The organism is Bradyrhizobium sp. AUGA SZCCT0158, from assembly GCF_018130065.1.
GTDB lineage: Bacteria > Pseudomonadota > Alphaproteobacteria > Rhizobiales > Xanthobacteraceae > Bradyrhizobium.
The window spans coordinates 1-55638 of the sequence record NZ_JAFCME010000008.1 but is presented as its reverse complement, the minus strand read 5'-3'; the positions used below and the strand labels follow the sequence as shown (position 1 = coordinate 55638).

The following is a 55638-nucleotide window of genomic DNA, read 5'->3' as shown; positions in this document are numbered from 1 at the left end:
CACCTCGGCGACCCACGACCACATCAACGTCTTTCCGACGCACGCGGATTATCTCAGCCCCTTTCAAAGTTTGCTTGGCTCACTGCCTTCGGACGGGCTGCTGGTGGTGTGCAGCAGCGAGCCTCACGCGCGCGCCCTGGCTGGAAGCCTCGCCTGTCCCATTGTTTTTTATGCATTGGACGACAAGGCGCACTGGCATGCCGCCAACATCGCGCGTTGCGCGGAAACCGGTTTCGACCTGATGCGCGGCAGCGAAAAGATCATTCGCCTCTCGACCCGCATGCTCGGCGATCACAACATCGAAAATATCGTCGGCGTCAGCGCGATGCTGCTGGAGAAGAAGCTGCTGTCGCCCGAGGAGCTGAGCGCCGGCATGAGCACATTCCTGGGCGTCAAGCGCCGCATGGAATTGCTCTCGCCCGCATCGAAGCTGCCGGTCTACGAAGGTTTTGGCTCGTCCTACGAAAAGGCCCGGAGCGCCATCGTTGCCACAAAACTCCATTTCCCCGATCGCAGGCTGATCATCGTGTTCGAGCCGCATACCTTCACCTGGCGAAACCGGGCGGCGATATCAGCCTATGACGACGTGTTTGCGGGTGCGTCCCGGGTTTTCATCTATCAGCCGGCATCGCAGGGCGCCGGCACCCATGCCCAATTGACCCAGGATGAAATCGTCGCCCGCGTCAGGGCGGCGAATTACGATGCCGAGGCGATAAGCGACCCGGACGAGGCATTGACGAGATTGGGCGACATCTTGCGGCCGGATGATGTCGTTCTGTTGCTGACCTCAGGCGAGCTAGGCGGGCTGATACGAACCATTCCGCAACTCGTTGAGGCGAAATATCCCGGCTGAAGCGCATATCAGCATGCCGGCTCCTCACGGGTTCTTCGATATTGGCCGGACCGGTGTCGCCACCTATGATCCGCGAAACGGCCCGCCGTCGCGCGGGCATGAGAGGGAAGCCCATGCCAAAAGTCCTGGTTGAAAACAATTCCGACGGCACCACGCTGGTCACGATCAACCGGCCCGAACGCCGCAACGCGATCTGCGCCGAGACGGCGCTGCTGCTGCAGAAAGCCTTTGTGGAGTTCGAGCGCTCGCCGACGCAGAAGGCCGCGGTATTGACCGGCGCCGGCAATGAGGCGTTTTCCGGTGGCGCCGACACCGGCAATTTTCCCGAACTGTGGCGCTGCATTCCGACCGTCGGGTTCGAGACGACAAAACCGATCATCTCGGCGGTCGGCGGCTGGTGCGTCGGCGGCGCGCTGGTGCTGTCGATGATGTGCGATCTCACGGTCGCGGCCGAAAACGCCAAATTTTCCTACCCGGAAGCGCGGATGGGATTCACCGGCGGCATGATCGCAGGGCTCGCCGCGCGGATCCCGCACAAGATCGCGATGGAGATGATGCTGCTGTGCCGCATCGTCGAGGTGCAGCGCGCCTGGAATATCGGCCTCGTCAACGAGGTGGTGCCGGTCGGGCAGCAGGTCGAGGTTGCGCTGAAGATGGCGCGCGAGATGACCGAGTTCTCGCCTTTGGTGCTGAAAACCCTGAAGCGCTTCGTCACCGAAGGCGTCCTGCCGCACGGACCCTCCGAGCAATCCGGCCGCGCCCAGCGCCAGCTTCATGAAGTCAAGGAAAGCGAAGACGCCGTCGAGGCCGCCGCCGCAGTCAAGGAAAAGCGTCGGGCGGTTTACAAGGGACGGTAGTGTTTTCTGTTGCTTCGTAGGGTGGGTTAGCGAAGCGTAACCCACCATCTTCGTGGCCACATCTGCGGTGGGTTACGGCTTCGCCGAACCCACCCTACGGACTGTTCTCAATCCGGCTTCAACCCGCCCGCCCGAACCACCTTGGCCCATTTCTCCGTCTCTTCCGCGATCAGCTTGCCGAAATCGGCCGGCGTGCCCGGCAGCGGTTCGCCGCCGATCGCGGCGAGGCGGGCTTTCATGCGGGCGTCGGCGATGGCCACGTTGATTTCCCTGTTGAGCTTGCCGACGATTTCCGCCGGCGTCCTGGCGGGCGCGCACATGCCGTACCACTGGCTGGTCTCGTAGCCCGGCACGAAATCGCCGACCGGCGGCAGCTCCGGCGCCAATTCCGCCCGCGCCGCCGTGGTCACCGCCAGCGCGCGCAGTCTGCCGCTCGCGATATAATCCGTCGTGCCCGGCGCGGTCGCGAACAGCACCTGCACCTCGCCGCCCAGGAGATCGGTCAGCGCCGGACCCTGGCCGCGATAGGGCACATGCACCATGTTGACGCCGGTCATCATCTTGAACAGCTCGCCCGCCATATGCGGCGCGCTGCCATTGCCGGCGGAGGCCATGTTGACCTTGCCCGGATTGGCCTTGGCATAGGCGATCAATTCAGGGACGGTTTTGACCGGCATCGAGGGATGCAACAGGATGATCATCGGCACGCGGATGATGCCGGCGACCGGGGCGATGTCGCGGATGAAGTTGAACTTCAGATTATTGTAGAGCGCGGCGTTGACCGCGTTCGGCACGGTGGCCAGCAGCAGGGTGTAGCCGTCGGGCGCGGCGCCGACCACGGCCTCGGTGCCGATATTGCCGCCGGCGCCGGTGCGGTTTTCGACCACGAAGGATTGCCCGAGCCGCTCGTTGAGCCACTGGCCGATCAGCCGCGCCGTGATGTCGACGCCGCCGCCGGCGGCAAAACCGGCAACGATGCGCACCGGCCGGGACGGGTAATCCTCCGCCGCGGCGGCATGCGGGAACGCCGGCGCGGCGAGGCCGGCGGCCGTGAGCTGCAGGAATTGTCGGCGTTGAATTTGACGGTGAATTGTCATGGGCGTGCCCCCCGGGGACGCCAATGCTAGCTCAACTTACAGCGCCGGCCTAATCTTCGCGACCCGAGGTCATGGACCTTGCGTTTGAGGATTCGCGGCTCGAGGACACCAGCGCCGAGGTGGCAAACTTCGCGGCTTCGGCTTCGCGAAGCTCCTTGCGAATTCTTCTCGCGTCCCGCAGCGTCCGCTGGATGTTCTTGTCGGCGGAGCCGTCGTCAAAGAACAGCATCGTTTCGCAGCTGATGCACTGCCGGGAATAGCCGCTCTGCAGCCGTCGCGCCTTTTCGCGAAAGCACGATTTGCAGCGGTGGCAGCGGATCTGAACCGAATCGTCCATCGTCTGGTCCCTGGGCCGCGGGCCGTTACCCGTCTTGTTTGGAAGGTCGTTATCGGGCAGCTGTACCGGAGCTTCCTTAAGAGATCGTCCTCGCATCCGGTGGCCATTTAGCTTTCGGCAATGCGATTTCGGGCCAATCCTTTAAGCTTGTCATTAACCGTCCCGAACTTCCGTCCCGCCAAACGAAAAGGCCCGCCTGACAGCGGGCCTTTACAGCCTTTGCGCGGTGGCGGTGGCTACATCGCGATGCCGTAATAGTCGTTGACCGTGCGTACGCGCGCAGGGTCGGACCAGTTCCAGGCGTTGTCGTTGCCGTATCTCGGCGCGCCCTTGAGCTGCGTCTCGGTTATCCCGGTGCGATAGCCGCCGAGATTGGTGTCGTATTTCAGCGACTGCCAGGGCAGCGGATAATGATCGTCACCGATTCCGAGAAAGCCGCCGAAGCTCAACACGGCATACGAGACCTTGCCGCTCATCTTGTCGATCATGACGCGCTCGATCGATCCGATCTTGGTGTCATCGGCGCCGTACACGGCGGTTCCTTCCACCTTGTCGCTGCCGATCAGGGAACCAGTTTCTCTTGCTTCCGTAACCATGGTTGCTCCTCCATTGATCGAGAACGAGCAACCGGCGGAATCACGAATTGTTCCTGCGAAGATTCGACGCGCCAGACTGGCTCGTCATGCCCGGGCTTGTCCCGGGCATCCACGCCTTGGCCTCCACTAAGCAAGAAAGACGTGGATGGCCGGGCATAGGCGAGCGGAAGCGACGCTGTCCTCCAGACGGCTATGCCCGGCCATGACGAAATCTTTTTCAGGTTAGCGAGGCCGAAAATCCTGGATAGACTTTCGGTCCGGCCTCACGCCACGCGGTGCAGCGCGCAGAGCTTGTTGCCATCGGGATCGCGCAAATAGGCGATGTAGAGTTTCACCCCGCTGCCTTCGCGGATGCCCGGCGGATCCTCGCAGGTCTTGCCGCCATGAGCGAGGCCGGCCGCATGAAACGCATCGGCCTGTTCGGGGGAATTGGCGGTAAAGCCGATGGTGCCGCCATTGGCGTGGCATGCTTCCTTGCCGTCGATCGGCTTCGACACCGAGAAGGTGCCGGTTTTGCTGCGGTAGAAGATGCGGTGGCGGTCGACCCGCCCGGGCGGAATGTCGAGCGTGCCCAGCAACGCGTCGTAAAACACCTTGGCCTTTTCCAGATCATTGGTCCCGATCATGACGTGCGAAAACATGTCGTCTTTCTCCCAAAAGTTGCGCCGAGCGATCGGCGACGTTTTGTCCTGTTTTTTGCGAGGTCGAACGTAACAGCGCAGGCCGGAATAGGGAAGTGAATGGCGCCGCCTTCATGCCGCAGCGCCGCGATGTTCGCAAGCGGCGGCAGCATTGACCTCCGGGCCTTTCCGCTTCCTGTTTTCCGGCCTATTGCTAAGGTTCGCGCGGCCGAAACGAACGATCAATGAAAATCACGGATATCCGCACCCATATTTTGCAGGCCACGCTGTCGCAGCCCTTTGCCTATTCGCGGGCGTGGTACGACACGCGCACCGCCATGCTGGTCGAGATCGAGACCGACGGCGGCCTGATCGGCTGGGGCGAATGCTACGGCCCCGCGGCGATCAATTCGGCCGTGGTGAAGAGCGTCGCCCCCTGGCTGATCGGCGAGGACCCGCTGCGCACCGATTTCCTCTGGCAGACCGTCTACGCAAGGCTGCGCGACCACGGCCAAAAGGGCGTCGTCATCGAGGGGCTGAGCGGCATCGACATCGCGCTGTGGGACATCAAGGGCAAGCATTTCGGCGTCCCCGCGCACCAGTTGCTCGGCGGCCGCGTTCGCAGCGAAGTGCAGGCTTACGCCACCGGGCTCTATCGGCGCAAATCCGGTGATCCGCAGCGTTACCTCGCCGAGGAGGCTGCGGGCTACGTTGCCGAAGGATTCAAGGCGGTGAAGCTGAAGGTCGGCTTCGGCGTCGAAGAGGACGCCGCGGTGACGCGCGCGGTGCGCGAGGCGATCGGGCCCGGCATCGCCCTGATGGTCGATGCCAACCACGCCTATGACGCCACGGCCGCGATCCGTCTCGGCCGCATGATCGAGCCGCACGACATCGGATGGTTCGAGGAGCCGGTGCCGCCGGAGGATCTGGCTGCTTACCGCGAAGTGAGGTCGGCGCTATCGATTCCGATCGCCGGCGGCGAGTGCGAATTCACCCGGTTCGGTTTTCGCGATGTTCTGGTCTCGCGTGCGATGGACATCATTCAACCGGACACCTGCGCGGCCGGCGGCCTGTCCGAATGCAAGAAAATCGCCGACATGGCCGAGGCGTTTGGTATCAGGTACAACCCGCATGTCTGGGGCACCGGCATTGCGATTGCCGCCTCGCTGCAACTGCTCGCGGTGCTGCCGACGCATACCCGAAGCTCGCTTGCCCCGTTGCAGCCGATGCTGGAGTTCGACCGCACCGAACATCCGATTCGTCAGGCGATCCTGAAGCGGCCAATCGAACACGAGCGCGGCATCGTCCGCGTGCCCGACGGCCCCGGACTCGGCGTCGAGGTGGACCGCGAGGCGCTCGCGCGGTTTGCGGTGAAGTGAAGGTCCGTTGCCTACGCGGTTGCCGGGCCGGCATTCAGCAGCTGGGAAACCGCTGTGACGAGTTGCGCCGGCGCGAACGGCTTCTGCAACAGCACGCTGTTGGGCACGCCCTGCGATGACCATTCATCCGCAGCCAGGCCCGTCATGTAGATGACCGGACAATGCGGGTCGATCTCCCTGACCTGCCGCGCCACGTCCCAGCCGTTCATCGTGCCCTTCAGGCTGACATCGGTGACGAGCGCCCGGTAGTTCTTGACCCGGCCCCTGACCAGGGTCAGGGCCTCTTCGCCCGATGACAGAATGTCGGTTGCAAAACCGCCTTCGGTCAGCGTCGCCTCAACGACGTCCTGCAGCGGGTACTCGTCTTCGACGACTAGAATGAGTGGCAATTCCGACAACGCTAACCTCTGGCTTGATCGACCGTATTGGGTAAGGTGCGCGGCGCGCCGGCGCCTGCGCCGTTCAACCAACCGGAATCCTGTTCAGTCCATAACGTTGGCAAGATGATGACCTGACGGACGCATAACAGGCATCGAGATTGACCACTGCGCCATTCCCCCCGGAACCGCAGTACGGCGCTGGTTCATCAATTCGTGAACGGTGATGGCGTTCCCGCCGCATGTCTGTTTTTGCGCGATTTACGCCATTTCGGGTCGGCCATGCGCGCAGTAGCTTGCGCGCCCGATCGCAATGAATGTCAGAGCCAAGTAACCATGAACTGGCGACTTGTAAAATGGATCAGCCTCGGCGCCCCGGCACTGTTCGCACTCGTCTTTACGGGCTGGATTTTCACGCTGCCTCCGGCGGTCTCGTTTGCGGCCGCGCCGCCGATCGCGAAAGAGGAGGCCGAGGCCACCATCGCCGCGCTGAAGCCGCCGAAGCGCCAACGTCCGCTGATCGCGATCATCGGCATCAATGACGCCACCGAGACCACCGACTATCTGATGCCCTATGGCATCCTGCGGCGCGCCGATGTGGCCGATGTGGTGACGCTGGCAACCAATCCGGGTCCGATGTCGCTGTTCCCGGTGCTCAAGGTGCAGCCGCAGGCGACCACCGCTGATTTCGACGCGCAGCATCCTGATGGAGCCGACTATGTCATCGTCCCCGCCATGAGCCGGGACGACGATCCGTCCGCGCTGCAATGGATCCGGAGCCAGGCCGCCAAGGGCGCGATCGTCATCGGCGTCTGTGCCGGGGCAAAAGTCGTCGGCGACGCCGGATTGCTCCACGGCAAGCGGGCGACGACGCACTGGTATTCGCTGAAGGAATTGCAGGGCAGGCATCCGTCGATCCGCTATGTCGCGAACCGGCGGCTTGTGGTCGACGGCGCCGTTGCGACGACGACGGGGATATCAGCGTCGATGCCGATGTCACTGACCCTGATCGAGGCCATCGCCGGCCGCGACAAGGCCAAAGCCGTCGGGCGAGACATCGGCCTTGCCGACTGGGACGCGCGTCATGACAGCAGCGCCTTTCAGTTCACGCGCCCATTCGCGCTGACGGCGATGCGCAATGTCCTGGCCTTCTGGAATCGCGAGCAGCTTGGCATCGAACTTTCGCCTGGTATGGACGAAGTGTCGCTGGCCCTCGTCGCGGACGCCTGGTCACGTACCTACCGCTCACGCGCAATGACATTTGCCGCTACCGCCGGCGCGCAGGAAACCCGCAACGGCCTTCGCATTGTGCCCGATGAGGTCGCCGCCAACTGGCCCGCGGAGCGGCGACTGCCTGATATCGGCGCCTCGCCGCCGGCCAAGGCGCTGGACCAGACGCTGGCCGCAATCGAGGCGCGCTACGGCATGCCGACCGCCGACTTTGTCGCGATGCAGCTGGAATATCCGAGGCAAAGCGGGGCGCGGTGATCGCGCTCAAGCAACAGCGCTTACTTGGGCTCCGGCTCAACCAGCCCGTCACCCGGATTTTGCAGTTGTCCAGCAAGCGAAAGCTTGACCGCTGCGCCGAGCGCCTGCGCGACGTTCACGACTTCCTGCTGAAACGCCTTGTCTTCGTCCAGGGCCTGGTGCGCGGTCGCGTAGGGCTCCATGTAGCCGATGTAGCCGTCCCGCTCCGCCATGCCGCCCGCCGAGATCAGCGACATGTCGGTCAGCCAGTCCGCAAGCGAACGGCGCAACGTTTCAGCGCCGACACTGTCGCCATGCGCCACGATGCCGAAATGCCGGCCGGCGAGATGCCGCGGATAAGGCCAGCCCTTCAGTTCGAGCGTCTTCGCTTCGATGGCTTTCTTGCCGTGCGTGGAGGTGGGATCGGGATTGCCGCCGTCGGCGCACACCAGCCGATCCATCATCGCCTTCAGCGCCGTCGGGACATGATACCAGTTCACCGGCGTGATGATCATGATGCCGTGCGCGGCGACCCATTGCGGATAGATCTCGTTCATCCAGTCGTCGGTCTGCCCGAGCGCATAATTGGGATAGCAGCTGCACGGCCAGTGACACAGCGCCATCGAGGTCGAGACGCAGGATTTGCAAGGGTGGATTTGCCGGCCGAATTCCGACGTCAGCCGTGACAGGTCGAGAATGTCGACGGCAAATCCCATCCCCGAAAACACCGGCTCGGCGAGCTTGACGAGACGCCAGGTCTTGGACATCTCGCCCGGGCAGGTATGCTCGCTGCGCGAGGACCCGCTGATGATCAGGATGCGCCTTTGTTCATTTGCATCGTCATGACGTCGCTGCGCAGCTAGAATCGCTTCACGCGCAGCGAGCCAGTCGACGGAAAGTTCGTAAGTGGGATCGGCAAATTCCGGACCCGCCTTGCGCGTCACGGGCGCCTTGCGCGCGTGCGCGTAGGCGTCCCATGCCGCACCGATGATGGCGTCGAGTTCGCGTTGCAGCGGTGCGAAAACCGGGTCGGCAAACCGCCGGCGGTAGCGTTTCTCGAATTCATCGCGGCCGAGCTTGACGGGCGGCATCCCTTTCCGAACATCGAGCTCGGTCATGATCGATCCCAGTTGTTGTCAGCACTATCAACATTTGCGCGGCCCCGCTGGTTCCCATCACCCGAAGTGCTGAATCATTCGTTCAAGCTTTGTCGTCGTTCGGCCGTAGCGTTTTCCAGCCAGGTCGACTCCCAATTCGCGCACGGAAAAGCGCCGCTCGCAGAAGCGCTTACCTTGAGCGAGCGAGGGTTGGACTCGCACCTGCTGTTGGGGCAATCTGGAAAACATACTTGCAGCCATTGCGCGCACAAACGGGAGCTTCCATGAGCGCTATCAATCGCATTCCTTACGGACTATCGGCCGTTGCGGCTTGCTTCTTCACCTTCGCCGCGCCGGCCGGCGCACAACAATTGGCGACCAACGGGATCGGCGTCGCGTCTTGTGAAAAGCTCGCCAAGGACATGAATCCGGCAGAGGGCTTCAACAATGTGACCAACTCCCTGATCTTCTATTGGGTCCAGGGTTACATGAGCGCCGCCAACATCGCGCTGCTGGAGGGCGACAGCCAGTATGTCGATCTCTATTTGATGAACGAAAAGAAGATCCTCCCGCTGATCTACGAATTCTGCCAGAAGAACCCGGGCAAGAAGCCGCTCAGCGTCATCGATCAACTGATCGAGGATACCGACAAGGTCGAAGGCAAGTGGAAGAGCGGCACCGTCCCCTGGGCCGCGGACGACGATTAGAATTCGTTTCCCCCGAGGCGGTACACATAGCTCCCGGTTATGCGCTCGTGTCGGTCCTCTCGGCTTGGGCGCCAGCTGCAGTTTTCGGCTCGTCGATTTGCTCCGCCAGCAGCCTCAACTGTTTTGCTGCTTTTTCTTAGAGCGTTTTCCAGCGAAGTGGATACCGGTTCGCGTCAAGAAAACGCGTCAAATCAAGAATCTAGAGCCCCGTCCCGATTCAATCGGAACGGAAAAGGCTCTAGGCACGCTGCAGCCGCAGCCCGCAGCAATGCGGGCTCTTTTCCTTACAACATGACGCGTTGCAGCTGCTTTGATTCAGCTATGCGACGGGCGGCGACGGGAGCGAATGCTCGAGGAAAAAACGCAGCATTTCCCTTGTGGCATCGGGTCCTCGCGGATCAGTATAGGAGCCCGCGGGGCTGCCTCCCGACCATGCGTGTCCGGCACCGTGCACATTCCAATGCTCCAACATTGCGCGCCCGTTCGCGTCGCTATGAATCGTGCGGGTATAGGCATGGCCTCCCGCTACCTGCCCGCGGTGCACCTTCTCTTGTGTCCTCCTCGTTCTCATAGACTTGAGAATTTGGTCGCCGTTGTTTGGATGCACCGTAGTGTCGCGATCGCCGTGAAAAACAATGGTCGGGACAGGTGGTCCGTCACCTGAAATGACGCTACGAGGGCTGCCACCTTGCCGCATGGCGGCAAATGCAGAGGGTACGTCAGTGGCGGCCCCGCAGGCGAGGCCGGAATGGATTCCAACCGCCGCATACAGATCTTTGTAGGTTGCTCCCATGATAGCCGCAGCGGCGGCCCCGGCCGACAGGCCGCCGACATAGACGCGCCTTTGATCGACCGAATAGTCGTGCATGATTTGACGCGTGATACCTGCGATAAGCGAGGGTTCACCTCTGTCCCGCTGCTGGTCTGCCGTGCGAAACCAATTCCAGCATTTCGCCTGGTTGGCCTTGCTGTGCTGTGCAGGATAGACCACGAAGCAATTTTGTTCTTCTGCAGCAAAGTTCATTCTGGTACCGGCGGCGAAATCGTCCGGTGACTGGGTGCAGCCGTGAAGCATGACGACCAAAGGAAGCGGTTGTCCCTGATAGCGGCTGGGGATGAAAAGCCTGTAGGCGCGACTCCCCGCCGGATTGCTGTAGGCACCCTCGATGAACCTCGCGCCCGCCGGCATGATGTCCGGCATGGACAGCGGCGTGCGATTCAATACACCTCGCAGCGCGATCCCCGAGGGCTCCTTTGCGCGATTCAGCAGCGCTCGGGGCATGCGCGGTTGGGAAGATGCGGACCCAGCCAATTGTGGACTATCCGTCTCCTCAATGGCATTGGCCTTGGCGTCGATGATCATCGCACCGCTGTGCCATGTCGCGTCTGGCGCGCTCTCCCCACGAAGCATGCGCTGAAGGAGTGCGGTGGCCTCAACGAGTTGGCCCGCGCGCGTGAGGCGGGTGGCTTCGCGAACGATGTCCTGCCTAATCATGCCGTCACCGCATCCTGTCGGCGAGAGCGGCTTTGACCGCCGGACTGGCATGCAAAGCTCCCAGCACGGAGACGGAGGCTATGGTCGCGCGCGCAAGCTCGGGCGTGACGTCTTGGGCGATACTGGCAAGGCCGAGGACATTGATGTGGAGTGTCTCACCGGCTCGTCGCGCTGCTTCAAGGTCCTCGCGGCTGTAGTTCCGCAGACCGAGGTCCAGACTTTTTCGGGCCGTTGACTGCTTTACCACGTCTGCGTGACGTTCGAGTTGGTTCCGGATCGCCGTCCGGATAAAATCACTTCGGTTCGAGTAAAATCCTTCCTGAACCATTAGATCGACATGACCAAGGTCGACATAACCAAGATTGATCGTGATTTTTTCGGTGTCAGGGGGCTTAGGTCGAAACTCCTGCACATTGCTCGCCGCCATCACTTAACTCCATACGCCATCTGTATGGATGTTAATTGGATGGTCTGTGGCGCCAATCAAGGTCAAAACCTCTAGGTTCGGCAAAAAAAAACGGCCCGCCGGAGCGGGCCGTCTCGTGGTTTCGCCTATCGAACTCCGCCGCCGTACAGCGCGCGTTCCTTTCGGACCTCATCCGCGCCGTAGGGCTTGCTGGCGGGATCGAACGACTTCCACCCGGTCTTCTGCCAGGCGGCGCTGCGGTCGCGCAGGTTGACGGCGGATTCGTTCAATGCCGTCTCAAAGCGGGAACGATCCGCATCGGCAACGCGTGCCGACACCAGCGTGCCGCCTCGACGAATGCCCTCGGCGTAGGAGTGAGCATCGGCTTCCGAAACGCCGGCTTGCGTGAGCGCGCCGACGATCCCGCCGGTCGCCGCACCTGCGGCCGCGCCAACCGCCGTTGCGGCCAGCCAACCCGCCGCAACAACGGGCCCCAGTCCGGGGATCGCCAGCAAGCCTAGTCCCGCCAGCAGGCCGGCTGCGCCACCGACGCCGGCGCCGATGCCGGCACCCGTGCCGGCACCTTCGGCGCGGTCGTCGGTGCCATCGTGGTCGCGATCCACCTTCTTGTCGGTGTTGAACCAGCCGTCGGAATTATTGGCGACCAGACTGATATCCGAGTGCGGCACGCCGGCGGTTTCGAGCCGTTGGACGGCCTGCCGAGCGTCAGCGTGATTGTCGTATAGGCGAGAGATTGTGACGGTCATTTTTATTGTTCCTTACTTGGCAGTATTGACGTTGCCTTGAAAATCGACGCTCACCGCAGTAGCGGACCCGCTCTTGCTGGCCTTGCCGCGCCACACGCCATTGTCGTCCTTCTTCAGTTCGGTGACGTTGGTGTAGCCGGCATCCTCGATTTTCGACTTGGCTTGTCCTTCGGTAAAACTGTTGCGACCCGCGACAGGAGCGTTGGAGTTGTTTTGTCCGGCGCTGTTGACTGCGTTGTTGTTCGGTCCGGACTGCGCCGGCGGATTTTGCGCCGAGGCCGTGGTGGCCGCCAGCAATCCGATACAAACGAAAAGAACTGAGCGTTTCATAATTTTCTCCAGAGTTTCAGGAGCGGGCCTAATCTCTCGTTATGTCTTTGGTTCCTCCTACCGCGACGTTAAGCGTCTTTCGTCGGCGCCTCGCGACCGGTCAGTATGATCGTTGGCGGCCTTCGGGCCTGTGACCGCCGCCGCCTGCGCGAATGGACAAATCTTTTTAAAACGACGGGCGATGCGATCTGACGGCTGGCGTGGAACCCGGCAGGAACTGGAACGTTACAGGCGCGGTGATTCAGTGATTCAACGAAGGAGACAAAGATGTCCCGCGGGATGCCATCGATGACGGCGCTATTGGGCTTGCTCGCGTTGGCGGGCTATCAGAACAGGGACAAGATCGCCGAGATGCTGAAAGGCGCGACCGGCAATGCGCAGCCGGGGGCCGGCGGCCAGCAAGGTCCGTTGGGCAGCCTGCTCGGCAATCTCAGCGGGGCTTTGGCCGGCGGCGGCGTCGGCGGATTGCTGGGCGGTGGGCTGGGCGAGTTGCTCGAACGCTTCAAGCAGAACGGCCAGGGCGATGCCGCCGAGTCGTGGGTCAGCAAGGGACCGAACAAGGAGCTTCCTGCCCCGCAACTGAAACAGGCCATCGGCGCGGATGTGCTGGCCGAGCTGGAACAGCAGACCGGCCTGTCGCAGGAGGAACTCCTGGCAAGGCTTTCACGCGAACTCCCCACTGCCGTCGATAAATATACGCCCGACGGACGCCTTCCGAGCTGACGCTCACAAACTGAGGTTTTGATATGGGCATTATCTGGACGATCATTATTGGCTTCCTGGCCGGCGTGATAGCGAAGTTCATCATGCCCGGAGACAACGAGCCCTCGGGGTTCATCCTCACGACGATACTCGGCATCGTCGGGGCGTTTGTTGCGTCGTATCTCGGCCAGGCACTCGGCTGGTATCGGCCCGGCGAGGGCGCCGGCCTGATCGGCGCGGTCGTGGGCGCTATCGTGGTCCTGCTTATCTACAGCATGGTTGCAGGTCGCCGCCGCGCGATCTGAGCGTGGTCACCTTTTTCGACATGGCCGGGCATAGCCGTCTGTAGGACGGCGTCGCTTCCGCTCGCCTATGTCCCGGTCATCCACGTCTTTCTTGCCTGATGGAAGCAAGACGTGGATGCCCGGCACCCGTCTCCGCTAGGGCTTCGACGGGGCCACGAGTGGTCGGCCCGCCGAAGCTTTAGCGAAGGCGAAGGCCGGGCGTGACGGTGTTCGGTAAAAGGCGCTATTTCCTTGGAGCATCAGCTGACTGCGGCAATCTGTTGCGACGGGCAAATCACTTCTGATATTCAAAAATCGTGTCAAGTCCTAAATTTCCGAAAATCGAAAATATTTCTCTTCCTTCCACCCCAAATCACCTGCACATAAATAACCATCCCGTCCCATTCAGAGGGGCGTCGGCCGTCGTCATGACGAGGGGCGGGGATGCGGTGGACGCTGATGTTGCGATTGACGGTCGCGGCTGAAGCGTACGGTGAAAGCGTGTGGTCCTGGCGCCCGTAACGGCGTCAAGCCTTTCGGGAGCTAACGCTTCCGAGGGGCGACGGTGGCAATAGAGGCCGTCTCACCGGGGAGAGCGCGTCATAAGCCGTAAGGCCATTGCGCAGGGAATGTCGGATGCTCTCCGCTGCCCTGTATGCTCGTGTGCACCATCTTGTTGCACAATCGCACACGAGACCGCGGGTGCAGCGCGCATCCGGCATTCCCTGCGCCCTCTGAATTCGAGGGTAAGGAAATTTCTCGCAAAGCTCGGGCGCAATGCGCCGCGAGATCGCGAAGCTGCGTTTGAATGATGGTGCATTCAACAACAAACACCGCCGTCGTCCCGGGCTTGACCTCAGATGCGCAATTGCGCATCGGGGGACCCATACGCCGCGGCCCATCGGTAAGCGCTCTGGCGTTAGAGACCTTCTGCAAACAATGACTGCCGCGGCGTATGGGTCCCGGCTCAAGGCCGGGACGACAACTGAGACTTTGGCTGCATCTCCGTCAAATCCCCGCAGGTTCCTTCACATGCTCGATGTCGGGCAGCGGGGCGCCGGCGATCATGGCTTCGAAGCCGCGCAGGCGCTGATAGATCGAGATCAGGTCGACAATCGTGCTCCAGGAGTTGATGAGATATTGAAACGCGTTTCGAACCTGCGTGAACGCATTGAGGATCTGGTTCAAGGTTCCGAGCGTGATCTTGCCGGCCACGATCGTCGGCCCCAGCAGGATGTAGGGAAAGACGACGTCGGTCTGCAGATAGACGATGCGGCCGATGTTGAAGTACAGGAAGTTCAAATAAAGCCGGAAGTAGTTTTTCCGTATGTTGGCGAAAAGCTCGTCGAGCGTCGGCGGATCGGCGCGGGCCGGATCGTCTTCGCCCAGCACGAGCTCCTTGCGGTAGGCGGCTTCGACGCGCTGGTTGAAGAACTCGATGCCCGGCAGCTTGATGCCGATCAGGGCCAGTGCGCCGGTGCCGAGGACCGACCAGATGATCGCAGCGAACACCAGCGGATAGGGAACGGCGCCGATCAGGGGCAGTTCGGTGATGTCGGCGGACAGCTTCACCAGCACCGGCAGGAAGGCGATCAGCGTCAGCACCGCGCTGATGAAGTTGACGCCGAGCTGTTCGGTGATGGTCGCAAATCGCATGGTGTCTTCCTGCACCCGCTGCGAGGCGCCCTCGATGGTGCGCAGCCGCGCCCAGTTCGAGATGTAGAAATCGTTCATCGCGGTACGCCAGCGGAAGATGTAGTGGCTGACGAAGAACCGCGTCAGCACGCCGACGATGACCGCGACCAGCGCAATGCCGGCAAAGGTCGACAATTGCGCATAGAACTGTTCGACCGTGACCGGCGCGGATTTCGAGAGCGCGGCCTGGATCATGTTGTAGAACGGGCCGTACCAGGTGTTGACGGCGACGCTGACCTGGACCTGAAAGTAGGTGGCGAACAGGATCAGGGCGGAGCCCGGAATGGACCAGAGCGCCCAGGGATGCGGCGCGAACCACATCCAGAAGGCGGTGAAGGCACCAACGAAAACGGCGAAGTAGAGATCGAACCACAGCGACCGCGCCGACCAGAAGATGGCAACACCGACGCCTCCCGGTCCCGACGATCCGATCCACTCGCTGGCGAAGCTGTACCAGAGCGTCATCGCCAGCGCCGTCCAGACGATCGCCGACAGGAAGAAGATTTTCGGGCGGGGGAAGAATGAAACGAACATTCAATTGTCTCTCAGGTCAGAGGATTCTCGGTGCCGCTAAAAAGCAACACGTAGGCAACAGATTCTCAGTTGTCATCGCCCACGAATGCGGGCGATCCAGTACTCCGCGGCGCCGGTGACACGCCCGAAAAGCCGCGGTGTACTGGATACCCCGCCTTCGCGGGGTATGACGGCAACTCTTGGAGCGACGCACTCACAACTCTCTCGCGTTACTGAACGCAAACGACGACACGCGCCGCGTGTTCTCGTCCAGGATCAGGGTGCGCGTGATCGGCGGCTCGGCGCGCTGGCTGCAGTTTTCGCGCTCGCAGAGCCGGCAGTTGACCCCGATCGGCGTACCCTCGGTTTTCTCCAGGTCCATGCCGGCGGCATAAACCAGTTTGGCGGCATGGCGGATTTCGCACCCCAGACCGATCGCAAAGCGCGGCTGCGGCTGCGGGTGCGGCGCCACCGGCCGGCGCACCATCTGCGCGATCGAGAAGTAACGGGTGCCATCTGGCAATTCGATGACCTGCTTGAGCAGCCGGTCCGGCGTGTCGAAGGTCGAATGCACGTTCCACAGCGGGCAGGTGCCGCCGAATTTCGAGAACGGAAACGTGCCGGAGGAAAACCGCTTGGAAACATTGCCGGCATTGTCGACGCGGAGCAGGAAGAACGGCACGCCGCGCGCGTTCGGCCGCTGCAGCGTGGTCAGGCGATGGCAGACCTGTTCGAAGCCGGCATTGAAGCGCTGCGCCAGCACGTGAACGTCGTAGTTCAGCGCTTCGGCGGCGGAATGAAACGCCTGGTAGGGCATCATGGTGGCGGCGGCGAAATAATTCGCCAGCGTGATCCGGTAGAGCCTCCGCGGCGTGTCGTCGAGCGGGCCGGCGCGGTTGACGATGGCATCGATGCTGGCGCTGCATTCGGCAAGGCCGATCTGCAGCGCCAGCTGGAAGGCGCGGCCGGGGCCGTCGACCAGTTCGGAGACCAGCAGCTGCCGGCGATGGCGGTCGAACCGCCGCAGCGTCTCGCGCATCACGTCGACAGGCATGATGCGGGTGACGATCGAATGCTTTTCGCGCAATCGCGCAGCGAGGGCCGCAAACAATTCCTCGGACGGCACGCCCAGTTCGTCTCGCAGGCTTTCCGCGGCCTGCTCGAGCTCGGGGAAGTAATTGCGGTTGGCCTCGATCAGGTCGCGCACCCGCTCGATCGGATTGGCCTCGAATCGGGTTCCCTCGTCGCGGTCGGCCATTTGCGCCGCCACAAGCGTTTCGCCGCGGCGGGCCTCGGTATAGGCGGCGTACAGCCGTTGCAGGGAATGAGTCACACCGGGGCACAATTCAGCGAGATCGCGCAGTTCCTGCTTCGGCAGGTCGATTTGCCGGAACAGGGGATCGGAGAAGATCTCGTTCAGTTCGGCGAAAAAGCGATCCTCGTCGGCGGTCGCAAGATCACGCAAATCAAGGTCATAGGTCTCCGCCAGCCGGAGCAGCAGCTGGGCGGTCACCGGGCGCTGGTTGCGCTCTATCAGGTTGATATAGCTCGGAGAAATCTCCAGGCCCTCGGCCATCTGGGTCTGCGACAGGCCGAGCTGCTGGCGGATCCGGCGAAACCGCGGACCGACGAACAGCTTCTTTCCGGACTCGCTCGCCATGTCAGCCTTTCTGACGGATTTTGTGACAAAATTAACAAAATGACATCTGTGACAAGTTCAGATGTTACATGACATCACCATTCAAAATCAAGCTACCTATACGAAATCAGGATTTTGGCGTTTAGCTCTCGGTACGTTTTGCAATGCACTGTCATGAATGTCGCTTTGGCGGATGTTGCAATTAGTCGTCACCGAAAGGATTATGCAAATGAACTATCAGCCACGTGGCATCGACCAGGCCATCAAGGGACCCGCTTCCTACGCGAACGAGCTTGCCGCTGCCAAGGCGCTGCTCGAGACCCAGCCGACCTGGAACGGCGTCACTGCCGAGGCCGTGGCGCGGATGCGTCTGCAGAACCGCTTCAAGACCGGCCTGGACATCGCCCGGTACACCGCGGCGCTGATGCGCAGCGATATGGCTGCCTACGACGCCGATCCGACCAAGTACACCCAGTCGCTGGGTTGCTGGCATGGCTTCATCGCGCAGCAGAAGCTGATCTCGGTCAAGAAGCATTTCGGCGGCAAGACCGATCGCCGCTATCTCTACCTCTCCGGCTGGATGATCGCCGCGCTACGTTCCGAGTTCGGACCGCTTCCCGATCAGTCGATGCACGAGAAGACCTCTGTGCCGGCGCTGATCGAAGAGCTCTACACCTTCCTCCGCCAGGCCGACTCCCGTGAGCTCAATGACATCTTCCGCGCCATCGACGCCGCCCGCAAGGCAGGCGACAACGCGAAGGAAAAGGAACTGATCGAGAAGGTCGACAACTTCCAGACCCATGTTGTGCCTGTCATCGCCGACATCGACGCCGGTTTCGGCAATGCGGAGGCGACCTACCTGCTCGCAAAGAAGATGATTGAAGCAGGTGCGTGCGCGCTGCAGATCGAAAACCAGGTTTCCGACGAAAAGCAGTGTGGCCACCAGGACGGCAAGGTGACTGTGCCGCACGAGGTGTTCCTGGCGAAGATCCGGGCGTGCCGCCATGCCTTCCTCGAACTCGGCGTCGAAGACGGCATCGTCGTGACCCGCACCGACTCGCTGGGTGCCGGTCTCACGCAGCAAATCGCTGTCAGCCACAAGCCCGGCGACATCGGCGATCAGTACAACAGCTTCCTGGATTGCGAGGAAGTGACCGCCGACAACGCCAGGAATGGCGATGTCATCATCAACCGCAACGGCAAGATGATGCGTCCGAAGCGGCTCGCCAGCAACCTCTATCAGTTCCGTGCCGGCACGGGCGAAGACCGCTGCGTGCTCGACAGCATCACCTCGCTGCAGAACGGCGCCGACCTGTTGTGGATCGAGACCGAGAAGCCGCATATCGAGCAGATCGCGAAGATGGTCGACCGCATCCGCGAGGTCGTTCCGAACGCGAAGCTGGCCTACAACAACTCGCCGTCGTTCAACTGGACGCTCAACTTCCGTTGGCAGGTCTACGACGCGATGAAGGAAGCCGGCAAGGATGTCAGCAAGTACAACCGCGCCGAGTTGATGAAGCCGGAATACGACGATACGCCGCTGGGCATTGAAGCCGACGAGCGCATCCGTACCTTCCAGGCCGATTCAGCCAAGCGTGCCGGCATCTTCCACCATCTGATCACGTTGCCGACCTATCACACGGCAGCGCTGTCGACTGATAATCTCGCGAGGGAGTATTTCGGCGAGCAGGGCATGCTGGGCTATGTGAAGAATGTTCAGCGCCAGGAGATCCGTCAGGGTATCGCCTGCGCCAAGCATCAGAACATGGCCGGCTCCGATATCGGTGACGAGCACAAGGAATATTTCGCCGGGGAAGCCGCTCTGAAGGCGGGCGGCGCCCACAACACGATGAACCAGTTCGGCTAAGTAACAGCCGGTCAACAGCAGGAGACTACCATGACCAAAGGCAGCAATTTCTGGGTGATTGGCGGCGAGTTCGGGTCGATGAACTTCCACAAGCTCGTGGAAGGATCGGCCCAGGTTCAGGGCCCGTTCAAGACCCGCAAGGAAGCCGAGGACGCCTGGCGCGTCGTCTCGGAAGAGAACCGCCACAAGGCCGGCGTGCGCTTTTCCATCGTGGAAGAGCCGTCCCGAGTCTCTGCTTGAGCCTCGGCCTGAGCGGCTGCTGCCGATAAACTAGAAGAAACGTCCAAGGACCTGCGAGCAGGCGGCCCCATCCGGAATCCCGGGTGGGGCCGTCCGGCTTTTCAACCGAAACCTAAGTCATTGGGAACTAACGACCTTTGCGGAAAACATGGTTACTGCTAGGTTAACCGCCGCCAACCCTTCAGGACAAAGGCGGGCCGCAAGATGTCAGATGTACAGAGTACCGCCCCTATTGAGCCGCAACCGACGCGGCTGCGCGACGCGCTGCGCAAGGCGCGGATCGAGGCCGCCGACCGCACCGGCGTCGTCGTCGAATTGCGCGACGCCGAAGTGGCGCGGCTCGAGATCATGAACGAGGCGCTCGATCCCCTGTTTGCCCAGATCCCCGAAAAGGTCGACCTGTTCGATCGCGGCGTCAGCCAAGGCGAGACGCCGCGGCTGTGGATCGATGTCGTCGCGCACATCCTGATGGGACGCGACAAGCGCATCTACCGCTTCGTGCAGGACACCCGCTTCGGCCGCATCGTGCTCGCCGAATCCCACGACGTGCCCGTCATCGTCGATGCCGTCACCGACTATGTCGCGCGCCGCATGATCGAGCGCGAGCATGCGATGGTGGCAACGCCGATGGTCGAGCCATCAGCCGAAGAGCCGCCGAAACGCCGTGGCGGCTTTGGGATGTTCGTACTCGGATTCCTGCTCGGCGCCGCCGCCCTGTTCGCCATCGCGCTGTTTGCCAGCTTGCGTGATCTCTAGATCAGCTTGGTCTGCCGGATTTGCCGCACGCGCATGTCGTCGCTGATCCCGCGCACGGTCTGCACGCAGTGCCAGTGGTCGCCGTCGCGCTCGATCGAAAACAGATTATAGGCGGCGGCGGGATAGTGCCGGTGCGCCAGTGCCGACGCCGAAGGCACGCCGATCGCGGGAATCTGGCGGTCAGTGCCTTCGATCCACATGGTCGAATGGATGTGGTCGTGCCCGTGCAGTACCAATTCCACGCCATGGCGCTTCAAGAGCGCGCGCAGCTGCCGCGAATCCGTCAGCCGCTTGATGCGGGAATCCGAATGCAGCGGGTGATGGACCAGCAACACCCGGAATGCCTGTTCCGACGACAATTGCGTCAGGATTTTATCCAGTTCATCGAGCTGGGCCCGCCCGAGCCTGCCGGTCGCCATCAGCGGCAGCGTCGGCACTGCCGAGGATACGCCGATCAGCGCCAGCGGGCCGCGCCGGCGCACGAACGGAAACGTCGCGCCGTTGGGCCCGGCATCGCCGCGCAGATAGTCGCCGAACGTGCCGGCGAAACGATGCCTGGTGGCGCGCACATAGGCGTCGTGATTGCCGGGAATAACCGTGACTTCCTGCGGCGCGCCGACGCTTTCAAGCCAGGCCTGCGCCGGCGAGAACTCGGCTTCTAGCGCCAGATTGACCAGATCGCCGGTGACCGCAATATGGTCAGGCTGCTGGACCTGCATGTCCGCGACCAATGCGTCGAGCACCTCGCGGCGGTGGTATTTGTGGCGGTTGCGGGTCCAGTTGAGATAGCCGAGCGCGCGCTTGCCCGCGAGATCGCGCAAGCGTGCCGCCGGCAGCGGCGGCAGGTGCGGATCGGACAAATGCGCCAACGTGAATGCGGCCATCAAAAACCTCGTCAGGAATCCTTGCCAGAAACCTTGCCAGAAACTCTGCAATGTATTGGCAAGCCAACCGTATCTGCGCAAGGATCAAACATCATGTCCGGCATCTGAGGGTATTTGTGACCGCTCTGCAGAATCTTCGAAAACGCTTCGAGCCGCAGCTGCGGCGGGTAATGCATCTCTATTGGCGGATCGCCCGCGGAATGACGCTCGGGGTCCGCGGTGTCGTGCTCGACGGCGGCAACAGGGTGTTTCTGGTCAAACACAGCTATATCTCCGGCTGGCATCTGCCGGGCGGCGGGGTTGAGGTCGGTGAGACATTCCTCGAAGCATTGCGGCGCGAACTCATGGAGGAGGGACGGATCGAACTCACCGACGAGCCGCCCTTGCATGGGCTGTTTTTCAACCTCCACGTATCGCCCCGCGACCATGTCGCGGTCTATGTCGTCAGGCAGTTCCGGCAGGACCGCTTGCCGGAGCCCAACCGCGAAATCGTGGAAAGCGGTTTCTACGACGCCGGTGCGCTGCCGGCCGAGACCACAAAGGGGACGCGGCTTCGGATCGCCGAAGTGCTCGATGGCAAAGCGCCGATTGCGACCTGGCGGTGATTTCTGTCCGGCCAATTTGGCTGCGTTTTCGTCTTGCAGGCCTTGGAAGGTGAGAAGCAGGATTTGGCGTGGCCGGCAATGGACCGCGCCGCCGCCAGATGCTATCCCGCGCCTCACCATGAGCGAACTCTCCGTGACCATATTGCCCGAAACGCCAAAGGACGCGCAGGCGATCGAGCGCCTGCTCGAACGCACCTTCGGCCCCGGCCGCTTCGTGCTGAGTGCCTACCGGCTGCGCGAGCACGTCGATCATCTGCTCGATCTGTCGTTCACGGCACGGATCGGCACACTGATGGTCGGCTCGGTGCGCCAGTTGCCGGTTTGCATCGGCGATACCCCCGCCCTGATGCTCGGGCCGCTGACGGTCGAGCCGCCGTTTCGCAGCCGCGGCGTCGGACGCATGCTGCTCGATCGCGCCCTTGCGGATGCCAGGGCGAAAGGCCATCGCCTGGTTATTCTGGTCGGCGACGAGGCCTATTACAGCCGTGTCGGTTTCAAGACCGTGCCGAAGGGGCGGATGACCATGCCCGGCCCGGTCGATTACAGCCGCCTCCTGGTCGCCGAACTCGTCGATGGGGCCTTCGATGGCGTCTCCGGTGCCATTCGCCCGGACTGGAGCAAGGCGCGCTGACCTCGCCCTGCTCCAGCGGGGATTCTAGAACTTCAGGTTCGCAAAGGCGCGTACGCCGATGCCTGGCAGCAGAACCTCGTCCTTGTTGTACGAGACCGAGTTGCGGATGTTCTCGTTCAGCAGATTGTTGCCGACCAATCCAACCGTCATCTCGCGGGCTCCGAACCAGGACGCATCGAGCTTGGTCCTGTAGCTGATCTCCGCCTTCAGCAGATTGTAGCCGGGCGTCGGCGTTTCGGCGATCACGGCGACATCATTCTGAGCGAACGCGTGCAGCAGATTGACCCGCATCAGCCAGTTGGCGTCGCGATAGAACAGGCCGCCGCCGAGCCGCTGCGGTGGAATCCGCGGTACGTTGGTCCCGTCCTCGAAGGTCGCGCGGACAATATCGTATTGTCCCTCGATCCCGAACAGGCCGTTCCAGACCGGCAGCACGTCGTACTGAAACTGGAATTCGCCGCCGCGGAAGGTGGCGTCGCGCTGGGAGTAGATCGCCTGGTTGAGCTCGAGGCCCGGGCCGGCCTGGCACACGCCGTCTTCGCACGTGTTGCCGGTCAGCCGCCGAAAGATGAAGCCGTTGAACTTGGTGTAATAGCCGGTGATTTCAAATCGCAAGGGGCCGGTTGCCCGTCGCAGACCGACTTCGACGGATTTCGCGGTCTCGATACCCAGATTGGGATTGCCGATATCGAAAGTAGCCGTCGCATCGTGAGCGCCGCGCGAAAACAGCTCGGCGGGCTTGGGTGCGCGCTCGACATATTGGCCGGTGATGCTCGCAACCAGATTCCATGGAAGATTCTGGATAAGGCCCATACTCCCGCTCTTCGGCGCGAAGTTGAGGTTGCGTGGCGTGGCAGGACCAATGGCGGCGGGATCGACGTTGAGATCGAACTCATCCGGAATGAATCCCGGTGTCGTTCCAGTCAGGTGGGCGTGCTCGATACGCCCGGCGATCTGCGCCTTTGTCGTATCGCTGAATTTCAGTTCGTTGAAGATATATCCGGCGACCTTGGTGTTCTTGTTGGGATCCCACAAGCCATTCAGCGGACTGCCGATATCATCCGGGCTCGGTGCTGTGAGTTCCTGATGCGACGCCTGGATGCCGACAGCCGTGGTGAGGGCGGCGAAGCGGACGTTGAATGGTGCCAGCTGCACCTCGACGCGGCCTTCCTGCTCCTTGTTGGTGAAGGTCTGGCGCACGCCCAGCGTCGATAGGTCCGCGGGGTCGGCGAGGCCGATCTCATTGTGCTTATAGTCGGTGGCGCCCGCCCAGAAACGGACCGCATCGATTGCCGCAGCGTCCGGCCGGTATTCGCCCTTGGCCGTGAATTTGGTTTGACGCGCATCGATCCGGGTCTGGTGATCGGCGCCGTCGATGCCGGGTATGTGATAGAGCGTGTCGTTCTGCGTGACGGCCGCGCCGATGAAGCCGCCGTGGAAGAAATACGAACCGCCGATCGATGCGCCGGTGGCCTGCGCCGCGGAATTCGGCTGCCGTCCGTCGACCGGCCGGGTCTGGTCGAACAGATACGGATAGCTCGGAATGCTGTAATCGCCCGACTTGCGTCCGTAGGCGTCGGCATGAATGGCAACATTGCCGCCGCCGGCGTCGAGCAGAATGCCGCCTTCGACGCCGCGATCGACCGAATTGACCGCGGTGCGGGTCTCGACGTTCACGCATCCCGGCGATGCGGCATTGGCGAGCGGCGCCTTCACCGGAAGCCCATAGCTTTGAAATGCGGGTGCCGCGCAGGTGGGCAAAGCGTCCGGAATGCGGTTGTTGGTGGCGCTGACAACGCCACCGATCGCCGTGGACCCGTATCGCAGGGTTGCCGGACCGCGGATGACCTCGATCTGGTTGGTCGAAAGCGGATCGATCGGAACGAAGTGATCTTCGCCGAGGTCCGAGGCGCCGTTGCTGCCGATGCCGTTCTCGACGATGCCGACGCGATTGACGTCGAGACCCCTGATGATCGGCCGGCTTGATGCTCCGGGTGCAAAGCTTGAGCCGGTGATCCCTGGCTTGGAGAACAAGAGATCGCCGAGCGTGCCGCCGCCTTGCCGCCGGATTTCCTCGTTCGGCATGACGGTGACGGTCGCGAACTGATCGGTCACGACCGGAAGCACGCCCTGTTGAGGCGCCGCGGCGACGGGGGCCGGTTGCGGCTCGTTATCGCGTTCGCGACTGCGGCCGGGCACGCCGCGGGCGACGCGCGCCGGCTTTCGCGCCGGGGTCACGTTTCGCCGCACGATCGGGCTTGGCGCCGTCACGGTGATTTCCGGCAGTTGTGTCGAGGAGGATGGCGCGGCCGTGTCCTGGGCCATCACGCCGTTGCCGACCGCGCACAGGAATAGCCAGCTTGCGCCACCGATGTGGAACGCTCGTCTCTTGGTGAATGTCATTTGTCCCGATCCTGATTCCGTCAAGCGACGGACGATTCGATTATCCCTTGACGGATCGGCCACGTGTCACGCGGCGATCCCCTTCGGGCGCATCAGTCAATCGATGTCAGGAGGCGGGAGGGGCGCGGGACTGGAAGGCTGAATGGACCGAGCTCAGATGCGCGAATTCGGCGTCGGTCGTCAGGTACAGAAGCTCGATGGCCTGCGGCAGCAGCAACAGCGGCGGTGCCGAGAATAGAACGTTGTTGGCCAGCGAAATGACGGCGCAGATCGCACAGGCCTCAGCCGGATGGTCGGTATCGTGATTGGACGGTGGCTGCGTCTGGGCAGCTTGGCCTGCCACATCTGGTACCGCAGGGATCTGCGCATGATCGAGGTCAACCTGCGTCAGGCTGGTCGCGATCGCAGGCGCCGCCGCTGCCGGGTGGAAATGTCCGCACGACAGCGCAAACTGGATCGCGAGCGCGAACAGCGCCAGCCGCGAGCCGTGTTTGACGTTATTCCGGAACCACTTCACGACGACTGACGCCTTGTCCCCCGGAGCGGCCAAGGTGTCTCGGCCGTCCGATGTAATAATATAACATCAGCGGTGGTCCGCGGGGTCAACCGCGCTCGGTCCGGGTGTCGGCGCAATTCAAGGCGTGTGTGTGATTCACGCAACGGTATGCGGGTCGAGCTGATCACCGTCGATTTGAGCGCACCTGGCGTCCCTCAAATTTTCCTGGTTGACAGCCCAGCCGGGTTCGGATTGTTATGTTATAACATTACATATTTGCGGATCATCCCATGCCTCGCCATCCTCGTTTGGGATTCCGTGAACTGAACAGGCTCTTTGACCTCGATGCAAAAACTCCCCGTCACTGTCTTGTCCGGCTTCCTCGGGGCTGGAAAGACAACTTTGCTGAACCACGTGCTGAACAACCGTCGCGGCCTGAAAGTGGCGGTGATTGTGAACGACATGAGCGAGGTCAACATCGACGCCGACCTCGTACGCGATGGCGGTGCGAACCTGTCGCGGACGGATGAAAAGCTGGTTGAAATGACCAACGGGTGCATTTGCTGCACGCTGCGCGACGATCTCTTGAAGGAAATTCGTGGGCTCGCGGAGAGCGGACGGTTCGATTACCTCCTGATCGAATCGACCGGCATTTCCGAACCGCTTCCGGTTGCGGCGACGTTCGATTTCCGCACCGAGGAGGGCGACAGTCTTTCCGACGTGGCAATACTCGACACCATGGTGACGGTGGTCGATGCGGTAAACCTGCTGCGGGACTATTCCTCGACCGACTTCATCCGGGATCGCGGCGAGTCGCTCGGTGCTGACGACAAGCGGACGATGGTGGATCTGCTGGTTGAGCAGATCGAATTCGCTGACGTGGTGGTGCTCAACAAAATCGGCGATGCTTCCAAAGAACAGTTGGAGGCCGCTCGCAAAATCATCCGCGCGCTGAACCCCACAGCCGACATCGTGGAGACCTGTTTTGCCAATGCGCCCTTCGAGCGCATTCTCAACACCGGGCGTTTCGATTTCGAGCGGGCGCAACAACATCCGCTCTGGTTCAAGGAGCTATATGGCTTTGCCAACCATACGCCGGAGACCGAACAATACGGCGTCGGCAGCTTCGTCTATCGTGCGCGTCGACCGTTCGCGCCGGCGAAGTTTCATCAATTCCTCAGGGAAAGCTGGACCGGAGTCATCCGGGCAAAGGGCCATTTCTGGATCGCCACGCGTCCGCAATGGCTGGGTGAATTGAGTCAGGCCGGTGCGATCGTCCGAACCGAAGGCCTGGGCTTTTGGTGGGCCAACGTGCCGGCTGACCGCTGGCCGGACGATCCGTTCTGGCGGCAGTCGCTCAAGAAGAACTGGAACGAACTGTACGGCGATCGCCGGCAGGAGATCGTGTTCATCGGCACGGCCATGGACCAGGACGCCATCACGGCGCGCCTCGACGCATGTCTTGTTCCGGGAAAGTCCGGCATGCACATCGAGGAATGGGCTAGTCTGCCCGATCCGTTCCCCAGATGGCGGCGCGCCGATGAGGCCGCTTAGGGATTCCGTGTGCACCGGGGGCCTCGGCAGCCGACCGGTTCGGGGTGCCTGTTCTTACTGATTAGCAACGGGTCCCACGGTCGAGTTGAGAAACTCCCGAAGCGCCTCGCTCGATTGATCGGCTGCTGATTTGTTGAATTCCAGACGATGTCCGCGCGGTCGTAAGGGCCGGAAGGTCAAACCCGAAATACGCCTCGGGATAGGTGATCAGCCGAACCGGGGCACCTTCGCCCTTCTGCCGGGAAATCCCTATATCGTCTTCGCCGGCAGCCATTTTCCGGCATGCATCCACACCAGCGAAGTCATCGCGCTCGCCGATCAGGATCAAGGTGGGCACGGTCATGATGCCCTTAAAGCCGAGGCAGGGCGGATAGAACGCGGCCGCCGCCCGAAATTTTGATCTGGTCGCCTGTTCAATCGCGCCCCGTTCAATCGCCGAAAGGGTTTGCCAGGCGCCCGCCGCGAAGCCAACGATCGCAGCGCGTTTTGGATCGATGAAACGTTTCTGAATGAGAAAATTCAAACCCCGATACGCATCAAGGGCCAGGTCGGTGTAAACGCCACGGTCGCAATTCTTGATCCCTCGCGGACCGAAGCTTTCGATCGTCAACGTGACGTAACCCCAAGACGAAATTTTTGCTCCCCAATGTTCATCGAGTGACTTGGCACTGTCATGTTTGCCGCACGAGGGGAGAAGCACGATGGCGGGCGGACGGTCCGCGCCTTCGGGACGCCTAAGCAAGCCCTGCAGGTCGAATGGCAATGGCCTGACGGCAATTCGGACAATCTCGGGAGGCGAAACACGTCGCTGTTCCGCGTGGCTCGGGACTGAATTACTGATGCAAAAAGGGACGAGGAAAGCGGTGATTTTGATCAGCCAGGCGTTTGCGCCATCGTTCGGCAAGATCAACGCCCCTCGCGGACCCACGTCGCTGCAAACGCGCCGAGCAGCAGCAGCAGGCCGATCAGGCCGGCGAACATCGGCAGCACGCCGACGCCCTTGACGACGCTGGCGTCGCGCATCTTCACGCCCATCCAGCCGTCGCCGCGGAAGATGCTGGTGGAGCGCACCGGCACGATGCGGGGCAGGTCGATGCTTGACCCGTCGACCACGCGGCGCGCGTCGCCGCCGGTCGCTTGCGCCAGCGGCTTGAGCATTTCGATCGTCGACGTGACTTCGGAAAATTCCCTCGGGTTGGTCGGCCCGACATTGATCAGCGCCTTCAGCGTGCCGTCGGTCGCCTGCCACAGGCCGAGTTCGTTTGCCGGCAGGGTCGAACGCCAGGTGCCGGGATCGCTCGCGCTCAACGTCAGTTCGCGCGTGGCACCGCTCGGCGAGGTCACCGTTACCGGTGCGACGTTGTCGGCCATGGTCTGCCGCAACACCACGAGGTCCTTGCCCTGGATCTGCAGGCGCAGGGCCTCTTCATCGAGGTCGGGTTGCTTCATCAGCCAATGCGACATCCGCCGCAACAGATCGAGATGCGGACCGCCGCCTTCATAGCCGCGCGCCCATAGCCAGATATGGTCAGACAGCAGCAGCGCGACGCGGCCCTCGCCGAAGCGCGACAGCAGCAGCAGCGGCTTGCCGTCGGCGCCGGTCATGACCGGGGGCGTGATGGCGTTGCGCGTCTCCACGGTGCGGAAGAACCGGCTCCAGTGCGGCGGTTCGTTGGCGGAGCCTTCGAGGCCGCGCGTGACCGGATGACGTTTACCGATGTCGCTCAGACGTGCATAAAACGGCTTCTCGGAGACGCCGACGGGTTCGGCCGGCAGCACCGAATCCAAAGGGGTGCGCCAGATGCTGCTGGTCGAGGCGTAGTCCGGCCCTGCGGACACCAGCACCGCGCCGCCGGCACGCACGTAGCGCGCCATATTCTCGAAATAGGGAATCGGCAGCACGCCCTGGCGGGCGTAGCGGTCGAAGATGATCAACTGGAACTCGTTGATCTTCTGCTGGAACAGTTCGCGCGTCGGAAACGCGATCAGCGACAACTCGTTGATCGGCGTGCCGTCCTGCTTCTCCGGCGGCCGCAGAATGGTGAAATGCACGAGGTCGATGCTGGCGTCCGACTTCAACAGATTGCGCCAGGTGCGTTCGCCGGAATGTGGCTCGCCCGACACCAGCAGCACCCGCAATTTGTCGCGCACACCTTCGATCGCGACCACGGCGCGGTTGTTGACCAGCGTGAGTTCGTTCTCGAGCGGCGAAGCCTCGATCTCGACGATGTTGGAGCCGGCATGCTTGATGTCGATATCGACATTGGCGGTCTGGCCGCTCTGCAAGGTGCGTTCGTTGATCACTTCACCGTCGCGGCGCACGACGATCCTGGCGCGCTGGCCGGTGACGCCCTGGTCGTCCAGCCGGTAGGTGATGGTCTGGGGCTGGCCGACGATGCCGAATCTCGGCGCGGCCGAAATCGCGACGCGGCGGTCGCGCTCGTCCTTGCGGCCGGTGACCAGCGCATGCACCGGCGCCTGGAAGCCCAACGCCGCGGCGTTGGCGGGAATGTCATGGACGCGGCCGTCGGTGATCAGGAAGGCGCCGGCGACGCGGTCGACGGGAACATCCGAAAGCGCCGACGACAACGCGCCGAACAGCTTGGTGCCGTCGGTTTCGCCATCGGCCTGTCCGGCATCGACGACACGCACTTCCAGTCCCTTGACCTTCTTGAGGCTGTCGACCAAGGCCTCCTGCGCCTTCGCCGTCTCCTCATTGCGGGTGCCGAAATTCTGGCTCGGGCTCTTGTCGATGACCACGGCGGCGACCGACGACAACGGCTCGCGGTCTTCGCGCGTGAAAGAAGGGTTGGCGAGCGCGAGCAAGATCAGCGCCAGCGCGATGACGCGCACGGCGGCGCCCCGCGCGCGGCCGATCAGCAGCAGCACCGAGATCGCGACGATCGCGGCCAGCGCGATCCACAGCACGAGGGTGGGAACGAGGGGGGTGAACGCGATACCGTACTGCATGCCGTTATTGCCCCAGCCGTTCGATGAGGGCAGGCGCGTGCACCTGGTCGGCCTTGTAGTTGCCGGTCAGCGTGTACATCACGATGTTGACGCCGGCGCGGAAGGCGAATTCGCGCTGGCGCGGCTCGCTCGGCGTCAGCGGCAGCATCGGCTGGCCGTCGGGCCGGATCGCCCAGGCCCCCGCAAGATCGTTCGAGGTGATGATGATCGGCGAGACGCCGTCGCCGCCGCGCGCGGGCCGTGATGCGGCTTCGTCGTCATCCTCGCGCGGCAGGGTTTCGACCCAGGTCTGACCCGAGTTGAACCGGCCCGGAAAATCCCGCAGCAGATAAAACGTCTTGGTCAGCACGTGCTCGCGCGGCACCGGCTCGAGTTCGGGCACATCGAGCGAGGAGAGAATCTCGCGCAAGGTGCGCATGCCCGCTGTCTGCGACGCGCCGTTTTCTCCCGGCGGCGCCTCGATGGCGTCGCGGGTGTCGAATACGACCGTGCCGCCCTGCTTCATATAGGCGTCGATGCGGTTGATGGCGTCCTGCGGCGGTTTCGGCGCGCCCGGTACCACCGGCCAGTAGATCAGCGGGAAGAACGCCAGCTCGTCGCGCGCAGGATCGATGCCGACGGGGTCGCCGGCTTCCAGCGCGGTGCGCTGGGCGAGAAACAGCGTCAGTCCCGATAGGCCCGACTTGACGATCGAGTCGACGTCGGCATTGCCGGTGACGACATAAGCGAGGCGCGTCTGCGAGACCGACTTGATCGCAAAATCGTCATTGTCGGCGGCGCGGAGCGGGGCGGGCGCGATCGATGTCGCGGCCAGGATCATCGCCAACAGCAATGCTGCGGGTGCGGCACGCCGCCGCCACAGCGCGGCAAGTCCCGCGCCGAGTACGGCGACCACGATCGCATCGACCAGGAAAAGCGCCAGCGATGACGACAACAGGATGCCGCGCAGATCGCGCGGTTCGGCGTTGGTGTAGCTGGCGCGGCGGGCGCGCAGCGACGTCGTGTCGAGGGCGGCGATACGGTCGGCGGAGGCCAGCGTGTTGACCGCGATCGGACCTTCGGCCGCGCCATAGAAACCCGGCGGATGATCTGCGGTGGCGCGGTCGCGATAATCGGCCGGCATCGGCTTGGCGGTGGAGGGCGGCGGGCCAAATGCGCCAAAACCATCGAGCGTGCGCAGCGGCGCCACGGTCTCGACATTGGTCACTTCGCTGGCGACGCCAGCGCCCGGCTTTTGCGTATAGCCGGACGTGTCGACCAGCCGCCGCAGCATCTCGACGAAGCTGCCGGACATCGGCAGGTCGGACCAGCGCGAGTCGGCGCCGACATGGAACAGGCTGAGGATGCCCTTGCCGCGATGTTCGCCGGTCACCAGCGGCGTGCCGTCTTCCAGCGAGGCCCAGCTCTTGGTTGCCAGCACGGCATCTGGTTCAGCCAGAACCTGGCGGTTGACGGTGACGTCCTTCGGTACCTGCAAGCCCGCGAACGGACCGTCGGCGGCGAACGAGGCCATATGCTGCGGCTTTTCCCAGGTCAGGCTGCCGCCGAGGCTGCGGCCGCCGCGGCGCAGTTTGACCGGCACCAGATCGTCATCGGCCTGCGCCAGGCGAGGCCCGGCAAAGCGTACCAATACGCCGCCCTGATCGATCCAGGCGTTGAGGCGTTCGCGGATTTCCGGCGACAGTGTGCCGACATCGGCCAGCACGATCATCGGGAGTCGTTGATCAAGGAACTGTCCAATCACCTGCTGCGGCGCGCCGCGGTCGCCGAGCCGCACGTCGGCGAACGGCGACAGCGCGCGGGTGAGATAGAAGGTCGAGGCGAGCAACGGCTGCGCGGTGTCGCTGGTGGCGCCGGTGACGACGCCGATCGCGCGCCGCCGCCATCGCTTGTCGAGCAGCTGCACGGCGCCGGCGGATCGCTCGCCGGCAATTTCCAGCCGCGCGATGTCGTTGCGCAACTCGACCGGCAGCTCGAACGCGGCTTCGGCTTCGCGGTCCTGCGGGCCGAACGCGTAACGGGCTTCGCCGATCGGCGAACCCTTGGCGTCGATCGCACGCACCACGCCGGCGGCAATGCCGCTGTTGGTGCGCAATACCTTCACCGTCATCTTCGCCGCGGCGTTTTCGGCCGCGACCAGCGCCAGGGCCGGGGATGCGCCGCCCTCGTAGATCGTCAGCGTGCGGTCGCCGACCGTCTTGGCCAGCGCTTCCAAAAATTCCGCGCCGCGTCCGGTGTCGACGCCGTCGGACAGCCAGGCGATCTCGGCGTCGCCGGTGGTCTTGAGGAAGCGATCGAGCGGTGTGAGCGTTTCGACGCGCTCGATCGAATAGGATTTTGGGGCGAGCTGTCGCAGCGCGACGCGGGCCGTGCCGCCCGGCATCAGCGTGACATCGCGCGCCGGCTCGGACAGTGGCACCAGCGCGACGCCGCGGCGGTCGTTGTCGGCATTGGCGATCAACTCGTCGGCGGCCTTGATCCTCGTTTCCCAGCTCGAGGCTGCGCTCCAGCCGTCATCGAGCAGGATCACCAGCGGCGCCTTGCTGCCGCCGGCGGCGGTCTGTGGATTCCAGATCGGACCTGCGGCGGCGAGGATCACCAGGGCCGCTGCCGTCAGGCGCAACAGCGTCAGCCACCACGGTGTCCGCGACGGGGTTTCTTCCTTGGGCTTGATGTCGAACAATAGCCGCGTCGGTGGAAACTCGATCCGTCTCGGACGCGGCGGCATCACGCGCAGCAGCCACCACAGCACTGGAAGAGACAGCAGACCCAGCAGCAGCAGCGGTTGAGCAAAGGAGAGGGGCAGGCCCGCGATCATGCGCTTCGCCCCGCTTTGACGGTCAAGGAACGCGCCGCGCCCTTAGCTACCATCATGCCCGAGTGCAGGAACAACAATAGCTCGGCCGCGGAGCGGCTGGTGGTATGGGTTGAAAACAGCCAGTCGAGCTTGTTGGTTTCGCCCCGGATCTCGTCGCGATGCAGCGCCACGCGCGCGACATAGTCGCTGGCCCAGCTTTCGGCGCGGCCGGCGGTGATGACGCCGCCGCTTTCCGGTTCGACGAATTCGACGCGGCCGGCATAGGGAAAGGTCTCTTCGGCGGGATCGACGATCTGGATCAGCGTGCCATGTGCGCCGGAGGCCGACAGGCCTGCGAGCATGGTGCGTATTTCGCTCATCGGCGACCAGAAATCCGACAGCACCACGATCTCGGCCAGCGCCGACGGGATGAACGACGGCGGCAGGCTGGCGCGCGCGGCATCGTCATGCAGCATCGCCTGCGCCATCTTGTCGATGACGCTGCGGCTGGCGGTCGGGTTCATCAGGCCGGGGATGCCAACGCGTTCGCCGCCCGCGACCAATAGTTCGGCCAGCGCGAAGGTCACGATCAGGCCGCGCTCCAGCTTGCTGTCGCGCGCCTGCTTCGAGGCAAAAGCCATCGACGGCGAGCGGTCGGGCCACACCCATACGGTATGCGCGGCCTCCCATTCCTGTTCGCGGACATAGAGATGATCGTCGCGCGCCGAGCGGCGCCAGTCGACGTTCTGCGACGGCTCGCCCGAGACGAAGCGGCGGTATTGCCAGAAACTTTCGCCGGAGCCGGCGCGGCGGCGGCCGTGCAGGCCGTGAATGACGTTGGCGGCGATGCGGCGGGCTTCAAGCACGAGACGCGGCAGCGATGCGGCGAGCGTACGGCTTTCGCCATCGGCACGTCGGATTGCTGTGATCTCCCCGTTGGCGTGCTTGGTCTCTGCGGCCATCAACCGATCCGCGTCTTCAATTGTCTGATCACGTCAGGAATGGTGCGGCCTTCCGCGCGCGCCGCGAAGGTCAGCGCCATGCGGTGCTTGAGCACGGGTTCGGCAAGGTCGAGCACGTCGTCGATCGAAGGCGCAAGGCGGCCGTCGAGCAGCGCGCGGGCGCGGACCGCCAGCATCAGCGACTGGCTGGCGCGCGGACCGGGGCCCCAGGCGATCAGCTTCTCGCTCTCGCCATCCGGATTGGGACGCGCGGCGCGCACCAGCGAAAGAATGGCCTCGACCACGCTGTCGCCGACCGGCAGGCGGCGCACCAGCCGCTGGGCGGTGATCAGGATCTCCGCGTTCATGGAGGCCTTGGCGAGCGTCTCATCCGCGCCTGTTGTCTCGAACAGGATACGGCGCTCGGCGTCGCGGTCGGGATAGTCGACGTCGATTTCCATCAGGAAGCGGTCGAGCTGGGCTTCCGGCAGCGGATAGGTGCCTTCCTGTTCCAGCGGGTTCTGGGTCGCGAGCACATGGAACGGCTTGGGCAGATCGTGCCGCGCGCCTGCAACGGTGATGTGCTGTTCCTGCATGGCTTGCAGCAGGGCCGACTGGGTGCGCGGGCTGGCACGGTTGATTTCGTCGGCCATCAGAAGCTGCGCGAATACCGGGCCCGAGATGAAGCGGAACGAGCGTTTGCCGGAGTTGCTCTCGTCCAGCACTTCGGCGCCGAGAATGTCAGACGGCATCAGGTCGGGCGTGAACTGGATGCGCTTGGCATCGAGACCGAGGGTGATGCCGAGGGTTTCGACCAGCTTGGTCTTGGCGAGGCCGGGAACGCCGATCAGGAGCGCATGTCCGCCGGACAGGATCGTCACCAGGGTGTTTTCGATTACCCGCTCCTGGCCGAAAATGACGGTGGAGATGGCTTCTTTCGCGGCCTTGATCTGGCCGGCGACCTGTTCGGCCGAACGGACGATTCCGTCCTCGAGCTTTTCGACACCATCTGCGCCAGGCATATCTATCTCCTTCATCGCTTCATGACCCCGCCGAATGCGTCGTCATGCCACGAACCTCATGCTAAACCTGCGCAAAGGTCATGTATTCGCTGAATTAAACTATCCCCACATTATCGGTATATGGGGGTATGAACGGCATCACGATATGGCGAGAATATTGTTCCCGCTCACGTCTCTCGGACGTGCACCAATCGTGCCAGATTGAGCCGCAGAAGCTTTAAGGCAAACAATGGCGAAGCAAGGGCAAACCAGCACACCAGGCCGTGAAAACACCGGTCTCGAAGGTCTGACCGCCGCAGCGACCGATGCGGCAAAAGCCAGTCCCGCCGGACGCGGCCTGCCGCCGGTGCATCTGTGGAATCCGCCGTTTTGCGGCGATCTCGACATGCGAATCGCCGGCGATGGCACGTGGTTCTACATGGGCACGCCAATCGGGCGGCCGGCGCTGGTCCGGCTGTTTTCGACCATCCTGAAGCGCGAGGACGGCAAGCACTTTCTCGTGACCCCGGTCGAGAAGGTCGGCATCCGTGTCGACGATGCGCCGTTCCTGGCGGTCGAAATGCAGAACGAGCAAAGCGAGGGCGGTGGCCGCCTGCTGCGCTTCCGCACCAATGTGGACGACTGGGTGCCCTGCAACGGCGGGCACCGGCTGCGGTTCGAGATGGCTGCCGACGGCGGCCTCATGCCCTATCTTCACGTCCGCAGCGATCTCTGGGCCAAGGTCACCCGCGCGCTCTATTACGATCTGGTTGACATGGGGGAAGAGCGGGTGGTCGATGGACAGCCAATGTTCGGAATCGAATCCGGCGGCGAATTCTTCGCGATGGCCGATGCGAAGCAGGTGAGGGACGCGCTTTGAACGAGCCGATGCTGAAGAAGTTGGAACCGGCTGCGGTCAGCTCGGCGGAATTCTTCGCGCGGACCAAGGCGCGGCTGAACTTCGACGTCCCGCCCGGCCTGATCGATCCGAACATCATTCCCAGAACCGGCGACGAGGGCAATGATCGGATGCTCGAGATCATCGCCCAGGAACAGCCGGTGCGGCCGGCGGCGGTGCTGATCCCGGTGGTCGATCATCCGGAGCCGACGGTGCTGCTGACGCAGCGCTCGGAGCATCTGAGCAGCCATGCCGGCCAGATTTCGTTTCCCGGCGGCAAGATCGATGCAACCGATGCTTCGCCGATGGATGCTGCCTTGCGCGAGGCCGACGAGGAAGTCGGACTGAAGCGCGATTTCATCGAGCCGATCGGCTACCTCGATCTCTATGGCACGGCATTCGGCTTTCGCATCCTGCCGACGGTGGCGCGGGTGAAGCCCGGGTTCAAACTTGACATCAACGAGGGCGAGGTCGTTGACGCCTTCGAGGTGCCGCTGGCGTTCCTGATGAACCCGGAAAACCACCAGATCCACTCCAAGGAATTCCGCGGCATGGAGCGTTCCTATTACGCGATGCCGTTCGCCGAACGTTACATCTGGGGCGCCACCGCCGGCATCCTGCGGGTGTTGTACGAGCGGATCTATCTCGCATGATCCGTCCGGTACTGACCGAACTTGCAATTTTCCTGATCCCGTTCGCGGCCTATGCGCTGTTCCTGATCGCAACCCGTTCCGGCGTGCTGGCGAAATCTTCCTGGCCGGCGCATCTCGTCGCCAAGCTCGTGCTGGGGTCGCTGTTGCTGGTGATCACCAGTTTCGTCCTGCTCGCGCATTTCAGAGGGGGGGAGCCGGATTCGACCTACGTTCCCGCCCATATCCAGAACGGCAAGCTCGTTCCGGGGTCCGATAAGCCTGGAGCGGGGAAATGAGCGAGGTGCGCGTTCTCGCCGATACACCCTGGCTCAAATCAGGACCGGCTGCCCGCGTGCTCGCGCTGCTCAACGGTAACAACGAGGAAGCCCGCGTGGTCGGCGGCGCCGTCCGCAACGCGCTTCTGAACATCCCGCCCGGCGATCTCGACATCGCCACCACAGCGCTGCCTGATGAAGTGGCGCGTCGCGCCAAAGCGGCGGGCATCAAATGCGTGCCGACCGGCATCGAGCATGGCACCGTGACGCTGGTGGTCGACTCCGTGCCGTTCGAGGTCACGACCTTACGCGAGGATACCGAGACCTTTGGCCGCAAAGCCAAGGTCGCGTTCGGCCGCGACTGGGTTCGCGATGCGGAGCGGCGCGACTTCACCATCAACGGCCTGTCCGTCGATGCCGACGGCGTCGTGCACGATCATGTCGGCGGGCTCGCCGATATTGCAGCCCGTCGCGTGCGCTTCATCGGCGACGCCGGCCAGCGCATCGCCGAGGATTATTTGCGCATCCTGCGGTTCTTCCGCATGAACGCCGTCTATGGCGTGGGCGCGCCCGACCGCGAAGGCTATCTCGCCTGCATCGGCGGGCGTGCGGGACTGGCCAGTCTCTCCGCCGAACGTGTGCGGATGGAAATGTTGAAGATCATGGTCGCCGAGGGCGCGCTGGTTGCCGTCACCGCGATGGGGGATGCCGGTCTTCTGCAAGCGATCTTCGGCGGCGTCACCTACACGGGACCCATGGCTGCGATGATATCGGCGGAGCGTATGCTGGGGCTGACGCCGAGCCCGGTTCGCAGGCTTGGCGCGCTCTCGGTAGCGGTAACCGAGGACGCCAAACGTGTCGCGACGCGGCTGCGTCTCACCAACGCGGAAGCCAAGGCGCTGGATTCCATGGGTCACCGCTGGTGGCGGCTTGCCGACATGGACGAGGCGAGGGCACGGCGGCGGCTCTACCGGCTCGGCGAGGAACAATATCGCGACCGGCTGCTACTGGCCTGGGCGCGCTCAGAGGGAAGCCAGGGCTTCGCTGACAATCGCGCCGCCTATTGGCGTGAATTTGCCACCCTGCCGCAGCGCTGGAGCGCACCGAAGTTTCCGCTGAAGGCGACTGATTTCATCGCGCGCGGCATCGCCGAGGGCCCGGCGCTCGGCCACGTGCTGACATTGGCGGAGGACGCCTGGCTGGCGGCGGATTTTCCGCTCGATGAACCGGCGCTGGCGGCCATTGCCGACCAGACCGTCGCCCGTTTCACCCGTGACCATCGGCTGTGAAACGGCATCCGTGAATATTCTCGCAGGCTTTGCCGACATCTCGATCGTGCAGCTGTTGCTGGTCGCCGGCGTGGCGCTGTTTGCTTCCGTGGTCGGCGGCCTCGCCGGTTACGGCACCGGCGCGCTGATGCCGCTGGTGCTGGTGCCGTTGATCGGCGCCGAGCCAGTGGTGCCGATCATCGCGATCTCCTCGATCTTCACCAATATCAGCCGCTTCGTCGCTTATGTCCGCTATGCCGACCGCCGCCGCGCGCTGATCGTGATATCGGCCGCGGCGTTGACCACGGCGCTCGGGGCTTACGGCTATACGCGGCTGTCCGGTGCCGGCGCGGCGCTGGTGATCGGCAGCATGTTGATTCTGAGCGTGCCGCTGCGCCGTTTTGCCAAACGCCGCGATATCAGGATCAGCGACGCCGGACTCGGCGCCGGCGCGGTCGGCTATGGCGTGGTGGTCGGCGGCACCTCGGGCTCCGGCGTGATCCTGCTGTCGCTGTTGATGGCGGTCGGCCTCGAAGGCGCAGCCGTAATCGCCACCGACGCCGTGATCTCGGTTGCGACCTCAATCGTCAAAATTTCGGTGTTCGGCCTGGCCGGCGCCGTCACCGCGCAGGTGCTCGCCTTTGCGATCCTGATCGGGGCTATCTCGCTTCCCGGCGCGTTCCTCGCCAAGGCCTTTGTCGAGCGCATGCCGGTGCATATCCACACCGCGATCCTCGACGCCGCCGTCATCACCGGCGGCGTGGTGATGATCTCAACCGCCGCGCGGTCTCTCATCGGTTAGAACGCGGTCGGTTGGAAAAACGATACCGCCGGGCATCCTGACCCGGCGGTATCGCAGGAGTGCTTTACGCTACCTTCTTGCTCTTTTTCTTCTTGTGGTCGTCGTCCTCATCTTCGTTGTCTTCGCTCTCGTCTTCATCCTCGTCCTCATCTTCCGCATCATCGATTTCGGCGGATTCGAGCACGGCCTTGGGAAGCGTTTCGCGAAACAGATCGCCTTCGCCGCCCATCCACAGACACTCGACCGTGTCGTCGTTGACCTCGGCCACCGTCAGCGGGTGACCGCCGGATTTCAGGATAACAACATCGCCTGGCTTCAATTCCATGATCTACCCTCCGCGCTGATTGACGCGATGGGCAGGCTAGCGATCGGTCATGACAGGCCGATCACGGCCGGCGGTTTTCGCGGTGGAGATTAGCGCGGTGGAACCGAAGCTCTAGACTCTTGTTTTGACGCGTTTTCTTCACACGAACCGGTATCCACACCCCCGGATCAAGTCCGAGGGCATGCGCCGCTCGAAAACGCTCTAAGGCAGCAACTCGGTCAGCGAGCGGATGATGCGGTCGGGCTTGATCGTTGAATCCGCGGGGAGGCCGTCGCCGTGTACGTCGATCCAGATCGCGTAGATGCCGAGGCGCTGCGGCGCCACGACTTCCCATTCCAGATTGTCGCCGATCATCCAGGTCTCGGGCGCGGTGACGCCGAGGGCCTCCATCGCGTGCAGATAGGCGCGCTCTTCCGGTTTGCCGAAGCCGTGCTCGCCCTCGATCTGGATGTGATCGAACCTGTGCGACAGCGCGAAACGTTCGACCTTGGCGCGCTGCGGACCGGCGGCGCCGTTGGTCACCAGTGCCAGCTTCACCCCGTGCGCCTTCAGCGCGTCGATCGCGTCATGCGCGCCGGGGAAGACGAACATCTCTTCCTCGCGGTAGGCATGGAACCGGATGGCGAGCCGTGCGGCGAGATCCTGCGACAGCGGCGCGTGGCCGGCGGCGGCAAGCGCTGCAAATCCGTTGCCGACCACGATATGTCGGGCCTCCTCGAGCTTCAGCCGCCATTCGGCTGAGGCCGCGGCCCAGAATTTCCGGCCGGAATCCACGATCGCCGCGGCGACCTGTTGCGATGTGATGGCGCCCAACTCATCGGCAAATTCCGCCGCGACATTGTTCCAGGCGATCTCGGGGCGGCCATAGGCCGACAGGATGGTGTCGTCCATGTCGATCAGCATGGCGCGAGGCAGCTGTGTCATCTTGTTCAGGGCCATTCTGGTCAGGGCCATTTCACTTCGGGGGGCATCGACGACAGGATTGAATCGACATTGCCGCCGGTCTTCAGGCCAAAGGTGGTGCCGCGGTCATAGAGCAGGTTGAATTCGACGTAGCGTCCGCGGCGCACCAGTTGCTCCTCGCGATCGGCCGGTGTCCAGGAGGTGTCGAAATTCTTCCGTACCAGTTCGGGGTAGATTTTCAGGAAGGCGCGGCCGACGTCCTGGGTGAAAGCGAGGTCGGCATCCCAGTCACCTGAATCGTGGTGATCATAGAAAATCCCGCCGATGCCGCGCGCTTCCTTGCGATGCGGCAGGTAGAAATATTCGTCGCACCATTTCTTGTATCGGTCATAATCGGCAGCGCCGTTCGGCCCGCTGCATGCCTGCTTCATCGCCGCGTGAAAGGCGATCGTGTCGGCGTCTTCCTGGCTGCGGCGCCGGTCGAGCACCGGCGTCAGGTCGGCGCCGCCGCCGAACCACGTCTTCGTCGTCACCACGAAGCGGGTGTTCATGTGCACGGCAGGAACGTGCGGGTTGCGCATATGCGCGATGACGGAGATGCCGGATGCCCAGAACCTGGGGTCATCGGTGGCGCCCGGAATCTGCGAGCGGAATTCGGGGCTGAATTCGCCATGCACCGTCGAGCAATGCACGCCGACTTTCTCGAACAACCGTCCGTACATCATCGACATCACGCCGCCGCCACCGGGTTTGCCGGTATGGTCGGCACGGTCCCACGGCGTGCGCACGAAGCGCCCCGCGCTGCCGGGATAGAGTGAGGCGGGTGCATCGTCTTCGAGCCGCTCGAAGGCCGCGCAGATGTCGTCGCGCAGCGCTTCGAACCAGCCCCGCGCCCGCGCCTTGCGATCCTCGATGACGGTGACGTCCATCGGTCTAGCCTTGCGGACCGTAATAGGTGCAGCTCTCGTTGCAGCTGTCGCGGTGAACGCTGACGCGGGTGATCTTTCCGGCGTGCTGGACCCGCTCCCAGATGAAGCGGGACAGGTTTTCCAGGGTCGGCGGGCCGAGCGCCTCGACCTTGTTGAGGAGCTTGTGGTCGAGCGCCTTCTGGACCTCCGCCATGCTGCGTTCCAGCAGGCCGAGATCGAGCACCATCCCCGTGGCGGGATCGGGCGTGCCGCGCATGCTCACTTCGGCGCGAAACGAGTGGCCGTGAATCTCTTCACTATCAGCGCCAAAGGTCGTTCCCGGCAGCGAATGTGCGGCCTCGAAGCGAAACGATTTCGTCAGTTCCCACATTGTGAAAGCTCAAATCCTATCTGATGCCAGTACTACCTGATACCGAGTGTCTTGTGTGTCTGCAGGCTGAGTCGCCATTGCGGGTGCTGCAGGCAATAGTCGATCGCGCGTGCGGTGTTTTCGACCACGTCGGGTCCATCCATCGGCTGCAGCGAGAAGCGCTCGAAGGCGAGACCTTCGAATTGCTCGGGCGCTGCATCCGCTTGCGGATAGACCAGCTTCAATTCATGGCCCCGGCGCACCACGAGATCGGAGCCGGCTTTCGGGCTGACGCAGACCCAGTCCATGCCCTCGGGCGGCTCGATGGTGCCGTTGGTTTCGATGCCGATCTCGAAGCCGCGCGCATGCAGCGCGTCGATGAACGGCGTGTCCACCTGCAGCAGCGGCTCGCCGCCGGTCAGCACGACGTAGCAGTTGTTGTTGGCGCCGGTCCATTGCGCGGCGATGGTGTCGGCGAGCTCATCGGCCGAGGCATAGCGGCCGCCCAGCGTGCCGTCGGTGCCGACGAAATCGGTGTCGCAGAATTTGCAGGTGGCGGAGCTCCGGTCCTGTTCGCGGCCGGTCCAGAGATTGCAGCCGGCGAAACGACAAAACACGGCCGCACGGCCGGCATGCGCGCCTTCGCCCTGCAGGGTCAGAAAGATCTCTTTGACCGCGTAACTCACCATCTCTCCATCAGGTCCCGATCAAGCCTTCTCAATCAAGTTTTGGAACCGGTTTGCCGCAGCGCCTCGCCCAGTGCCATGGCGGCCGCCATCGCGACGTTGAGCGAACGCAGGCCCGGCTTGATCGGGATCACCAGCCGTGCATCGGCGACGCCGGCGACCTCGTCGGGGACCCCTGCGGATTCCCGCCCGAACAGCAGGACGTCGTCCCGCTGGTAGCGGTACTCCAGATAGGAACCGGCCCCCTTGGTCGTAAACAGGACCAGCCGGAAACCCCCGTCGTTACGCCATTGTTCGAATTTTGACCATGAGTCGTGGCGTGTAATAGCGACATGGTCGAGATAGTCCATGCCGGAGCGGCGGAAATGCCGGTCGGAGACCGGAAAGCCCGCGGGCTCGATAATGTGGGCCGCGACATCCAGGCACGCGCACAGGCGCAGAATCGTTCCGGTGTTCTGGGGGATATCGGGCTGGAATAGCGCAATCTGCATGATGCTGGCGGCCCGTGAAGCCCTGATGAAATGACTGAATAATCACAGCTCGACGCGGATTTAGTGCATTGCACGCTTGCGAGCCGATAGCGGGCTTGCGCTCTTACGGCAAGGGTGCCAATAGAACGATTCTGGACTGCTTGTTCCGCCCGGATTGGCCGGGAAAAGTGGTCTTTCTGCCGCCGCGGGGGCCGCGGGCGCCGGCAGCCACTTTCGGGCGCGATTCCAGCGTCTCCGGGGCGGTTCCGCTGGCTGCAGATGAGAAAGGGCTTGGAATCGTGACGACAGCGTCTTCGGCGGACCATCCGACACGCCGTGATTTTCTTTTTGTTGCAACGGGGGCCGTCGCCGCCGTAGGCGCCGCTGCCACCGTGTGGCCGCTCGTTGCCCAGATGAACCCGGACGCCTCGACGATCGCGGCCGGTGCGCCGATCGAGGTCGATCTGACGCCGATTGCCGAAGGGCAGGACATCAAGGTCTTCTGGCGCGGCAAGCCGATCTACATCAGCCACCGCACCAAGAAGCAGATCGAAGAGGCACAAAAGGTTTCGCTGTCGAGCCTGCCCGATCCGCAGCCCGACTCGGCACGCGTCAAGGCGGGCCATGACCAGTGGCTGGTCGTGATCGGCATCTGCACCCATCTCGGCTGCATCCCGATCGCCCATGAGGGCAGTTACGACGGCTTCTTCTGCCCCTGCCACGGTTCGGTGTACGACACCTCGGGCCGCATCCGCTCGGGCCCGGCGCCGACCAACCTGCCGGTGCCGCCCTACACGTTCGTTTCCGATACCAAAATCCAGATCGGCTAAGGCCCCCGGACGCCCGTCCGGGACCTTAATCCGTCGCGTCGTTTTACTTCCTCAGGATCGCATCAATGAGCGGACCATCCGATTTCCAGCCGACCAACCCCGCCTTGAAGTGGATCGAACGGCGTCTCCCGATCATGGGTCTCGTCCATTCCTCGTTCGTGGCCTATCCGACGCCGCGTAACCTGAACTACTGGTGGACCTTCGGCGCCATCCTCTCGATGATGCTGGCCCTGCAGATCGTGACCGGCGTGATCCTGGCGATGCACTACACGCCGCATGCCGATCTCGCTTTCAAATCGGTCGAACTGATCGTCCGCGACGTCAACTACGGCTGGCTGCTGCGCAATATGCACGCCTGTGGCGCCTCGATGTTCTTCTTCGCCGTCTACATCCACATGTTCCGCGGCCTGTATTACGGGTCGTACAAGGAGCCGCGCGAAATCCTCTGGATCCTCGGCGTCATCATCTACCTCTTGATGATGGCGACCGGCTTCATGGGTTACGTGCTGCCGTGGGGCCAGATGAGCTTCTGGGGCGCCACCGTCATCACCAATCTGTTCTCGGCCGTGCCGTATTTCGGCGAGAGCATCGTGACGCTGCTGTGGGGCGGCTATTCGGTCGGCAATCCGACGCTGAACCGCTTCTTCTCGCTGCACTATCTGTTGCCGTTCGTGATCGCCGGCGTGGTCGTGCTGCACATCTGGGCGCTGCACGTTGCGGGCCAGAACAATCCGGCCGGCGTCGAGGCGAAGACCGAAAAGGACACCGTGCCTTTCACGCCCTACGCCACCATCAAGGATGCGTTCGGCGTCTCCTGCTTCCTGCTGTTCTTCGCCTGGTTCATCTTCTACATGCCGAACTATCTCGGCGAAGCCGACAACTACATCCCGGCCAATCCCGGCGTGACGCCGCCGCATATCGTGCCGGAATGGTACTATCTGCCGTTCTACGCGATCCTGCGCTCGATCCCGAACAAGCTCGCCGGTGTGGTGGCGATGTTCGGTGCGATCCTGATCCTGGCTTTCCTGCCCTGGCTGGACAACGCGAAGACCCGCTCCTCGAAGTATCGCCCGCTGGCGAAGCAGTTCTTCTGGGTCTTCGTCGTCGTCTGTCTGCTGCTGGGCTGGCTCGGTTCCAAGCCCGCCGAAGGCATCTACGTGGTCGCCGGCCGGATCCTGACCTTCATGTACTTCGCCTATTTCCTGATCCTGCTGCCGCTCTTGAGCCGGATCGAGACGCCGCGGCCGGTGCCGAATTCGATCGCCGACGACGTGCTGGCCAAGACCGGAAGCAAGTCGACACCGATGGTTTCGACGGTGCTTGCGCTCCTCGTCGCCGGCGGGTTGTTGGCCGGCGGCATGCAGCATGCTCGCGCGGCGGAGGGCCAGGAAAAACCGCCCGGAAACAAGTGGTCGTTCGCTGGCCCGGTCGGCAAGTTCGATCGCGGCGCGCTGCAGCGCGGCCTGAAGGTTTACAAGGAAGTCTGCGCGTCCTGTCACGGCCTGTCCTACATCGCCTTCCGCAACCTCGCCGAAGCCGGCGGTCCCGGTTATTCGGTGGCGCAGGCGGCAGCGTTCGCGTCCGATTACAAGGTCAAGGACGGTCCGGACGACAAGGGCGAGATGTTCGAGCGGCCGGGCCGGCCGGCCGACTATTTCCCGTCACCGTTCCCGAACGAGAATGCGGCGCGGGCCGCCAATGGCGGCGCGTTTCCGCCGGACCTGTCGCTGATCAACAAGGCGCGTTCCTACCCGCGCGGCTTTCCGCAGTTCCTGGTCGACTTCTTCACCCAGTACCAGGAGCAGGGCCCGGATTACGTTTCGGCCGTGCTGCAGGGCTATGAAGACAAGCCGCCAGCCGGCTTCTCGCTTCCAGAAGGTTCCTATTACAACAAGTACTTCCCCGGCCACGCCATCAAGATGCCGAAGCCGCTCAGTGACGGCCAGGTGACCTATGACGACGGCGCGCCGGCCACCGTCGCGCAGTACTCCAAGGACGTCACCACGTTCCTGATGTGGACCGCGGAACCGCACATGGAGGCGCGGAAGCGGCTCGGTCTGCAGGTGTTCGTGTTCCTGATCCTGCTCACGGGGTTGCTGTACTTCACCAAGAAGAAGGTCTGGGCCAACGCGCACTAAGCGCTGGGTTCATCGCAATTCGGAAAAGCCCCTGCGGGGGCTTTTTTGTTGGGTTCGTCATTGCGAGCCACCCGGTCGGCGTGCAGCGCCGCCGGATGGACAGGCTCCGCGAAGCAATCCACCTATCCGTTATGCGGCGGCATGGATTGCTTCGCTGCGCTCGCAATGACGGCTAATGGATTGCTTCCGGACCCCACAGCGGACAAAATGGCCGCCAATCGCTCCCCAAAAAATACGGAGGACCCCATGGGAACCAGCATCACTTTCAAGCGTCCCGACGGCAAGGACGCGGCCGGCTATCTCGCCAATGCGGCGCGCGGCAACGCGCCGGGCGTGGTCGTGATCCAGGAATGGTGGGGGCTGCAGGACCAGATCAAGGGCATGTGCGACCGCTTCGCGGCGGCCGGGTTCGACGCGCTGGCGCCGGATCTCTACAAGGGCACGGTGGTGCCGTATCACGACACGGACGCCGCCGGCAAAGAGATGAACTCGCTGGATTTCATGGATGCGACGACGCAGACCGTGCGCGGCGCCGCGCAATATCTCGCCAAGAACGGCGCCAAGGTCGGCCTGACCGGCTTTTGTCTCGGCGGTGCCGTCACCATCATCGGCGCCACCAAGATTCCGGAGCTCACGGCCGGTGTGGTGTTCTACGGCATCCCGCCCGAGCAGGCGGCAAAACCGGCGGACGTGAAAATTCCGCTGCAGGGCCACTTCGCCAACAAGGACGACTGGTGCACGCCGGCGCTGGTCGACGGTTTCGAAAAGGCGATGAAGGAAGCGGGCAAGTCGCTGGAGCTGTTCCGCTATGACGCCGAGCACGGCTTTGGCAACGAACAGCGCCTGTCGGTGCACGACCGGCAGTGCGCGGAGCTCGCCTGGGGCCGCGCTACGGAGTTTTTCAGGAAGCATCTAGGGTAAGACGTCTCCTTGTCATTGCGAGCCAACGGGTCGGCGCGAAGCGCCGCCCGATGACAGGCTCCGCGAAGCAATCCATGTTTCAGCTTGCGGCGCTATAGATGCTTCGTCCGCTTCGCTCCCTTGCACAAACGCTTCGCGTTTGTTGCAGGCAATGACGATAGATAGAGGTTGAGAATGAAAATCTTCTGCACAGGCGCGTCCGGTTATATCGGCGGATCGGTGGCGGCTCATCTCGTGGCCGCCGGACATCAGGTCACCGGCCTGGTTCGTTCCCCGGAAAAGGCCGATGCGGTGCGCGCCCGCGGCATCGAGCCGTTATCGGGAACGCTGGATGACGCAGAGATCTTGGCGCAAGCGGCGCGCGCCGCCGACATCGTCATCAATGCGGCCAGTGCTGATCACAAGGGCGCGGTGGATGCCCTGCTTGGCGCGCTGGCCGGAAGCGGCAAGCCGTTCATCCATACCTCGGGTTCGAGCATCATCGGCACACAGTCCAAGGGCCAGCGCTCCGATGCGGTGTTCGATGAAGACACGCCGTTTACGCCATCGCCTGCGCGTGCGGCGCGGGTCGCGCTGAACGAATTGATCCTGTCCTATCGCGACAAGGGCTGCCGTCCCGTCATCATTTGCCCGAGCCTGATCTACGGCATCGGCCATGGGGCGGGACGCGACAGCGTGCAGGTACCTTTCCTGATAAAGCTCGCGAAAAAACGCGGCAACGCGGCCCATGCCGGTCCCGGCGAGAATATCTGGTCGAACGTTCATATCGACGATCTCGTGACGCTCTATGCGCTCGCGATCGAGAAGGCGCCAGCCGGCGCGTTCTACTTCGCCGAGAATGGCGAGGATTCGATGCGCGAGGTTTGCGAAGCCATCAACCGCATGCTGGGTTTTGCTGGACCGCCATCGGCAATGTCGATGGAAGAGGCGGTCGCCGAATGGGGCGAGGGCACGGCTGAAAACACGATGGCATCCAACAGCCGCGTGCGTGCGGTGCGGGCACGGCAGCTCGGCTGGAAGCCGCAGGCGCGCAGCCTGATCGAGGAGATCGAGCAGGGCTGTTATCGGTAGCAGGCAACCCGGCGTGGATCGGAGGGTGAGTTCGAATGGTACCAACTATCCAGCCAGACCAAGAACCGATCGCGGTCGGCGAAGGTGTGTTCGCCGTGCCGCAAGCGCATCGGTCGGCGGTGCTGGAGGGGCTGGAACAGGCCGAACTCGGAGAGTTCGCGAGCGATGAGGAGATGGCCGCACTTTGGGAGAGGTGTGGTCTGTGAACTATAGCTCTGTCGTCCCTGCGAACGCAGGGACCCATAGCCACCAGCGATAATTGTTTTGCACGCTGGTCGCTATCTTCCTCTTTCAGCAACAGAGGCCGCGGCGTATGGGTCCCTGCGTTCGCAGGGACGACATCCGTTATGAGGAGCCGGCATCGCCCCGCACCCCGTCCCACCACGCGCACGTGCCCGACATCAGCTGGTAATTGCCTTCCATCACCTGCACCGGCGCGCGCAGGCCCTCGGTGGCGGCTTGCATCCGCATCTGGCGCGCGGTCTCGCGGTCTTTCGGCGGCAGCCAGACCCGTTCATGTCCCCACAGGCTGGGGCCGTGATGCATTTCGACCGGCTGCCATGTCGAAGGATCGATCTCGCGGCCGCCCCAGCCGCATTCGATCATGAAGGACGACGGTGTCCTGGCGTAGAACGAGGTCATGAAATCGTTGGTGTGGCGGCCGAGCGTGACGCCGACGCGGTCGGGCTGCATCATCGCGATGTCGTAGGATTGCCCGACATCGTCGAGCGAGAACAATTCCACCATCAGATGATGCATGCCGTTCCTGCCGGTCTCGATCAGCGCCAGGCTGTGATGCCGCGCGTTGACGTGAAAGAAATAGGCGCGGAACGGCTTTTCGATGTAGTCGGAAAGCCCGAAGCCGAGCACGTCGACATAGAACGCCATCATCGGATCGATGTGCTCGACGGTCAGCACGGCATGTCCGAGGCCGAGCGGACCGGTGCGAAAGCCCGAGATCGAGCGGCCCGGACTGAACGGCGTCTCGTCGATCTCGGCGCCGTAAAACGCCTCGAGCCGGTTGCCGCCGGGATCGCGAAACGAGATCAGGCCGCGCACGCGCCGGGCATCGGCCAGCGTCTGCGGCTCGGCCGTGACGGTGATGCCGGCTTGTTCGAGCCGGGCGGCGAGCTGGTCCAACGCCGCCGCGTCGGCGACTTCCCAGCCGAAGAAGCGCGCGCCTTCGCCCATCGCGCGGTCGATGACGATGCGCTGCTTGCGGTCGTCCATCCGGAAGGCGAGCAGCGAGTTGCCGCGCTCGACCGCCTGCAGGCCGACCAGGGAGGTCCCGAACTGGCGCCAGTCCTCCAGCGCATCAGATCCGAAGCCCGCGTATCCCAGACCCAGCAATGCCATCCCTTGCCTCCGCCTGCCTGTTGTTTTCGGGCGTTGTTGCCGCCGCCGCTTGGGCCGGATGCTACGCGGATTTTGGCCGTTTCAAACCCCAAAAGATAGCCGGCTGGGCAGGCCAGGGCGCCGAGGCCTCCCTTGACATCGCTCGCGGCGGATGGTGATTAAGCGACATGAGCACCGCCGTCCGCCCATCCCGTCTTTGGTGGCGCACCTCTTAAGAGGTGGCCGGTGCGATTTCATTTTAACAATCGTCGAAGGTCGCCATCGCAGTGCGACCGGCGGTTTGTTTATTTGCCCTTCGTTTGTCCTGTGTGGCGTTCCCTCACCAAGTTTCGTAAGAGGATCACATGAACAGGACCGTCTTCTCCCTGCCCGAGCACAGCGATTACCGGACCGTCAGTGGTCTTGCGATCTCGCGCACCGTCGAGCAATTTTCCGGCGACGCCAAGCGGCTCGATGACCTGATCGACCTGCTCGACCGCCGCCGTGGCGTGGTGCTGTCTTCGGGCACCACGGTGCCGGGCCGCTACGAGAGCTTTGACCTCGGTTTTTCCGATCCGCCGTTGGTGCTGGAAACCGAGGGCGCGAATTTCGCGCTCAGCGCGCTGAACGGGCGCGGCGAGGTGCTGATCGCCTTTCTCGGCGAGGTCCTGCGCGAACCTTGCGTCGTCGTCACCGAGCAGAGCGCGTCGCGTCTCGCCGGCCATATCATCCGGGGCCCCGCGCCTGTCGATGAAGACCAGCGCACCCGACGCGCCAGCGTGATGTCGCTGGTGCGCGATCTGGTGGCGAGCTTCACCGCCAATGACGATCCGCTGCTCGGCCTGTTCGGCGCCTTCGCCTACGACCTCGTATTTCAGATCGAGGACCTCGTGCAGAAGCGCGCGCGCGAGGCCGACCAGCGCGACATCGTGCTGTATGTGCCGGATCGCCTGCTCGCCTATGACCGCGCCACCGGCCGAGGCGTGGTGCTGAGTTACGATTTCGCCTGGAACGGCAGATCCACTGCCGGCCTGCCGCGCGACACCGCCGAGAGCGTCTACACCAAGACGCCGCGGCAGGGTTTTGCCGATCACGCGCCCGGCGAATACCAGGCGACGGTTGAGACCGCACGCGCCGCATTCGCGCGCGGCGATCTGTTCGAGGCGGTGCCCGGGCAGTTATTCGCCGAGCCGTGCGAGCGTTCGCCCGCCGAAGTGTTCCAGCGGCTCTGCCGCATCAACCCGTCGCCCTATGGCGCGTTGATGAATCTCGGCGAGGGCGAGTTTCTCGTCGCGGCCTCGCCGGAAATGTTCGTGCGCTCCGACGGACGGCGGGTCGAGACCTGCCCGATCTCGGGCACCATCGCGCGCGGTGTCGACGCGATCGGCGATGCCGAGCAAATCCGGCAATTGCTGAATTCGGAAAAAGACGAATTCGAGCTCAACATGTGCACCGACGTCGACCGCAACGACAAGGCGCGCGTCTGCGTCCCCGGCACCATCAAGGTGCTGGCGCGGCGCCAGATCGAGACCTACTCAAAGCTGTTCCACACCGTCGACCATGTCGAAGGCATTTTGCGCCCCGGCTTCGACTCGCTTGATGCGTTCATGACCCACGCCTGGGCGGTGACGGTGACGGGTGCGCCGAAATTATGGGCGATGCAGTTCGTCGAGGACAATGAGCGCTCGTCCCGGCGCTGGTATGCCGGCGCCATTGGCGCTGTGAATTTCGACGGCAGCATCAACACCGGGCTTACCATCCGCACCATCCGGATGAAGGATGGGCTCGCCGAAGTGCGCGTCGGCGCGACCTGTCTGTTCGATTCAGATCCCGCCGCCGAAGACCGGGAATGCCAGGTCAAGGCGGCCGCCCTGTTCCAGGCGCTGCGCGGCGATCCGCCGAAGCCGCTGTCGGCGTTCGCGCCTGACGCGACCGGCTCGGGCAAGAAGGTGCTGTTGATCGATCACGACGACAGCTTCGTGCACATGCTGGCGGATTATTTCCGGCAGGTCGGCGCGTCCGTGACCGTGGTCCGGCATGTTCATGCGCAGCAGATGCTGAACCAGAAAATCTGGGATCTGCTGGTGCTGTCGCCGGGTCCCGGCCGGCCCGAGGATTTCGGGATCTCGAAAACCATAGGAACGGCGCTGGAGAAGAAGCTGCCGATCTTCGGCGTCTGCCTCGGCGTGCAGGCAATTGGCGAATATTTCGGCGGCCAGCTCGGGCAACTCGGCCAGCCCGCGCACGGCCGGCCGTCGCGGGTCCAGGTGCGGGGCGGGCGGCTGATGCAGAACCTGCCCAACGAGATCGTGATCGGCCGTTATCACTCGCTCTATGTCGAGCGCGACAGCGTTCCCGACGTGTTGCAGGTCACCGCAACCACCGAGGATGGGGTTGCGATGGCGATCGAACACAAGACCCTGCCGGTCGGCGGCGTGCAGTTTCATCCGGAATCGCTGATGTCGCTCGGCGACGAGGTGGGTTTGCGTATTGTCGAGAACGCGTTCCGGCTGCATGTTACGAATTGAACGGGGACGTCATTGCGAGGAGCACTTGCGACGAAGCAATCCACCCCTTGGCGGCCATGGATTGCTTCGCGGAGCCTGTCATCCGGCGGCGCTGCGGGCCGACCGGGTGGCTCGCAATGACGAAGAGGAAAAGAGAAACCGATGACGTTTGAACATGACCTGAAGGCCACCGTCCGCACTATTCCGGATTACCCGAAGAAAGGCATCCTGTTCCGCGACATCACCACGCTGCTCGCGGATGCGCGCGCGTTCCGCCGTTCGGTCGATGAACTGGTGCAGCCCTGGGCCGGCAGCAAGGTCGACAAGGTCGCCGGCATCGAGGCGAGGGGATTCATCCTCGGCGGCGCGGTGGCGCATCAGGTCTCCGCCGGCTTCGTGCCGATCCGCAAGAAAGGCAAGCTGCCGCACACCACCGTGCGGATCGCTTATTCGCTGGAATACGGCCTCGATGAAATGGAGATGCATGCCGACGCCGTGCAGCCCGGCGAGCGGGTCATCCTGGTCGACGATCTCATCGCCACCGGCGGCACCGCGGAAGGCGCGGTGAAGCTGCTGCGCCAGATCGGCGCCAATGTGGTCGCGGCCTGTTTCATCGTCGACCTGCCTGATCTGGGCGGCGCCGACAAGCTGCGGGCGATGGACGTGCCGGTACGAACACTGATGGCGTTCGAAGGGCATTGAGTTTTAAACTCTCGACACGTCGTCCCTGCGAACGCAGGGACCCATAGCCACCGAAGGCCGTAGGTAGAGAAAGCCGTCTGCTATCTTGTCCTCATCGTGAGGCAGCGGTATGGGTCCCAACACGTTCGCAGGGACGACACCTGATTAAACCGCCTGGGCGCCGAGTTGCGTGCGCCAGTGCTTCAGACGCTCTTTCAACAGCGCGTCCCTGATGTAGGACGTCTCTTCCTCTTCCAGCCGCTCGCATTCCGCGAAAGTCAGATTTTCGGGCCCATGCGTGGTCCATGCCGCCTGCAGGCTGCGGCAGGTGTGGCTGCCCTGGCGCAGCGAAAACCAGATCCGGTTCTTGATCTTTTCGAGGTCAGGGGCCTGACCGACCCACTGCTCGGCCGAGGCCTTGCTGCGGATCACGAAAATCCCCGCGATGGTCTTCCGCGACTTGTAGGCGGCGATGGCGGCTTTTCTGTCTGATGTCACCGGAGGCCTTGGGCGGGTTGCTGTCGGGGAAGGCGATAGCAGCCAGGTGAGATCAGGTCAATATTACCCGGGTAATATTATCGAGGCCGGCCTCACGACCGCTGCAGAATCAGGCTGAGTTCCAGCTCCCGAAAACTGGTGTAATTCCTGCGGATCCATTGATGCAGTTCGGTCGAGGAATCCTTTTCCTGGCGCAGATAGCCCGTGAAGGAGAAGGTCAGCCGGTCGATATAGGTCTTCAGGAACACCGGCAGCGCCGATATCCGGAGCACGCGTCCCCGTTCCATCGCGGCGGGCAATTCGCCGCGCACCACGTGCTCATTGTCGATCGCGATCAGCGCATTCGCGGGAATTTGCTGCTTCAGCATGTGGTAGGCGGTGGCCGAGGCGCGGTCGGTATCGGCCACGAACAGGATCACCGGCGCGACGCCGCGGCGCACGGCTTCCTTCATGAAGCCGATCTCATCGATCATCTTGAAGAACTCGTCGAAGGCGTGGAAACCGAGGTCGATGACCTTGGCGACGCTGTCATTGACGATCAGGCGGTCCATCAGCTGCATCTTGCCGAAGGTGTCGATGACGTCGGCCGTCTCGGTGGTGCGCGGCAGATATTCCAGCAGCGAGGGCTCCTTCAGGTTGATGTCGAAGGAGATCACCGTGCCGTTCTTCAACAGCAGGAATTCGCTGAGCAGCCGCGCGATCAGCGTCTTGCCGACCAGCGGGCGGGGCGAGCAGATGATGTAGACGGACGTGGGGCTCATCACGCGCTATATCAGGCGATTTTTCCGCCTAATCCAGCCCCATCGCGCATCTTGCGCGATTATTTTTCGCCGCTGCGGGTGCTCGATTTGCCGCTGCCGCCGCCGACCAGGTCGGTCAGCTTGATGCGGTCGAACTCGCTCCAGACATTGGCGAGCCAGTGCCGGACATAGCCGCGCAGCACGAACGAATAGTTCGCGGCCTCGTCGCTGGTGCCCTTGTTGGCGACGAATTTGAGGAACGGCACCGAGGAGACCTCGACCTGCTCATAGGCCATTTCGTTGAGCTTGGGGATCGTGAGCTCGGTGGCATCCTTGATGCGGTGGAAATAGGAATTGTAGGTCGCCTGGTCCCACTGGAAGAACTGGGTGTCGTTGATGAAGTTCTTCACCAGGTAATATTTGGCGCCCTGCATGAAGTTCGCGGTCTCGGCGATTTCGTCCAGCGACGCGATCGAGGGGCCCAGGATATGGAACACGGCAAAGGTGATCTGGCCGGCCTTGGCGGCATCGAGGAAGCCAATGTCGCGGAGTGAGGCCAGCGCCGGCGACAGCAGTCCGGCGCGCACGTCGATCACGGTCACCGAGGTCCCGGCATTGAGCGTGTCGAAGATTTTCATCTGGTCCGCGGTCGTCGTCATGTCGACGATCTGGGTGATGTCGGGGTGGAAGCGCTTCAGCGTGCCGCGCGGCGACTCGGTGTCGAACGCCCGGGTCGGGACGTTATTGGCGCTGAAATAATCCAGCAGCGTTCGCGACACGGTCGTCTTGCCGACCCCGCCCTTGTCCGCGCCGACCACAATCACGACTGGCTTTGCCATGGAATTTCCTACTACGCGCCCCCGATCGCGGGAGCGATCGGCAGGTCCCCATATACCTGTTTGGGCGCGAACATGGCAGAAACAAGGGAGAATTCAATTCCTGGAGCCCGCACCGGCGTTATTCGTAGGTAATTCGTTAATGTCGCCGTACCGAGGCTCAGCTGTGCCGGCCCCAGGGTCCCCAGCGAGGACTCTGTCGCGGACCTTGCGGCAGGCCCGCGGGTGCTGCGGCATCGCTCCACGGACCGTGGGGGACCCGGGGCGGCAGTTGATCCGCCGACTGCGGTTCCGCCTGATTCTCCGGCTCGTCGTCGGCCTCGTCAGGCAGGGCCAGCGGGCCCGGATCGCGGCCGCCGGCGTACTGCACCAGCGCCTTGACCCGCGAATCCACCGACGGATGGGTCGCGAACAGATCGGCAAATCCCTCGCGGGGATTGTCGAAGCACAGTTCCATCACCGCCGAGGTGGCGCCGGGAAGCTCGCCCCGATTTTCGATCTTGCGCAGCGCCGTGATCATGGCGTCCGGGTTCTTGGTGAGTTCGACCGAGCCGGCGTCGGCCAGCAATTCGCGCGACCGCGACAGCGCCAGTTTGACCACCTGCGACAGCAGCCAGGCCAGCAGGATCAGGACAACCGCGATAATGACGACGATAATCGCACCGCCGCCGGAGCTCTTGTTGTCGCTGTCCGAGGACGAAGAGGACGACGAACGCGAGGACGAGGATGACCACGATCCGCCGGACGAATTCCACGACAAATTGGTGAACATCCGGAAGAACAATTCGCCGAAGAAGCCGACCACGCCGGCGATGATGACCGCGATCACCATCAGCTGCACGTCGCCGTTGCGGATATGGGTCAGCTCATGGCCCAGCACCGCTTCGATCTCCTGATCGTTGAGCGTCCTCAGCAGCCCTGTGGTGACGGTGATGGCGTATTGCCGGCGGTTGAGGCCGCTCGCGAATGCGTTCAGCGCCGGGCTGTCCATCACCTTCAGCTTCGGCATCGGAAGGCCGCGCGAGATGCAGAGGTTTTCCAGGAGATTATAGAGCCGCGGCTGCTGCTTTCGCGTCACGTCCTCGCCGCCGGTGACGGCGTCGATCATGTTCTGGTGGAAGAAATAGGCGATCACGATCCAGAGCGCGGCGATGCCTGTCGCATAGGGAAAGGCCGTGACCAGATCGCGCGCTGCGGCCCGCAAATAATAATCGACCGAGCGGTCGCTGCGGATCACGACTTCCGCCAGCAGCGCGCCGGCATAGACCAGCACGTAGATCAGCAGGAACAGGCCGGCGAGCAGCAGCATCGAACGGAACTTGTTCGATGCGATATGCGTGTAGAGCCCGTACGCGGCCATGATGTGTGCTGCTTCTCGCCGGAATATCGCGGCCGTTAGAACTTTACGGTCGGCACGACCTCGACTTCGGTGCGGCTGGCGCCGAGATCGAAGAATTCCTTTTTGGTGAAGCCGAACATGCCGGCGAACAGCGCGGCGGGCAGCTGCTGGATGCCGGTGTTGTATTCCTGGACCGCGTTGTTGAAGAAGCGGCGGCTCGAGGCGATCTTGTTTTCGAGGTCGGACAGTTCGCCGGCGAGCTGCTGGAAATTGGCGTTGGCCTTGAGGTCCGGATAGGCCTCCGACAGCGCGATCAGGCGGCCGAGCGCACCGCTCAGCTGGTTCTCGGCGGCGCCGATCTGCGCCGGCCCCTGCGCCGACATCGCGGAGTTGCGGGCCTTGATGACGTCATCCAGCGTGCCGCGCTCGTGGCTGGCGTAGCCCTTTACGGTCTCGACCAGGTTCGGGATCAGGTCGTGACGCTGCTTGAGCTGGACGTCGATGTCGGCAAAAGCCTGGCTGACACGCTGGCTCAGCGCGACCAGGCGGTTATACGCACCGATGGCGAACAACACGAGAATGACAATGACGCCGATAACGATCCAGCTCGTCGACATGGCAGACAACTCCTGATGAGACGAAGAAAGTGTGGAACCTAGACGAAAACCGGGGCGTGCGGCAGCCCGCCGCGACGTGGGGGCTTCGTTTAGTCGAAACGAGCGATGGATAAGTTCAAGCTTTTGTCGTCCCGGCGAAGGCCCTAGGGCATGCACACATCTGATGTCGGGGATTCCCGAATCGGCATTTTGTGTGATTCATATTGTGACACTTCGGCTTTGGCA

57 protein-coding genes (1 of these 57 only partly in view) are annotated in these 55638 nt (G+C 63.1%); 25 read left to right on the top strand and 32 right to left on the bottom strand.

The annotated features are described in order from the left end of the window. Both murC and JQ574_RS13360 read left to right on the top strand, forming a co-directional pair. Positions 1-853: the 3' portion of a UDP-N-acetylmuramate--L-alanine ligase gene (gene murC, locus JQ574_RS13365; protein ID WP_283813717.1), read on the top strand. Its footprint begins 563 nt before the window's first position; the window shows 853 of its 1416 coding nt (coding positions 564-1416); its start codon lies beyond the left edge, outside the window; it ends in the stop codon at positions 851-853. Positions 854-966: 113 nt separating this feature from the next. Continuing rightward, positions 967-1710, top strand: coding sequence for an enoyl-CoA hydratase/isomerase family protein (locus JQ574_RS13360; RefSeq protein ID WP_212209226.1), 744 nt, complete (start codon positions 967-969; stop codon positions 1708-1710). Between the two features lie 107 nt (positions 1711-1817). Here JQ574_RS13360 and JQ574_RS13355 read toward each other — a convergent pair whose 3' ends face one another. The 4 genes from JQ574_RS13355 to JQ574_RS13340 all read right to left on the bottom strand — a co-directional run bounded on the left by JQ574_RS13355 (position 1818) and on the right by JQ574_RS13340 (position 4381). Then, positions 1818-2807, bottom strand: coding sequence for a tripartite tricarboxylate transporter substrate binding protein (locus tag JQ574_RS13355; RefSeq protein WP_212209227.1), 990 nt, complete (start codon positions 2805-2807; stop codon positions 1818-1820). A 49-nt stretch (positions 2808-2856) separates the two neighbouring features. Then, the gene (locus tag JQ574_RS13350) at positions 2857-3144 is read right to left on the bottom strand and encodes a hypothetical protein (protein WP_212209228.1); all 288 of its coding nucleotides are present in this window, start codon (positions 3142-3144) and stop codon (positions 2857-2859) included. A gap of 236 nt (positions 3145-3380) precedes the next feature. Then, positions 3381-3740 (bottom strand): PRC-barrel domain-containing protein, encoded by a 360-nt coding sequence (locus JQ574_RS13345; RefSeq protein WP_212209229.1) that lies wholly within the window; start codon positions 3738-3740, stop codon positions 3381-3383. A gap of 263 nt (positions 3741-4003) precedes the next feature. Beyond that, positions 4004-4381, bottom strand: a complete 378-nt coding sequence (locus tag JQ574_RS13340; protein ID WP_192738521.1) for a VOC family protein — start codon at positions 4379-4381, stop codon at positions 4004-4006. Positions 4382-4605: 224 nt separating this feature from the next. On the opposite strand from JQ574_RS13340, the gene JQ574_RS13335 reads away from it, so the two are divergent. Beyond that, positions 4606-5739: a mandelate racemase/muconate lactonizing enzyme family protein gene (locus JQ574_RS13335; RefSeq protein WP_212383592.1), complete on the top strand. Its 1134-nt coding sequence runs from the start codon at positions 4606-4608 to the stop codon at positions 5737-5739. A gap of 11 nt (positions 5740-5750) precedes the next feature. On the opposite strand, the gene JQ574_RS13330 is transcribed toward JQ574_RS13335, so the two are convergent. Next, positions 5751-6137 (bottom strand): response regulator, encoded by a 387-nt coding sequence (locus JQ574_RS13330; protein WP_212209231.1) that lies wholly within the window; start codon positions 6135-6137, stop codon positions 5751-5753. A 315-nt stretch (positions 6138-6452) separates the two neighbouring features. On the opposite strand from JQ574_RS13330, the gene JQ574_RS13325 reads away from it, so the two are divergent. Further along, on the top strand, positions 6453-7604 hold the full coding sequence (locus tag JQ574_RS13325) for a DJ-1/PfpI family protein (RefSeq protein ID WP_212209232.1): 1152 nt from the start codon (positions 6453-6455) through the stop codon (positions 7602-7604). 20 nt (positions 7605-7624) lie between these two features. Here the strand turns inward: JQ574_RS13325 and JQ574_RS13320 are convergent, their stop codons facing one another. Beyond that, positions 7625-8701, bottom strand: coding sequence for a flavodoxin family protein (locus JQ574_RS13320; protein ID WP_212209233.1), 1077 nt, complete (start codon positions 8699-8701; stop codon positions 7625-7627). 263 nt (positions 8702-8964) lie between these two features. Between JQ574_RS13320 and JQ574_RS13315 the strand changes: the two genes are divergently transcribed. Further along, positions 8965-9387, top strand: coding sequence for a hypothetical protein (locus JQ574_RS13315; protein WP_212209234.1), 423 nt, complete (start codon positions 8965-8967; stop codon positions 9385-9387). 319 nt (positions 9388-9706) lie between these two features. Here JQ574_RS13315 and JQ574_RS13310 read toward each other — a convergent pair whose 3' ends face one another. The 4 genes from JQ574_RS13310 to JQ574_RS13295 form a co-directional block, all read right to left on the bottom strand. Then, a complete protein-coding gene (locus JQ574_RS13310) occupies positions 9707-10882 on the bottom strand; it encodes a PHB depolymerase family esterase (RefSeq protein WP_212209235.1) in 1176 nt (391 codons plus the stop codon). Between the two features lie 4 nt (positions 10883-10886). Next, positions 10887-11309: a CopG family transcriptional regulator gene (locus tag JQ574_RS13305; protein ID WP_212209236.1), complete on the bottom strand. Its 423-nt coding sequence runs from the start codon at positions 11307-11309 to the stop codon at positions 10887-10889. 125 nt (positions 11310-11434) lie between these two features. Continuing rightward, positions 11435-12055, bottom strand: coding sequence for a hypothetical protein (locus tag JQ574_RS13300; RefSeq protein ID WP_212209237.1), 621 nt, complete (start codon positions 12053-12055; stop codon positions 11435-11437). Positions 12056-12067: 12 nt separating this feature from the next. Next, positions 12068-12385: a hypothetical protein gene (locus JQ574_RS13295; protein WP_211997779.1), complete on the bottom strand. Its 318-nt coding sequence runs from the start codon at positions 12383-12385 to the stop codon at positions 12068-12070. A gap of 267 nt (positions 12386-12652) precedes the next feature. On the opposite strand from JQ574_RS13295, the gene JQ574_RS13290 reads away from it, so the two are divergent. Together JQ574_RS13290 and JQ574_RS13285 are read left to right on the top strand one after the other, a co-directional pair. Next, complete coding sequence (locus tag JQ574_RS13290) at positions 12653-13108, top strand: YidB family protein (protein ID WP_212209238.1); 456 nt, start codon at positions 12653-12655, stop codon at positions 13106-13108. A 23-nt stretch (positions 13109-13131) separates the two neighbouring features. Beyond that, the gene (locus JQ574_RS13285; protein ID WP_212209239.1) at positions 13132-13392 is read left to right on the top strand and encodes a GlsB/YeaQ/YmgE family stress response membrane protein; all 261 of its coding nucleotides are present in this window, start codon (positions 13132-13134) and stop codon (positions 13390-13392) included. Between the two features lie 987 nt (positions 13393-14379). Here JQ574_RS13285 and sbmA read toward each other — a convergent pair. Beyond that, positions 14380-15600: a peptide antibiotic transporter SbmA gene (gene sbmA / locus JQ574_RS13280; RefSeq protein WP_212209240.1), complete on the bottom strand. Its 1221-nt coding sequence runs from the start codon at positions 15598-15600 to the stop codon at positions 14380-14382. A gap of 193 nt (positions 15601-15793) precedes the next feature. Then, the gene (locus JQ574_RS13275) at positions 15794-17239 is read right to left on the bottom strand and encodes a short-chain fatty acyl-CoA regulator family protein (RefSeq protein ID WP_192738531.1); all 1446 of its coding nucleotides are present in this window, start codon (positions 17237-17239) and stop codon (positions 15794-15796) included. Positions 17240-17447: 208 nt separating this feature from the next. On the opposite strand from JQ574_RS13275, the gene JQ574_RS13270 reads away from it, so the two are divergent. The 3 genes from JQ574_RS13270 to JQ574_RS13260 all read left to right on the top strand — a co-directional run bounded on the left by JQ574_RS13270 (position 17448) and on the right by JQ574_RS13260 (position 20081). Next, on the top strand, positions 17448-19085 hold the full coding sequence (locus tag JQ574_RS13270; protein ID WP_212209241.1) for an isocitrate lyase: 1638 nt from the start codon (positions 17448-17450) through the stop codon (positions 19083-19085). A 30-nt stretch (positions 19086-19115) separates the two neighbouring features. Then, positions 19116-19325: a hypothetical protein gene (locus JQ574_RS13265; RefSeq protein WP_108522535.1), complete on the top strand. Its 210-nt coding sequence runs from the start codon at positions 19116-19118 to the stop codon at positions 19323-19325. 204 nt (positions 19326-19529) lie between these two features. Continuing rightward, entirely contained in the window at positions 19530-20081 is a 552-nt protein-coding gene (locus JQ574_RS13260; RefSeq protein WP_212209242.1) for a hypothetical protein, read from the top strand. Here the strand turns inward: JQ574_RS13260 and JQ574_RS13255 are convergent. Next, positions 20078-20965: a metallophosphoesterase gene (locus JQ574_RS13255; RefSeq protein ID WP_212209243.1), complete on the bottom strand. Its 888-nt coding sequence runs from the start codon at positions 20963-20965 to the stop codon at positions 20078-20080. The two genes, JQ574_RS13260 and JQ574_RS13255, sit on opposite strands and share 4 nt — an antisense overlap. A gap of 116 nt (positions 20966-21081) precedes the next feature. On the opposite strand from JQ574_RS13255, the gene JQ574_RS13250 reads away from it, so the two are divergent. Both JQ574_RS13250 and JQ574_RS13245 read left to right on the top strand, forming a co-directional pair. After that, a complete protein-coding gene (locus tag JQ574_RS13250) occupies positions 21082-21570 on the top strand; it encodes an NUDIX domain-containing protein (RefSeq protein WP_212209244.1) in 489 nt (162 codons plus the stop codon). 118 nt (positions 21571-21688) lie between these two features. Beyond that, entirely contained in the window at positions 21689-22201 is a 513-nt protein-coding gene (locus tag JQ574_RS13245; protein ID WP_212209245.1) for a GNAT family N-acetyltransferase, read from the top strand. 24 nt (positions 22202-22225) lie between these two features. Here JQ574_RS13245 and JQ574_RS13240 read toward each other — a convergent pair whose 3' ends face one another. Continuing rightward, the gene (locus tag JQ574_RS13240) at positions 22226-24604 is read right to left on the bottom strand and encodes a TonB-dependent receptor (protein ID WP_212209246.1); all 2379 of its coding nucleotides are present in this window, start codon (positions 24602-24604) and stop codon (positions 22226-22228) included. A gap of 106 nt (positions 24605-24710) precedes the next feature. Beyond that, entirely contained in the window at positions 24711-25121 is a 411-nt protein-coding gene (locus JQ574_RS13235; protein WP_212209290.1) for a DUF2946 family protein, read from the bottom strand. Between the two features lie 324 nt (positions 25122-25445). On the opposite strand from JQ574_RS13235, the gene zigA reads away from it, so the two are divergent. Then, positions 25446-26654 carry a zinc metallochaperone GTPase ZigA gene (gene zigA / locus JQ574_RS13230; RefSeq protein WP_212209247.1) on the top strand — a complete coding sequence of 403 codons (1209 nt, stop codon included), beginning with the start codon at positions 25446-25448 and terminating at the stop codon, positions 26652-26654. Positions 26655-26715: 61 nt separating this feature from the next. On the opposite strand, the gene JQ574_RS13225 is transcribed toward zigA, so the two are convergent. Genes JQ574_RS13225 through JQ574_RS13205 form a run of 5 tightly spaced genes read right to left on the bottom strand, consistent with a single transcriptional unit; the run spans position 26716 to position 34384 of the window. Continuing rightward, positions 26716-27558, bottom strand: a complete 843-nt coding sequence (locus tag JQ574_RS13225; RefSeq protein WP_212383589.1) for a dienelactone hydrolase family protein — start codon at positions 27556-27558, stop codon at positions 26716-26718. A gap of 2 nt (positions 27559-27560) precedes the next feature. Further along, the gene (locus JQ574_RS13220; protein WP_212209249.1) at positions 27561-29624 is read right to left on the bottom strand and encodes a hypothetical protein; all 2064 of its coding nucleotides are present in this window, start codon (positions 29622-29624) and stop codon (positions 27561-27563) included. 4 nt (positions 29625-29628) lie between these two features. Then, complete coding sequence (locus JQ574_RS13215; protein WP_212209291.1) at positions 29629-32439, bottom strand: DUF4159 domain-containing protein; 2811 nt, start codon at positions 32437-32439, stop codon at positions 29629-29631. Next, complete coding sequence (locus tag JQ574_RS13210; RefSeq protein ID WP_212209250.1) at positions 32439-33383, bottom strand: DUF58 domain-containing protein; 945 nt, start codon at positions 33381-33383, stop codon at positions 32439-32441. Before JQ574_RS13210 ends, JQ574_RS13215 begins: the two co-directional genes overlap by 1 nt. Then, positions 33383-34384: a MoxR family ATPase gene (locus JQ574_RS13205; protein WP_212209252.1), complete on the bottom strand. Its 1002-nt coding sequence runs from the start codon at positions 34382-34384 to the stop codon at positions 33383-33385. Before JQ574_RS13205 ends, JQ574_RS13210 begins: the two co-directional genes overlap by 1 nt. A gap of 229 nt (positions 34385-34613) precedes the next feature. Between JQ574_RS13205 and JQ574_RS13200 the strand changes: the two genes are divergently transcribed. Genes JQ574_RS13200 through JQ574_RS13180 form a run of 5 tightly spaced genes read left to right on the top strand, consistent with a single transcriptional unit; the run spans position 34614 to position 38238 of the window. Then, positions 34614-35243, top strand: a complete 630-nt coding sequence (locus JQ574_RS13200; RefSeq protein WP_212209253.1) for a DUF1285 domain-containing protein — start codon at positions 34614-34616, stop codon at positions 35241-35243. An 8-nt stretch (positions 35244-35251) separates the two neighbouring features. Beyond that, on the top strand, positions 35252-35914 hold the full coding sequence (locus JQ574_RS13195; protein WP_409363283.1) for a CoA pyrophosphatase: 663 nt from the start codon (positions 35252-35254) through the stop codon (positions 35912-35914). Further along, entirely contained in the window at positions 35911-36189 is a 279-nt protein-coding gene (locus JQ574_RS13190; RefSeq protein WP_212209255.1) for a DUF6111 family protein, read from the top strand. Before JQ574_RS13195 ends, JQ574_RS13190 begins: the two co-directional genes overlap by 4 nt. Continuing rightward, the gene (locus JQ574_RS13185) at positions 36186-37457 is read left to right on the top strand and encodes a CCA tRNA nucleotidyltransferase (RefSeq protein WP_212383587.1); all 1272 of its coding nucleotides are present in this window, start codon (positions 36186-36188) and stop codon (positions 37455-37457) included. The genes JQ574_RS13190 and JQ574_RS13185 overlap by 4 nt, the downstream gene beginning before the upstream one ends. Before the next feature lie 10 nt (positions 37458-37467). Continuing rightward, positions 37468-38238 carry a TSUP family transporter gene (locus JQ574_RS13180; RefSeq protein ID WP_212209258.1) on the top strand — a complete coding sequence of 257 codons (771 nt, stop codon included), beginning with the start codon at positions 37468-37470 and terminating at the stop codon, positions 38236-38238. A 64-nt stretch (positions 38239-38302) separates the two neighbouring features. Here the strand turns inward: JQ574_RS13180 and JQ574_RS13175 are convergent, their stop codons facing one another. The 6 genes from JQ574_RS13175 to JQ574_RS13150 all read right to left on the bottom strand — a co-directional run bounded on the left by JQ574_RS13175 (position 38303) and on the right by JQ574_RS13150 (position 41921). Then, positions 38303-38563: a YodC family protein gene (locus tag JQ574_RS13175; protein WP_212209259.1), complete on the bottom strand. Its 261-nt coding sequence runs from the start codon at positions 38561-38563 to the stop codon at positions 38303-38305. Positions 38564-38764: 201 nt separating this feature from the next. Continuing rightward, positions 38765-39517: an HAD family hydrolase gene (locus tag JQ574_RS13170; RefSeq protein ID WP_249119315.1), complete on the bottom strand. Its 753-nt coding sequence runs from the start codon at positions 39515-39517 to the stop codon at positions 38765-38767. Then, positions 39508-40395 carry an oxygen-dependent coproporphyrinogen oxidase gene (hemF, locus tag JQ574_RS13165; protein WP_212209260.1) on the bottom strand — a complete coding sequence of 296 codons (888 nt, stop codon included), beginning with the start codon at positions 40393-40395 and terminating at the stop codon, positions 39508-39510. The genes JQ574_RS13170 and hemF overlap by 10 nt, the downstream gene beginning before the upstream one ends. Positions 40396-40399: 4 nt before the next feature. Further along, positions 40400-40765 (bottom strand): 6-carboxytetrahydropterin synthase, encoded by a 366-nt coding sequence (locus JQ574_RS13160; protein ID WP_212209262.1) that lies wholly within the window; start codon positions 40763-40765, stop codon positions 40400-40402. A 32-nt stretch (positions 40766-40797) separates the two neighbouring features. Further along, the gene (gene queE, locus JQ574_RS13155) at positions 40798-41430 is read right to left on the bottom strand and encodes a 7-carboxy-7-deazaguanine synthase (protein ID WP_212209293.1); all 633 of its coding nucleotides are present in this window, start codon (positions 41428-41430) and stop codon (positions 40798-40800) included. Between the two features lie 35 nt (positions 41431-41465). Then, on the bottom strand, positions 41466-41921 hold the full coding sequence (locus JQ574_RS13150) for a tRNA (cytidine(34)-2'-O)-methyltransferase (protein WP_212209264.1): 456 nt from the start codon (positions 41919-41921) through the stop codon (positions 41466-41468). Between the two features lie 278 nt (positions 41922-42199). Here JQ574_RS13150 and petA point away from each other — a divergent pair, with 278 nt between their 5' ends. The 5 genes from petA (at position 42200) to JQ574_RS13125 (ending at position 47066) form a co-directional block, all read left to right on the top strand. Next, positions 42200-42730 carry a ubiquinol-cytochrome c reductase iron-sulfur subunit gene (gene petA, locus JQ574_RS13145; protein WP_212209265.1) on the top strand — a complete coding sequence of 177 codons (531 nt, stop codon included), beginning with the start codon at positions 42200-42202 and terminating at the stop codon, positions 42728-42730. Positions 42731-42795: 65 nt separating this feature from the next. After that, positions 42796-44868, top strand: coding sequence for a cytochrome c1 (locus tag JQ574_RS13140; RefSeq protein WP_212209267.1), 2073 nt, complete (start codon positions 42796-42798; stop codon positions 44866-44868). Between the two features lie 246 nt (positions 44869-45114). Beyond that, positions 45115-45789, top strand: coding sequence for a dienelactone hydrolase family protein (locus JQ574_RS13135; protein WP_211999025.1), 675 nt, complete (start codon positions 45115-45117; stop codon positions 45787-45789). A gap of 174 nt (positions 45790-45963) precedes the next feature. Next, positions 45964-46860, top strand: a complete 897-nt coding sequence (locus JQ574_RS13130) for an NAD-dependent epimerase/dehydratase family protein (RefSeq protein WP_212209269.1) — start codon at positions 45964-45966, stop codon at positions 46858-46860. 35 nt (positions 46861-46895) lie between these two features. Further along, entirely contained in the window at positions 46896-47066 is a 171-nt protein-coding gene (locus JQ574_RS13125; protein ID WP_212209271.1) for a hypothetical protein, read from the top strand. 139 nt (positions 47067-47205) lie between these two features. Here the strand turns inward: JQ574_RS13125 and JQ574_RS13120 are convergent, their stop codons facing one another. After that, entirely contained in the window at positions 47206-48216 is a 1011-nt protein-coding gene (locus JQ574_RS13120; protein WP_212209272.1) for a VOC family protein, read from the bottom strand. Positions 48217-48560: 344 nt separating this feature from the next. Here JQ574_RS13120 and JQ574_RS13115 point away from each other — a divergent pair, with 344 nt between their 5' ends. Together JQ574_RS13115 and JQ574_RS13110 are read left to right on the top strand one after the other, a co-directional pair. Next, a complete protein-coding gene (locus JQ574_RS13115) occupies positions 48561-50723 on the top strand; it encodes an anthranilate synthase component I (protein ID WP_212209273.1) in 2163 nt (720 codons plus the stop codon). 141 nt (positions 50724-50864) lie between these two features. Beyond that, entirely contained in the window at positions 50865-51404 is a 540-nt protein-coding gene (locus JQ574_RS13110; RefSeq protein WP_212209274.1) for an adenine phosphoribosyltransferase, read from the top strand. A 144-nt stretch (positions 51405-51548) separates the two neighbouring features. Here the strand turns inward: JQ574_RS13110 and JQ574_RS13105 are convergent, their stop codons facing one another. The 5 genes from JQ574_RS13105 to JQ574_RS13085 all read right to left on the bottom strand — a co-directional run bounded on the left by JQ574_RS13105 (position 51549) and on the right by JQ574_RS13085 (position 55413). Beyond that, positions 51549-51881 carry a GIY-YIG nuclease family protein gene (locus JQ574_RS13105; protein ID WP_212209275.1) on the bottom strand — a complete coding sequence of 111 codons (333 nt, stop codon included), beginning with the start codon at positions 51879-51881 and terminating at the stop codon, positions 51549-51551. Positions 51882-51973: 92 nt separating this feature from the next. Continuing rightward, a complete protein-coding gene (locus tag JQ574_RS13100) occupies positions 51974-52642 on the bottom strand; it encodes a hypothetical protein (protein WP_212033234.1) in 669 nt (222 codons plus the stop codon). Positions 52643-52701: 59 nt separating this feature from the next. Beyond that, a complete protein-coding gene (locus JQ574_RS13095; protein WP_212209277.1) occupies positions 52702-53460 on the bottom strand; it encodes a hypothetical protein in 759 nt (252 codons plus the stop codon). A gap of 157 nt (positions 53461-53617) precedes the next feature. Beyond that, complete coding sequence (locus JQ574_RS13090; protein WP_212209278.1) at positions 53618-54817, bottom strand: M48 family metallopeptidase; 1200 nt, start codon at positions 54815-54817, stop codon at positions 53618-53620. A 35-nt stretch (positions 54818-54852) separates the two neighbouring features. Next, the gene (locus JQ574_RS13085) at positions 54853-55413 is read right to left on the bottom strand and encodes a LemA family protein (RefSeq protein ID WP_212209282.1); all 561 of its coding nucleotides are present in this window, start codon (positions 55411-55413) and stop codon (positions 54853-54855) included. Positions 55414-55638 lie beyond the last annotated feature (225 nt).

Excerpts from the sequence above, each read along its gene's own strand:
- JQ574_RS13360 (WP_212209226.1), top strand. The coding sequence starts at position 967 with ATGCCAAAAGTCCTGGTTGAAAACAATTCCGACGGCACCACGCTGGTC.
- JQ574_RS13355 (WP_212209227.1), bottom strand. The coding sequence starts at position 2,807 with ATGACAATTCACCGTCAAATTCAACGCCGACAATTCCTGCAGCTCACG.
- JQ574_RS13350 (WP_212209228.1), bottom strand. The coding sequence starts at position 3,144 with ATGGACGATTCGGTTCAGATCCGCTGCCACCGCTGCAAATCGTGCTTT.
- JQ574_RS13345 (WP_212209229.1), bottom strand. The coding sequence starts at position 3,740 with ATGGTTACGGAAGCAAGAGAAACTGGTTCCCTGATCGGCAGCGACAAG.
- JQ574_RS13340 (WP_192738521.1), bottom strand. The coding sequence starts at position 4,381 with ATGTTTTCGCACGTCATGATCGGGACCAATGATCTGGAAAAGGCCAAG.
- JQ574_RS13335 (WP_212383592.1), top strand. The coding sequence starts at position 4,606 with ATGAAAATCACGGATATCCGCACCCATATTTTGCAGGCCACGCTGTCG.
- JQ574_RS13325 (WP_212209232.1), top strand. The coding sequence starts at position 6,453 with ATGAACTGGCGACTTGTAAAATGGATCAGCCTCGGCGCCCCGGCACTG.
- JQ574_RS13320 (WP_212209233.1), bottom strand. The coding sequence starts at position 8,701 with ATGACCGAGCTCGATGTTCGGAAAGGGATGCCGCCCGTCAAGCTCGGC.
- JQ574_RS13315 (WP_212209234.1), top strand. The coding sequence starts at position 8,965 with ATGAGCGCTATCAATCGCATTCCTTACGGACTATCGGCCGTTGCGGCT.
- JQ574_RS13310 (WP_212209235.1), bottom strand. The coding sequence starts at position 10,882 with ATGATTAGGCAGGACATCGTTCGCGAAGCCACCCGCCTCACGCGCGCG.
- JQ574_RS13305 (WP_212209236.1), bottom strand. The coding sequence starts at position 11,309 with ATGGCGGCGAGCAATGTGCAGGAGTTTCGACCTAAGCCCCCTGACACC.
- JQ574_RS13300 (WP_212209237.1), bottom strand. The coding sequence starts at position 12,055 with ATGACCGTCACAATCTCTCGCCTATACGACAATCACGCTGACGCTCGG.
- JQ574_RS13295 (WP_211997779.1), bottom strand. The coding sequence starts at position 12,385 with ATGAAACGCTCAGTTCTTTTCGTTTGTATCGGATTGCTGGCGGCCACC.
- JQ574_RS13290 (WP_212209238.1), top strand. The coding sequence starts at position 12,653 with ATGTCCCGCGGGATGCCATCGATGACGGCGCTATTGGGCTTGCTCGCG.
- JQ574_RS13285 (WP_212209239.1), top strand. The coding sequence starts at position 13,132 with ATGGGCATTATCTGGACGATCATTATTGGCTTCCTGGCCGGCGTGATA.
- sbmA (WP_212209240.1), bottom strand. The coding sequence starts at position 15,600 with ATGTTCGTTTCATTCTTCCCCCGCCCGAAAATCTTCTTCCTGTCGGCG.
- JQ574_RS13275 (WP_192738531.1), bottom strand. The coding sequence starts at position 17,239 with ATGGCGAGCGAGTCCGGAAAGAAGCTGTTCGTCGGTCCGCGGTTTCGC.
- JQ574_RS13270 (WP_212209241.1), top strand. The coding sequence starts at position 17,448 with ATGAACTATCAGCCACGTGGCATCGACCAGGCCATCAAGGGACCCGCT.
- JQ574_RS13265 (WP_108522535.1), top strand. The coding sequence starts at position 19,116 with ATGACCAAAGGCAGCAATTTCTGGGTGATTGGCGGCGAGTTCGGGTCG.
- JQ574_RS13260 (WP_212209242.1), top strand. The coding sequence starts at position 19,530 with ATGTCAGATGTACAGAGTACCGCCCCTATTGAGCCGCAACCGACGCGG.
- JQ574_RS13255 (WP_212209243.1), bottom strand. The coding sequence starts at position 20,965 with ATGGCCGCATTCACGTTGGCGCATTTGTCCGATCCGCACCTGCCGCCG.
- JQ574_RS13245 (WP_212209245.1), top strand. The coding sequence starts at position 21,689 with ATGAGCGAACTCTCCGTGACCATATTGCCCGAAACGCCAAAGGACGCG.
- JQ574_RS13240 (WP_212209246.1), bottom strand. The coding sequence starts at position 24,604 with ATGACATTCACCAAGAGACGAGCGTTCCACATCGGTGGCGCAAGCTGG.
- zigA (WP_212209247.1), top strand. The coding sequence starts at position 25,446 with ATGCAAAAACTCCCCGTCACTGTCTTGTCCGGCTTCCTCGGGGCTGGA.
- JQ574_RS13220 (WP_212209249.1), bottom strand. The coding sequence starts at position 29,624 with ATGCAGTACGGTATCGCGTTCACCCCCCTCGTTCCCACCCTCGTGCTG.
- JQ574_RS13210 (WP_212209250.1), bottom strand. The coding sequence starts at position 33,383 with ATGGCCGCAGAGACCAAGCACGCCAACGGGGAGATCACAGCAATCCGA.
- JQ574_RS13205 (WP_212209252.1), bottom strand. The coding sequence starts at position 34,384 with ATGCCTGGCGCAGATGGTGTCGAAAAGCTCGAGGACGGAATCGTCCGT.
- JQ574_RS13200 (WP_212209253.1), top strand. The coding sequence starts at position 34,614 with ATGGCGAAGCAAGGGCAAACCAGCACACCAGGCCGTGAAAACACCGGT.
- JQ574_RS13195 (WP_409363283.1), top strand. The coding sequence starts at position 35,252 with ATGCTGAAGAAGTTGGAACCGGCTGCGGTCAGCTCGGCGGAATTCTTC.
- JQ574_RS13190 (WP_212209255.1), top strand. The coding sequence starts at position 35,911 with ATGATCCGTCCGGTACTGACCGAACTTGCAATTTTCCTGATCCCGTTC.
- JQ574_RS13185 (WP_212383587.1), top strand. The coding sequence starts at position 36,186 with ATGAGCGAGGTGCGCGTTCTCGCCGATACACCCTGGCTCAAATCAGGA.
- JQ574_RS13175 (WP_212209259.1), bottom strand. The coding sequence starts at position 38,563 with ATGGAATTGAAGCCAGGCGATGTTGTTATCCTGAAATCCGGCGGTCAC.
- JQ574_RS13170 (WP_249119315.1), bottom strand. The coding sequence starts at position 39,517 with ATGGCCCTGACCAGAATGGCCCTGAACAAGATGACACAGCTGCCTCGC.
- hemF (WP_212209260.1), bottom strand. The coding sequence starts at position 40,395 with ATGGACGTCACCGTCATCGAGGATCGCAAGGCGCGGGCGCGGGGCTGG.
- JQ574_RS13160 (WP_212209262.1), bottom strand. The coding sequence starts at position 40,765 with ATGTGGGAACTGACGAAATCGTTTCGCTTCGAGGCCGCACATTCGCTG.
- JQ574_RS13150 (WP_212209264.1), bottom strand. The coding sequence starts at position 41,921 with ATGCAGATTGCGCTATTCCAGCCCGATATCCCCCAGAACACCGGAACG.
- JQ574_RS13140 (WP_212209267.1), top strand. The coding sequence starts at position 42,796 with ATGAGCGGACCATCCGATTTCCAGCCGACCAACCCCGCCTTGAAGTGG.
- JQ574_RS13135 (WP_211999025.1), top strand. The coding sequence starts at position 45,115 with ATGGGAACCAGCATCACTTTCAAGCGTCCCGACGGCAAGGACGCGGCC.
- JQ574_RS13130 (WP_212209269.1), top strand. The coding sequence starts at position 45,964 with ATGAAAATCTTCTGCACAGGCGCGTCCGGTTATATCGGCGGATCGGTG.
- JQ574_RS13125 (WP_212209271.1), top strand. The coding sequence starts at position 46,896 with ATGGTACCAACTATCCAGCCAGACCAAGAACCGATCGCGGTCGGCGAA.
- JQ574_RS13120 (WP_212209272.1), bottom strand. The coding sequence starts at position 48,216 with ATGGCATTGCTGGGTCTGGGATACGCGGGCTTCGGATCTGATGCGCTG.
- JQ574_RS13115 (WP_212209273.1), top strand. The coding sequence starts at position 48,561 with ATGAACAGGACCGTCTTCTCCCTGCCCGAGCACAGCGATTACCGGACC.
- JQ574_RS13110 (WP_212209274.1), top strand. The coding sequence starts at position 50,865 with ATGACGTTTGAACATGACCTGAAGGCCACCGTCCGCACTATTCCGGAT.
- JQ574_RS13100 (WP_212033234.1), bottom strand. The coding sequence starts at position 52,642 with ATGAGCCCCACGTCCGTCTACATCATCTGCTCGCCCCGCCCGCTGGTC.
- JQ574_RS13095 (WP_212209277.1), bottom strand. The coding sequence starts at position 53,460 with ATGGCAAAGCCAGTCGTGATTGTGGTCGGCGCGGACAAGGGCGGGGTC.
- JQ574_RS13090 (WP_212209278.1), bottom strand. The coding sequence starts at position 54,817 with ATGGCCGCGTACGGGCTCTACACGCATATCGCATCGAACAAGTTCCGT.
- JQ574_RS13085 (WP_212209282.1), bottom strand. The coding sequence starts at position 55,413 with ATGTCGACGAGCTGGATCGTTATCGGCGTCATTGTCATTCTCGTGTTG.